Here is a 53,234-nt window from a genome sequence, read left to right as displayed (position 1 = left end):
AGCCGTCTGCTTCTGCAAACCATACGCACACATCGGCATCAGCTTCTGCATCGCCCGATCCATCGCCGAGCCTTCCCACAGGATCAGGATCTCGCGGTCGGTCAGATCCTTGAGGAAGCACCAGAGCATCAGCATCAAGCCAAGTGCCGGCCGCTCGTGCCAGTCAGCGGTGACCTGTCGTTTGATGCGCTCGAGGCGGCGTATCAGCGCCTGCCCCTTGGCCGGCGTCAGATCCGCCAGTGGTTCCAGGCAGGCTGTCCGCAGGTTGCCGCGCAGCTCGGCGATATCCGCCTCGGCTCTCGCACGCAGGTCCAGATCGGCCGGAACGAATACGCCCGGCGCGCCTGTCAGGGCGTAGAGGAGGTAGGCAGGAACCGCGAGCTCGATCCTCTGGCGGTCGGTCAGGATAGGCATCAGGACGTTTACAAAGCCGCCCAGGGCCGGGAAAGCCCGCATCGGCTCTCTCAGCGTTGCCGACCCGGCAGCTCGCTCAAGCGTAGGGACCTCGGAATAGATCGCCCAGCGCCTTGCGCCGGAACAGGGTGAGCCAGCGCCGCCTGCGATGCTCGGGCCGATCGTGGATCATGTGGCAGCGCTGACAGAAGGCCGCGAGATTGGCGGCGGCATTGTTGCTGGTATCGTGGTCGCGATGGGCAGCGGCCAGAGCCACCCGCGTCCCGCGCACAGACCCGAATACGTCGTCGACCCCGAGCGCGACACATACGCGCTTGCCGCCGCCATCACGCCAGATGCCGGCCTCGGCATCCCACCAGCGGCCATCGCCGAGATGGAACACTGTCTGGCCGTGCGGACGCCGGCACGCCTCGCAGCGGCCTCCGGCGCGCTGGAAGCGGATCACGGCGGAGAGCTGCGGCCAATCGATGGGGTAGAAGAAGCGATGCTCGCGCCGGATCGGCATCGGCTCACACCTGATCAGAGCGCGCGTTGGCGCGAGCGCGGGGGAAGTAGCTGTAGAAGGTGTCACGATTGACGCCGAGCCGCCTGGCGATCTCGGCCACGCTGATCGTGCCAGCCGCCAGCATGGCCCTGGCAGCCTCGAGGTCGGCTTCCTTGAGCTTCTTCGGCCGGCCACCCTTGCGGCCGCGAGCGAGCGCGGCCTTCAGGCCCTCCATGGTCCGCTCGCGGTTGAGGTCGAGGAAGTACTCGGCCATGGCGCCGTGCATCTGCAGGGCGAAGCGGCCGTGGGTGGTGGCGCTGTCGAACTGCTCGGTGAGCGAACGGAAGTGCACCTCCTTCACGCGTAGGCCGTCGATGGTGCGCATCATCTCGACGAGCGAGCGGCCGAGGCGATCGAGCTTCCAGACGACGAGCACATCTTCGGGGCGCAGGAAGGCGAGCGCCTCATCGAAGGCGGGGCGCTTGGTACCGGCCTTACCGGACTTCTTCTCTTCGAACAGGCGCTCGCAGCCGGCGCGTATGAGTGCGTCGCGCTGGAGGTCGAGGTTCTGGTCCTGGGTGGAGACGCGGGCATATCCGATGAGCATGTCGGGACAGTTCCAAAAGCGGGTTTCTCCGGCAATAGAAAAGCCGACACGTTTCTCCGACAAATACGGAGCCGTTTCAGGCCGCTCGAGTGTGACTTTGATCGCTATTTGGCACTGATTATCAGCGCTTTCTGACACTCTGGACGGCGTCAATCCGGCTCGATGAGTTCGATGCGGTTGCCGAACGGATCATCGACATAGCGGCGCTGGTATCCAGGCAGCGGCTCGTCCTCGACGACAGGGTAGCCCGCTTGCTCCAGCCTCCGCACCAGCGCCGCCAGATCGACGACTAACAGGGCAGGATGAGCCTTCCGAGCCGGGCGAAACTCCTGTTCGACACCGAGGTGGATCCGCAAAGCGCCATGCTCGAACCAACAGCCTCCCCTCTTCGCGAGACGAGCCGGCTTGGCCACCTCGGGGATACCGAGCACGCCCGCGTAGAAGGCGCGCGCCATCGGCTCCTGCCCGGGCGGCATCGCGAGTTGGACGTGGTGCAATCCTTCGACCCGCATGGGGCGTCCGTTCAGGCGGCGATGATCGTGGGCGTGGTGGGCTGGCGATCCAGGGTGCGGTAGACCGTAGGCCGTGAGATCGAGAACAGCTCGGCCAGGTCGCTGATCGCGTAGTCGCCGGTGTCGTACATCCGGCGCAGCTCCTTCTGTTGCCGGTCGGAGAGCTTGGGCTTCTTGCCGCGCAGCTTCCCCTTGGCACGGGCCACCGCCATGCCCTCGCGCGTGCGCATCCGGATCAGGTCGGCTTCGAACTCGGCAAACGTCGCCAGGATGTTGAAGAACAGCTTCCCCATCGGGTCGGTGGGGTCGTGCACGCTGGCACCGAGCTGAAGCTTCACACCCCGGGCGGCGAGCGCGTCGCCGATCGCGCGCGCGTCCGGCACGGACCGGGCGAGCCGATCGAGCTTGGGCACCACCAAGGTGTCGCCGCTCCGGACCGCTGCCAGCGCCTGATCGAGGCCGGGACGAGCCCGGTTCGTCCCGGTGAAGCCCTTGTCGGTGTAGATGCGATCAGGCGCCACCCCGAGCTGGACCAGCGCGTGGCGCTGGGCGGCGAGGTCCTGCTTGTCGGTCGAGCAGCGGGCGTAGCCGATCAGCACATGGGTCATGAGCTGGACTGTAACGTACGGGGTCCCTTCACCGCAATTTTTATCGTACCATTCCATTGAGACGAGGCCCGCGCAGGTGGATCAAGCCCCTGCGGGCGGCTCGGCCGTGTGTCCGCTCATCGATCCCCTTACGGACAGGTACGCGCGCCGTCCGAGCCAGATCGCGTTCCTTGGATCCGGCTTCAACCGCGCCGTGGCACAACCATATCGACGCCTCGACGCACTACCCGAGTGCGCCGGCACCGTTCACCTCACTGCAACCACGTCCAGGCAAAGTCACGGCCGAGCCGCGTTGCGTATCTGCTCGCGTAAGTGAGGTCGGCCGCTCTCCCACCCGTGGTTTCAGGTCCTGGTGAGGTCGAGCGGCCGACGGATCATGGTGACGTCGGATGAGCCGCCATAATGGCAGCGGCCACCGTGTTGCGGAACGTCTTCTCCTGGGGGCCAGCCCCTTCCCCCCGTTTCAGGTTGGGCGTTGCATCCACGATGGCAGCGATGTCCAGGCTGTGGCCACTTGCGAAGCGGTAGGAACCGGCTACCGGATCCCGCATGTAGACGTCGATCGCCGCAACGATCTCCAGGCTGTTGATGACGCCCGCCTTGCGCAGGTCCGCGAGGGTCGAAGGTCCAGCCGGCATGGTCGCCCTGATCGTCTCAAGGAGTAATGGGTCGCGTACCCCAACAGGCCTGTCACACCCCGTCGAGGCATCATCCGTCGAAATGTTGTGGGAAGTGCACGTGTTTGGAGCCGAGCGCCTGACCGCCGGCTTCATAGACGTCGACCCGGCTCTCCAGAGCATCGATCTCGCGGCCCCCCGGATATACGAACGGACCTACCCCAAACGCAGCTTGTCGTGAGCTTAGCGCTGGCGGCTCCACCTCGTCCCCTTATGCCAACTACCCATTCGTCGGAAGAACGATCGTTTTTCCATCAACCTCCGTTCGCAAGAAGCCAGTCTACGGAACCACCGCCTAATCGCCCGATGTCGCCGCCAACTGCGAGCAGATAGAGAAAATTTGGGCCGTACAACTGCGGGCAAAAGCAAGATTTGTATTTAACCGACGATTATTACGCATATTAGTCGATTACATCACTGGCAAGCGCGAGCACGGACGTTGGAATTACAATTCCAATGTCGCGAGCTGCGCTTTCATTTATAATAAGATCGAACGATGAAACTTGTTCGACAGGAATTTCCGAAATATTATTCCCCTTAATAACGCTATCAATAAAATAAGCAGATCTCCCATACATAGATGAATACTTAGGCCCATAGCTCATTAGGCCGCCAGCAAAAACGTTTGATCGACTAACATACAGACCAGGGATTCGTGCTGCCGTTGCGAGCAAGGCAATCTCGGCCTGTCGCGCATTTGCCACAGGAGACGCCGGGACCAAAAAACCCAAATCAGCCTTACCTCTCATCAAATCGAAGGAACAACTCAAAGATGCAGTATTCTCGATCGACAAAGGAAATAAGTCGAGATTTAATTTCTCCGCCGTTATTTTGGTTGAGTTTAGGAGGCACTGATACATAGGATCAGATTGGTCAGAAAGAAAAGCAACGGCTTTCATCGAGGGGGATGTTTCTTTGAGTATAGATATACCTTTACTAAGCACATCTTTCATTTGCATCGAAATACCGGATATATTCACTCCTGGATGAGAAAGGCTATTGACGTGTCCCATGCCGACTGGATCCGCATGATATGCAAAAACAATAGGAATGGTCGTTGTAAGATTTCGATAGATCGAAACCTGCGTCGAACCCGGACAAAGTATTATGTCTGGATGGCTATCAACGATCTGAGCAGCGCATTTTTCCATAGCCTTTGTTGAGGCTGGCCAGAAATAATCGATCTCGATATTTTGGCCGTTCGTGTACCCATATTTGGAAAGACCGCTTTCGATTGCTCGCCTCTGATTGACCCACGCTGTGGCCGGCCCTAGTCCCATGAAGCAAACGCGAAATCGCCTGCCTGAAGCGTGGGCAATCGACCAAGCGCAAGGTATCAAGGCCAGCGGCGCAAGTCCGAGGAAAGAGCGTCGTCGCATTATCTAAAGCATTCCCTTTATAATATGCAATACAGTCCACCGCATACAGGCCATCTTTAAGACGCACATTTGCCTAAAAGACCTATTTCTGTTCTTCCAATACATATTTATCAATCAGTTGCATATTTGTTATTCGCGCAGGTATCAGATTCGCAATAATACGTGCAGTAGTCAGCAGCCATGGCAAATCGGATTAATAGGGCGCTGGCGTTTTGTCAGGTCTTGTATTCTATCATGATTATTATTGTCGGCCTCAATTTGACCAATAGTAAATGCGATTGGTTGATGAACATGGATCACATCACCAGCGGCAGTACCTGTCGGCTCAGGAAGCGGGCTTGCAGCCTTTACAGCAGCAATTGCCGCGGCATTCATGATCGGATTGCCGGATGGCTTTTCAATTGTTACGTGCGAGACATTTCCAACTTTGTCAACATCAAAACTGACATCTACAATATATCTTCCCGAAGGTATATTATAGAAATGGCGTTTTCTTATAGTTCTATAAATATGCTCTGAAGAACGCGCAGCCCAAGTGGCATCTTGTGCTAGAACTGGATCTGAAATGAATAGCATAAATCCGGACAAAATGACTAAAAGTTTGATTTTCATAACGCGCCACCCAAAAAAATCAATTAGCGTTATTGCGTAACTTAATTTAATAGCCCATCATTGCTGAGAAACCGGCGGCAGCTGCGCGCGAAAACCAGCTGTTTGCAGCCTTTTCGTCGCGTTGAACTCCGTCCCCAGCGCTGTAAAGAAGCCCAAGATTGTGCATTGCCGAAGGAGATCCGGCTGCCGCGGCCCGCTCGTACCAATATTTGGCGCGGGCATAGTCTTGCTTCACGCCGTCACCAGCATCATACAGGCTGCCAAGATTGTTCATGGCTTCGGCGCAGCCAGCGGAAGCGGCTTTTTCGAACCAGCGCCTGGACAGAGTATGGTCCCGCTTAACGCCTTGTCCGGCCTCATAAAGAAAGGCGAGATTCAACATCGCCTCCTTGTCTCCTTTTGCAGCGGCTTTTTCGTAATCATTTTTAATGTTTCCGGCGTGGGAGCCTGAGCTAAATCCGAGCGCGGCCACGATAAAAATTATTCTAAGCGCCTGATGGGTCATCCCTAAAATTTCCTTGTAAAGAACTTACCTTATAGCCGTCGTATCTCCATTCCATCAATGCGTCAGGAACAAATCACACCTTTAATGATCAATAATAACATATGAAGATATCATCGTAAAATTTTAAAATCTGGTATTTCATGAATAAATTACTTCATGTCTTAGCTCGACTTTGGCCATTTGCAGCGCGTCGAGTGGGCTGAGGTGACGAAGCGGGCGTGTGATCCTCCGCTGATTCCGCGGACACAGGGAGATCATTTCGCGGTCCTCTCGGCTTGCTCAGGCGTGAGATAGCCGAGTGCCGAGTGGATGCGTTGCCGATTGTAGTAGCCCTCGATGTAAGCGAACAGGTCGCGACGGGCCTCGTCCCGGGTTGCCCATCGTCGCTGATGGACGAGCTCGACCTTGAGCGTGTGGAAGAAGCTCTCCATCGGGGCATTATCATAGCAGCAACCCGTGCGGCTCATCGACGGCCTTGCTCCCATGCCGGCGAGTTGCCTCCGGTAGGCCTCCGCCGCGTACTGGCTGCCGCGGACAGATCAGCCCGGCGGTTGGTCGCTGCCGCTGGGCGGCCATCATCAGCGCCGCCACGCTCAACTCAGTGCGCATGTGATCGCGCATCGACCAGCCGACGATCTTGCGCGTGGCCAGATCGAGGACGGCGGCCAGATACAGCCAGCCCTCGCCGGTCGGCAGGTAGGTGATATCGGCCGAGCGGGCGCTCTCAGGCCGTGACCGCCATCCGTAGAAGCCGCTGGGTGAAACTCCGAGCACGCGGCACATGAGACGCACCGGCCAGGTCCGCGCATGCTGCTCGATGAAGGCGAAGGTCACTTGGGCATCTCCGCGAAGATGCCGATGGCTTTTTTAGTACGTCGCGCTCCATGCGCGTACGGTCGAGCTCACGCCGCAGGCGGGCGATCTCGGCGGCCTGATCGGACGGCGAGGCGACCGGGCTTGGTGGCGCACTCCCCGTCGATCCGGCCGGCCGCGGCAGGGGTGGGGCCCCGTTCAGCGTGGCCCGCCACTGCCGCAACATCGAGGGCTGGACCCCGAGTTCGGCCGCAACCTGCATCTGCGGCCGGCCGCTGCTCTCCAGCAAGGCGACCGCCTCGCGTTTGAACTCGGGCGTGAACTCTCGTCTCGTCTTCGCCATTCCACACCTTCCCCGCTCAGCATGAGCGTATCAAAGGTGTCCGCGAAGACGAGGGAGGATCAGTATCGGGCCTGCTGGGATCCTCGGACGACCGGTTCGAGCCAAACATGCAGCCGCATCGGGAGCTACTGTCAGACCTGACAGTAAGCAGGCCCGGCTCGCTACGGTAACATTGATGTGAGCTTATAGTAACATTTTTGTGCATCAACATCTTTTGAAAAATTTATACGGTAAATAAACGACACAAATTGTTACAATTTAATGATTGTGGCGCTCGATTTCGGTCATTATTCGACGAAAGAATTATTCGTCAGCTCCAGCTGGCTTGGGCGTTAACACATGGAAATCATGGCGAATAGGCGCATCGCGGCCAGCCGATTCGACTGCACCCTCATCGCGATCGCCCGCGACGAGGGGCCATACATTGCGGAATGGCTGGCCTTTCACCGTGCGGTCGGATTCAGCCGGATCCTCGTCTTCGATCACGCCAGCGCGGACGAAACGCCCGCGATCATCGCCCGTGCGGCAGCCGCCGATCCGGCCATTTCCCTCCACACGGTCGCGGCTCCCGACGGCGTTGCGCCACAGATAGCGGCCTATACCGCCGGCATGGCCCTGGTGAGCACACCGTGGGTGGCATTCCTCGATATCGACGAGTTCCTTGTGCCCTGGCAGGACGGCTCGCTCCCCGACTACCTCGCTCGGGTGCCGGACGATGTCTCGGCCGTCCACGTCAATTGGCGCTCCTTCGGCTCGTCCGGCTTGATCGCACCCGCCTACGGCTTCGTGACGGAGGCCTTCAGGCGCTGCGCCCCATCAGACTGGGTCTACCAGACCCATTACAAGACGCTCGCTCGGTCCGAGCATGTTCGGGGCGTGCAGGTGCACGAGGTGGTTCTGGCCAGCGGCCGACGCACGCTCTCGGACTTCACCGATGTCGCGACCGACACCACCGGAATGGCGGACCGGACCGCCTACGGCGGCATCCAGCTCAACCACTATCAGTGCAAGACCTGGGGCGAGTTCTCGGCCCGAATGCGCCTGCCGAGCGCGGGCAGTCCGCGCGGTCCCCGCCTCGACGATCTGGCGCTGCGCTTCAGTCTGCTCGACCGCAATGAGATCGAGGACCTGTCGGCGTCTCAGTTCAGCCAGGCCATGCGCGCGCGATGGGCGGTCCTGACGACTGGGCGCGCGCCGCCGCGCGCCCAGGCCGCGGCTGCCCGTGTCTGGAACCGCCTTGCAGCCCGCGACTTTCTCGCTCCAGAATTCGCTGCTTAGGATCGGCTTCCATCCTGCTAGCGGTGCGCCCCAATCAACCCTCCTATCTCCTGCTTCAAGGGGCTCGTTCTGCTTCAGAAGGTGTGCTGATCATCTCGCCCGATCGATCCATGAGCCGCACTCCGGTTTGCAATGGAATGCCGGCGTTGACGGTAGCGAAGTCAGCGTTCAGGGGTTTCCGGCCAAAAGTAGCCGGTCTGAATTCCTGAAGAGTTTCGGTCGCCGCGAGGCGTACGAAAGTCTTGGATGAACGAACCCGCGGGATGGCGGGCGGGCCTATGGGGATTTGGGCTGGGCGTCGCCCCCAGTGGCGGAGCGACGGCGGCCAAACCTCGCCGGTGGCGTGCTTGGAAGTCCCCGGATTGGCAAGGCCTCAGCGCTTGGCGAAGCGAACCGGGGTTCGGCGATCGCGGGTGCACGGTTCATCCTGAGGTTCGGCACGGGGTGAGGCATGCCCCCCAACTCGATCGCGGCGGGCATCGTCTCAGTCCGGCGCTGCCCCCTGTCTATGGAACAGGGCGGGCCTGTCGAGGGGGCTGGTCACGGCCCGCACCGTCCGGGTTGCGACCTTGGCGTAGAGGGCGGTGGTGTCGAGCCGGCTGTGCCCGAGCAGGACCTGGATGAGGCGGATGTCGACGCCGTCCTCCAGGAGATGGGTGGCGAAGGAGTGGCGCAGGGTATGGGGACCGACGCGCTTGGGGATCCCGGCCGCGCGCGCCGCCTCGACGACGACGCGGTGAAGCTGGCGTGTGCTGATCGGCCGTGCCCAGTCCTGGCCGGGAACAGCCAGCCCTGGCGCTGCAGGACACCCTGCCGGTGGCCCTCGCTCCACCAGCGCCGCAGCAGGTCCAGGAGATCGGCCGACAGCATGGCATTGCGGTCGCGGCCGCCCTTGCCGCGTTCGATCCGCAGGATCATGCGGGTCGAGTCGATATCGCCGATCCTGAGCGCGGCGACCTCGGCCACGCGCAGGCCCGCGCCGTAGGCGAGCGACAGGGCGGCGAGATGCTTCAGGCAGACCGTGGCATCGAGCAGACGCCCGACCTCGTCGGCGCTCAGCACGTCGGGCAGGGTACGGGGATGGTTGAGGCGGACCAGCCTGCGGGCGAGATCGGGGCGGCTGAGCGTGTGGATGAAGAAGAAGCGCAGGGCGGAGACGATGGCGTTCATCGTCGGCACGCCGACGCCGAGTTCCTGCTGGGCGATCTGGAAGCGGCGCAGGTCGTCACCGGTCGCGGTATCGGGCGATCGCCGCAGGAAGGCGGCCAGCCGCCCGACGTCGCGGATGTCGTTGCGCTGCGTCGCCCGGGAGAACCGGCGCAGGGTCATGTCGTCGATCAGGCGCTGACGCAGCGAGCCGCCGGCAGCGGCGGGAACGGCAAGGACGGTCATGGGATGGCTCCGCTCGAAGGGAGCCGGGATCGTCCGCCCGAGCTGGGCGTCCCTCAATCGGCGCAGGGCGTTCGGGTCAATCCGCCGACCTCGACGCTGCCACCCCTCCCGCGCGAGCGGGTTCGTTCAACCACCCAATGCGGTCAACCGGTGTGGTTCGCTGCGGGTGCCCCCGAGCGAACCACATATCATAAGCCTCTTGATACGCAGCGGGGCACGACAAACGAGGGCAGTGTCACTCCAGACCGGCCGGGCATGGCATCCGACGTCGGCGGCATCCCTCAAGTCTGCTAGAGGAGCTTGCCGCAGCCCCTTGCCCACGCGCGGGCAAAGTGGTCGCCGACGCCGCCCGCGAACTGCATCTCGGTCTCGTAGTCCGGACCGCACCCAAGCTGCGCTACAAAGCACATCGGCGTGCGGCAATGGTCGCAATGCGGCGATCCGTCGAACCGCAGCCAATTGACCGCGCCGCTCGCGATTGGAGTTGTATGCATCAGGCCGCCGCGTAGGCGTGGCCGGCATCGGTCAGGCTGCCATCCGGCTGAAAAAACGCCGAGACGGAGAGCGGGCCGCCGCCACCCGCCTTGCCCCATGGATACCAAGCATAGCCGCGCACCCAGGATGTCCGCTCCATGTACGGGCAGACCGTCTCAATGAAGCGGATTGCGTCGCGTTCGGTATAGCGGTTCTTCCGGTCGCCACGCGCGCTCCAGTCGACGCAGCCGAATTCCGTCACCCAGATCGGGCGCTTGTACATGTCGTGGACGCGTGTCAGCAGGCCGAGGAAGTCGTGTGGGTCGGCGGAGCCGTAATGGTGGAACCCGACCGAGTCGAAATGCAGTCTCCGCTGTTCAGCGCCGGCGACGAAGCGCTGCATCCACTGTTGGTGCGGCTGCGCGCAGGACGGGGTGACGAGGTCGGCGGCGATGCCTTCCAGCTTCGGCCAGGCGTCCAGCGCCTGCTCGACGGTGAGGTTGGACTGGTCATGGTGGTCCGGCTCGTTGAAGCCGAGCAACACCGGCAGGCGCGTCCCGCGCATGGCCGCCAGCGCCGTATCGGTATTTCCGTTCAAGCCCCAGATCATCGGTTGGAAGCGGATCGACGGGTCGTCGGCGACCACGCCCTTGGTTGCCGGATGCACCCCCCAGTCATAGTACCAGCTCGTGCGCAGCCCGGATGCGGAGGGTGCGGCGCCTGCCAAGCCCTTCTTCGACGTCGGGCCCACCCCCTCGGCGTGAAGGGCATGGCTCACCGCGAGCGAGCCGGCGGCGGCCAGAAGGGATCGTCTGGAGACTATCACGTTGCTCCGAAGGTTATCGTCGCCCGCTCCTCGCCGAGCTGCCTGACAGGCCGCTGAACAGGCGCCGCTTGTGACGCTCGACCTTAGGAGGAAACCTGGATGACGGTCATCCGCCCTCTTCCTCGCTGGAGGTGATCGGGGGACTAATAACCCCCATAACGGAGCTGCTGCGCGTACCCGGCGTCTCGGTAGGACTGGGCTCTGCGAACGTTGGCTGCGTGCGCATAGGCATCGGCCGACGCATAATCCCCATTCAGCGCCGCGACGTTTGCGGCATGCTGATCGCGCTGGGCCTGAATGGCGCGGACGTTCGCGGCGTGTTGTGCCTGACGAGCATCATACTGTGCACAAGCGTCGGTACTGAGGAGAACAAGCGCGCTGAAGGCGGCAGAGATCAACTTGATCCCGACGGTATTGATCTTGAGATCCATTTTGGCACCTCGGGTAGCGATGCTTTTTCGTGCGTCACGCTGCTATCAAAGATCGCGAAGCATTAATCCAACATGAACCACCTGTGGTTGCGCTCTCCCGATGGTTGGAGAGCACCGCGATCGAGGAGATAGGGCGAGGAAACGCGGTCATCCGTGAGGCCGCCTGGTTGAGTGCGGTTAGGTGCTCGACGTGATCGGCGCGACCGCGGTCCGTGGGCTTTTGGGACATGGTGCTCCATGTCACCAGCCGTCCCGTTGCCACTTTGGCCTCTATCAAGCGCTGAAGAAGCGGGGGGCGCCCGCCATCGGCTGACAAGCGTGTCCCCAGATCACGCATAAGGTGAAGCCCGGCGTTCTCGCCGCGTTCAAATGCAGGGGCCGAGTTCTCGGTCGGAAGCCGCCGGTTTGCGCCGGAGCGTGCCGGTTCGCGTTCGCGACCTTATTTTCGCTGTAGCGCAAAAGGGACTTGCAAGCCTCATTTTACGCTACTACGATAATTCGATGACGACGACGTGGGATGAGGCGAAGCGCCTCGCGAACCTGGCCAAGCACGGTCTGGATTTCGCCGACTTCGACGCCTCGTTCGACGGTGATACTGCCCTGATCCTTCCGACGCGTCCGAGCCAGAACGGGCGCTGGCGCTACAAGCTGATCGGAGATTGGAACGGCGAACGGGTAGTTGCGGTGATCGTCTCGCCCCTCGGCACGGAAGCGCTGTCCTTGGTCAGCCTTCGTCATGCCGACCCTGAGGAAAGGGAGAGCTATGAACAACACCTCGCACAAGCCTGAGCAGCTTGGTCCTGGCTACTCGCAGGAGGACTGGGACGAGGTTTCCGACAACCCGAAGCTCACAGCCGAGGAGTTGGCCGCGTTGCGTCCTGCGCACGAGGTGCCGGAGGTCTATGACCTGTTGCCGAGGCGCGGACGCGGGCGCCCGAAGGTGCCTGATGCGAAGGTGAACATCACTCTCAGGATCGCGCCTGACCTGCTGGACGCCTACAAAGCCACTGGCGAAGGGTGGCAGGTCCGGATGCAAGAGGATCTTCGGGCGTCTATGGATCGGCGCCTGGAGGTGGCTGTGAAGCGGAGCAAGCACGTAGCTTCCCTCTCGCGTCCCAGTAAGCAAACCGCTTGATCCTCAGGCCCATCATGAGCCTCGCAGGTTATTTCGGCCTTCAGGCCGGAGGGGAATGCGAGCCCGACGTGAGGATGCGACCTTGCGCGAAGGGCTTTACCCGCTCGTCACCCCGCTCTAGGCGATCCTGATCGATAGCGGTGCCGGCCGCTCGACTCCGCCTGGACCTGAAACTACAGACGGAGGAGCGGCCGACATCACCACGCGAACCAATGCGGAACACGGCTCGGCGGTGACACTATGACGATATGATTGTGAACCAACAAGCGAGGAAATATCGCTTGCGACACTGTCAGCGTCCGGCGCGTTGCAGGACAAGGACTAGTGTTTAAAGATTTAGGACGGCCACGATGGCCGAAGTCAAGATCCAGGAATTTATTTTTAGTTCAAGTTTCCAGAAATCTGGCTGAATTTGGCCGACAAGCTTGTCCCAACCACCTTCAAGCCCCCTATGATAACTACGGCGATAAGAGCGGCAATCATGCCATACTCTATCGCAGTTGCTCCGGATTGATCGGAGACAAATGCTTTGATTTTATTCGCCACCATAAATCTGCCTCGTATTCAGTTGTCTTGTTATTCCAATGATTGATGATGCAAATTTGTATTTGACAATCATCTAAATCGGACATTAAAGATAAAAGTTTATAGGCCGTTATAATACGCCCGGAATTTGTATCTAATGTCTATTAAAAACCAACTTCCGCGGCAATGGTGAAGAAAAACTCCTACTCCAATAGAAGTTGATCGTGGATCAATTTCGAACTACTTTCGGGCGAAGCTCGTGGCCGTGAAGCACGTGCCGTGCCGCGGCTCCAAGAAGACGGTCCCCATCGCCATCTCCACTCTCCTGAGGGGCTTGTCGCAAACCCGGACGGCCCCTCGTTCACCGGTCGTTAGCCATACCCGCCGAGCTTGCCGCTCCACCCTGGAGCCGGCCCATGATCCTGTCCGCCATCGCCGCCAAGCTCAAGGCCGCCGGCTGCGAGGTGATCCGTTCGGAGAAGATGTCCGGCAAGTCTGCCGACGATCGCCCGGAGCTGGCCACGGTCATGCAGTTCCTGCGCGAGGGCGACGAGCTGGTGGTGGTCCGCCTCGATCGGCTCGGCCGCTCGACCCGCGACGTGCTCAACCTCGTGCACGAACTCGATCAGAAGGGCGCAGCTCTGCGCATCCTCGATCCCGAGCTGACGACAGGCGGTGACGTCGGACGCATCGTCGTGACCGTGCTCGGCATGGTCGCCGAGATGGAGCGCAAGTTCATCCTGGAGCGCCAGCGCGCCGGCATCGAAGCGGCCAAGGCCGCCGACGTCTACGCCGGCAAGGGGCGGCCGCGCTCCGTGCCCGAGGAGGAGATCCGCCGCCACGCGGCAGGGGAGGGGCCGACCGCCATCGCCCGCGCCCTCGGGATCTCACGCCGCAGCGTCTATCGTGCCCTCAAAGATGTGGCTGCAGCCTGATGCAACGGCGTGGGAGCTGAGAGAGGCGGACATTTTTAGCCAAACTCGCGGGTACTCAATGCGGACAAGAGCCGTTCTACCATTCGTCGGTCGCGCCGCCGCCGCTGAACCAGCCTCCGCCGCCCTCGAAATCATCGGACGAGGAGCGATCCGAAGAGCTGCTCTCTTCCCCCGAGCCGAAGCTCGGTAGGAACCACAGAGAGCAGAAACCGATGCGGTAAAGGACGATCAGGACGATCACGATGCCGACGACGAGGGCGATGACGATCGCGATCTGCACGGGATCGATATCGAACGTGCCGCCATGCGCGTGCGGCTTGCGCTGCCATTCCTCCGCATCGCGCGAGAGGATCGAAAGGAGACCGTCGACGCCGGCATCGAGGCCCCCATAATAGTCCCCGGTCTTGAAATGCGGGGTGATGAGACCAGCGACGTTGACCTTGGACAGGGCGTCGGTCAGCGCCCCCTCCAAGCCGGAGCCGACCTCGATCCGGATCTTCCGCTCGCGCGGAGCCACCAGCAGCAGGACGCCGTTGTTGGTCTTGGCCTGCCCGATCTTCCAGGCGCGCGCGAGCTGATTGGCATAGTCCTCGATGGCCACGCCCTGCAGGTTCGGCACCGTGGCGATGACCACCTGATCGGAGGTCGTACCCTCATAGGCCTTCAGTTTCACGACGAGCTTGCCGCGCTGCTCGGGCGTGAGAACCCCGGCCGCGTCGACGACGCGGCCGGAACGCGGCGGGAAAGTCAGGTCGGCCGCCAGCGCGCTGACCGCGTCCACGGTGAGGCAGGCGAAGAGCAGGGCGAAGCGCGCCCACATCGGTATGATCCTGGTCACGGATCGCCCCCTAGGCCGCCTCATGTACCGGCCCCTAGAACTTCACGTTCGGCGGGCGGTCGGCGTTCGGCGTGGCCGTGAAGGTCTCCATCGGCTTGGCGTCGGGGTACAGCACGGCCGCGATCCAGCGGCCCGGGATCGTGCGCACCTCGGTGTTGTAGGCCCGCACGGCCGTGATGTAGTCACGCCGCGCCACCGCGATGCGGTTCTCGGTGCCCTCCAGCTGGGATTGCAGGGCGAGGAAGTTCTGGTTCGACTTGAGGTCGGGGTACCTCTCCACCGTCACCAGCAAGCGACCGAGCGCGCCCGAGAGCTGGTTCTGGGCATTCTGGTACTCGTTGAACTTCTGCGGGTCGCTGACAGTAGAGGCGTCGACCTTCACGCTGGACGCCTTGGCACGCGCCTCGGTGACGCCGATCAGCACGCCCTTCTCCTGCTTGGCGTAGCCCTTCACGGTCTCGATGAGGTTGGGGATCAGGTCGGCCCGGCGCTGATACTGGTTCTGCACCTCGCTCCAGGCTGACTTGGCCTGTTCCTCAAGGGTTGGCACGCGGTTGACCGCTCCGCAGCCGGAGAGACCCGCGGCCACCAGGATCACCGAGAGCACGCCGAGGAGGCGCGCAGCAGGCGACGTCCGGCGCAGTCCACCAGCAGTCATCAATCTCATTCTCATGTTTTCCTCGGTAGTCCGGTCGCATTTCAGCCGATGTCTCGAAAATTTCCGAGCCAAGTTTGTTCGTGTTGTATTTTTAAATAATTAGACCGACGTCTGTTGACACAATTAGACGACCGTGCTCGAAATTAATGAGACAAATCACACACCGGCTGAACTGCCATCGCGAGACTTGTCATCTCCGAATTCCAAATCGGTAGCTCGAGGCGAAGCAGATAAATCGCAAAAGCACAATCAAATTTATAATGTAACGCTCAAATCAGGCAATTAAAGAGTTCTTATTAGCCCTGGTCCACAGATTAAATCCATGATAAATGTAATTTTTATTTATGTTCAATTTATTCGAAGAATTCTACATTACCATCATCAAGATCATAGCGTGCGCCAACGATTTTCAAACGCCCTTCCCGCTGCGGAGCCTGAAGCATGTGCTCGGTCGTTCTCAGGCGCTCAACCACACGATGGACATTCGCGCGAACGGAATGCTCGAGGAGATCATCATGGCCCTCGCGTTGCGCGCGCAGCACCGCGGGGATGATCGGTTCAATCATCTGACCGATACAGCCCGGAAAAACCGCGTCTTCCCGGACCACCTGGACAGCCGCGTGAACGGCACCGCACCGCTCGTGGCCCAGAACCAGAACGAGCGGTGCTCCGAGGACGGCGACGCCGTACTCGATGCTGCCCATAGCAGCGAGATCGACGACATTGCCGGCGTTGCGCACGATGAAGAGGTCGCCAAGGCCGCGGCCGAACAGGAGCTCCGGTGACACCCGGCTATCGGAGCAGCCGACGAGAACGCAGAAAGGCCTCTGGTCGTGAGCCAGTGAGCCGCGCAGTTTCGCGATGGTCATGCGCGCCTGCATCGGCTGCCCATTGACGAAGCGCCGGTTGCCCTCTTTGAGGAGATCGAGAGCTTCATCGGGGGTCATAGACTGATGGACCGAATGTGCAGAGTTCATCGCTCACCCTAGAGATAAACAGCGAGGTATGCGGCCTCCATCTACCAGGGCAAGATTTTATAACAAATGACGCTTGCGTGCGCGCTGCTACTTACGCCTGTTAAGGTTGCGCTACAGATAACAGCTCCTGGATGGAAATATATTTCCTATTATCCATTTTTGCTCTGATTGTGCCTTTTGACACTTGGCCAACATTGCAGGTCGATCGGAGAAGTTTCTTTGCTCATTACCTTCTGTCAGAGGCTGTACATCCAACGGCGCAGCACATCCAGAGGCTATCGGGCGCCCCCCTGGATCCAGTGCATGCACCCCAGCATCGCTGGGTGCGAAACCGAACCGTGACCCTCACCCTGAGCACCGACCCGCATGCCCCAGCCGTCCGACGCAGCGCAAGCCGAAACCGCTCCAGCGCGCGTGGGCAAATATCCGAGTATCGGCGGTCAACTTAAGGTGCACCGAATTTCGGCATAATCCTCAGCCGTTAGATCTATCGTTACTGAGTTCGCAACTATAATTAGCACATCTTAATTTGCAACTGTGCCTTTCGACACATTCATAAGACACCCAATGCCGTAAACAGATTTTCCGGCCGAAACCGGCTTTCTTCAAAGCGAAATCATTGGGTTTTCGAACATGAAACGAATGATCATCTTCTCCGTTTTGACCCTGCTTGGCACATCTTCCTTTGTAGCTCCTGCGGTCGCCTTTTGGGTGTAGGTTTCCAACTTCGAGAAAAGCCAACATGATAAGCGACGAGTGTAAGCCGGCCATGGCGGCTAGTTCTGTCAACGACGCCCCGGCGCTCCTGCTGGGGCCAGCCACTTCGGGAGAACAAGAACAATCAACTAACAGATCCCTTATGAACCGAGCCACTAAACCTTCCTTGCCGGGACTAGGTAGTGGCTCGTGGTCGTGGCTCGCGGCGAGACGACACAGCTTGGAGTCCGAAAAAAAACGAAGGACAAATAGATCGGGTCGTCAATCTGCTAACAATCCAGCTCTTGGCCGATTAGTGTCATCGTGACTTTGAGGATATTCCGGGGGAGATGTCCCGATACGAGGCGCTCTACCTCTTCTCGGCGAACGGCAATCACCTGAGCCGGGCTCTGACTGCGTCCATGAGCGCGTTCTGCATGACGGCCGGCAACTGGCACAAGGACGGTACACGCGAGCACATCGTGATTGAAAGTGCCAATCTCCTGATTGTTCTGCCGTCCAGAGCCTACGGTCACGCCGACATCTGGTTGAAGAGCCACCGCGGCAAGTGGCAGCATATTTTCCGCTGGCGTGATGTGGACGCTGGCTACCGCCAACCAACTTTCGTGGGATCAGCAGCAATCCTGCGCCGCCATTCCCGGTCATGGCCAACTACATCAGCGACATGTGCTCTTCTCTATCAAACCGAGGTCATTCGATGCGCCATCCTGTTCCACGTACGATCTTTCGCATTGTGGCGAAATCGAGTCTAATCACCGGCATGCTGCTCATAGCTACGGCGCATTCCGGTGCTGGCGAGTACAAATCTGTCTGTTACGATGAGGATAAATATCAGGTCTTCGCGAGAGATCGTTATGCCAATGTCGGCATGGACATTTTCTTCCGCGTCAAGCGAAACAACATCGATACGGACAATTGTGATTGGGATCGGCGAAAGGGCGATGTTTGGATATCGGAAAACAAAGGAAAATACTCTGAGGATGCAATGTATGTCATTGGGGTCCGGAACGATTTTGTTTTGATGGACTTGGGCACGGCGGCAGATCCGGAGCGAAATTTCGCAGTCTACGACATGAAAAGCAGGAAGCAGGTGCTAGATAAGAACGTCTCCGAGCAGGTCGTCATCGCCGACGGTTCAGTCACTCTATGGATCCAGGCCGGATCATCGAATGCCGACAATTGCCCTAATCGGAAAGAGCTGGAAGGCGAGGTTCGGCAAAGCGAGAATGCTTCGGGCGCCACGTTTCGTCTGACACGCAAGCATCTCTTCGATCTGAAAACTGGCACACTGCGTAGCACGCAGGAAACGAAGTGCTACATCGTATGAGGGCCTGAAGGCCGCCCTCGCCCGTGGACGCAAGGGCGGCCGGCCCAGGAAGCTGAAGGAGGCGGACCTGGAGGCGGCCCGGGCGATGCTGGCGGCCGGCACGATCAGCGTCGCCGAGATCGCCAGGCGGCTCGGGTTCAATCGCGACACCTTCTACAGCTATTTCCCCCGCGCCCGTGCCAACAGCGTGGCCGCAAAGGGCTGAGCACTTGGCCGGTCAGATCCCGCATTCAGCCGCTGCTTGCAGCGTCAGGGTGCAGCCCGGTGGCTCTCCTGCCCGACCCTGAGCCCGATAGCTGGAGCGCCATGCCGATCAGCCCCCGTCAGCTCACCGCCTCCCTACTCGCTGCCGACCACATCGCCGAGCGGCAGACGATCGCTGCCTTCGTCGCTGACGCCGCGACGCGGCCGGCGCCGAACCCGTTTCCGGAGACCAGCGTCGGCGCCGTCCTCCAGGTCTGGCGGCAGCGAGCCGCGGAGTTCCAGTCGTTCTCTGTCGAGGCGGCGGGCCTCACCAGCCTGCTCGCGACCCTGTCCGACCTCAGCCTCGACGAGCCGCTGATGCAGGAGATCCTGCGGGCGGGGCCGCATACGGCGAATGTGGTCCACCGCGGCGACGGATGCCGGATCGTTGGGGCTGTGCTCTACGGCAAGCCAGGCTTCGCCCTGCCGGTTCTGCCGATACCGCGAGCGAAGCGTCCCGGCACAGCACCGCGCTCACGTGCTCGCGTCACGCCTGGCCAGCTCGACTTGTTCACGCAAGCCGGCACCTGATGGTCAACCCGGATCCTGCTGAGTCGGTGATGATGGCGCAGGTCCGTGCTCGACGCTGAGGGGCTTCGCCTTGAGCACCTCCCGCATGGCCTTGCTCGGCTTGAACGCGACTCTGCCCTTCGCCGGCACCGTAACGACAGCCTGGGTTCGCGGATTGTGAGCGATCCGCGCAGGGTAAGCTCGAACTGCGAATGTGCCGAACTCCCGCAGCTCGATCCGGTCACCGCGTACGAGCGCGGCGGTCATGGTGTCGAGGATCGTGGTGACAATCGCCTCGACGTCCTGGACGTAGAGGTGGGGGTTCTTGGCCGCGATACGGGCCACGAGCTCGGATCGGATCATAGCCCACGCGATGCCGTCTCGTTTATCGAAGTGCAACCGCCTGTCTGGAAATGCAGCGATCGAGGGCCGTTCGCTAGGACAGGCGGAGCGCTAGCCTCGCGCCAAGGTTGAGCAAGATCTGGTCGATCAACTCTCGGAGGTCGGGGTCTGCGATCCGGTCGATCGCAGCGCGCAGATCGATCGCCAAGCTTGCCGCCAACTCCACGGGATCGCTGCCGCTACTCGCACCATTCGTCGTGGTCGACATGTCCTGCCTGCTTCAGTCGAGAGGAGAGCCGAACGGCTAAAGCCCGGGTGCGGGGCGGTTTGTTGGGGGCGAGGACGCGCGCAGGATGGGCGCTTCCAAACCCGAGCCGTGAGCCGAGAATGCCGCCTGCGCTACCGCCAGCGTCTGCGGGACGAGGCGCGCGTAGATCGGCAGCAGAAGCGCCCCGTCATAGGTCGTGGGTAGCGCGAGGGGCTCGACGTCCCAGCCCATGTCCATGACCCGATCGACCAGCACAGGATGGGTCTGAACGAGGAGACCCTCGAGATCCAAGACCTCGACGGCGCGTGCCACAGCGGCGAACGCCGCCCGCGTCAGCGCACTCGGCCCCTTGGCTTCCCGCTTCTTCGGTGAGACGGCATGGCGGGTCCATTCGTAGATCCGTGGGCCTGTCGGCGACGGCGCCCCCTGCATGATCTCCGGGTAGACCTCCGTCACCAAGTGTGGCCGCGTCGTGGGCAGGAGCCGTGCGTAGGAGATGATCTCCCCTTGCTCTTCGCCGACGATATGGATGCTGTGGGGACTGTCGAACTGATCACGCTCGCGGCCATCCGGCTTTCGACACGCCTCCCATCCCAGATGGTCGACGAAGAAGCTGTGCCTGAACTTGTAGATACGCTCGGCAAGATCGGGCAGATCCCGATCGATGTCGCCGGTTACCAGCCTGAACATCGCGATGGCTCCATGCAGGGCATGGAGGTTGATCGCGAAATCTGCGGGGGACCGGCATCCGTAGATCTACGGACGAGGCTCGCGCAGCGTTTCAGTCTATGATGCGACGGCGCAGCGCCTCGGCGACGGCCTGCGTGCGCGTGACGGTGTTCAGCTTGCGCCCGGCGCTGCCGAGATGATGCTCGACGGTGCGCGTCGAGATCGACAGGATCACCCCGATCTCCCAGGCCGACTTACCGGTCGAGGACCACTTCAGGCACTCGGCCTCTCGACCTGTCAGGGGAGACGGCGGCGTCTCGTCGTCCTCTGCGGGGCCTCGACGCCGGGCGATGGCCTTAGCCGTGGACATCGCATAGATCGCCACGAGATGGAGCGCCGCCCGTTCGTCCTGCGAGAGCTGGACCTGCTCGCCGCCGAAGCTGACGCCCGCCTCGGTCCCGTCGATCTGGTGGAACGGCACGCAGAAGCCCTCGTTGAGGCTGAAGGCGCGCGCCTCCTCCATCACGACCATGCCCTCCGACGTGACCTGCGCCTCGACCGCCTCCTGCCACAGGAACGGATCGGTCGTCCCTCGGATATGGCGGATGACCGGGTCGACGTGCATGTGCCGTCGTTCCTGATAGCGGCGCCCCCATTCCGGTGGCCAGCCGGAGATGAGCGAGCAGTCGTACAGGTTCTCGTGCGGTGCCCTGGGAAGGCCGGCGATCAGAAAGACGTCATATCCGAAGATCGAGCCGCTCCGGCGCAACTCGGTGTAGACGTCGACGTCTGTCACCGCCTTGCGTAGACGATGAACGATATCGAACGCGGTCTGTCGAACGCCAAGGTCGCCCGCCATTCTCGAACCGATCCCCGCGCAACGTGTCAGATACCGTGACGCAGCCAAGTCGGAGATGCGTCAAGGGACGCGTTGAGCTATATCAACCTCAGGTGTTTGTCGCGAGAGCGGGTGTCACAGGGTGGCCGACGAAACGCGCACGCTGCTCCTGTTGCAGCAGATTTCCGAGCTGGTGGGCGTCGATCCCGACACCTTCAAGCGGTGTGGATCCGAACCCCCTGGATCTGCAGCGAGCAGTTCGGTGACCGAAGACGGCGAGGTACCCACGCTGAAGCGGTTGGTTCGCGCGTACGGTGCCCTGACGACGGACGAAGCGCGCATGGCCGCCATTCGAACGATCGAAGCGCTGGCGGCCCCTCCTGAGCGACAGCTCGCGCCGGCCTGAGCGGTGGCCGTCGTCGTGATCGCGACCTGACCAGACAGCCGATCGGATTGGGTCTGCTTCAGTCCCGGTGCGACCCTTCTCCGCCCCTGAGCTGCCCTCAGCCAAGGTGTAGCCGGAGCCGCGTGGCCGGCGGTACCGGGCCCTGGTAACGCCGTCGGTGGTCAGAAAATCCCGGCCTCACCCTGCCTCGGAACTCATGACTTGGTAGTCGCGTGGGAGCGCGGCAGGCTCGTTCCCAGCCTGATTGCGAATATGGGGCGACCACCACCACATCCGGCCGTTCCGGAACTTGAAGTGTCCCCGCACAAAGTGCTCCGCCCGCGGGCGCCCATCAGCTTGTGCGGCACCATCGTCGACATCGATCTGCCGCAGGCGGGCGACGTCGAGTCGGATCGGCCGCAGGTTCGGTAGCGGCGGCCGACCTTTGGCGATCCGGCGCGCGTCGACCCGCTGCGTGTCCGGCGCCGCATCGATCGTGACGACCCCCGAGGGCGAGTTGATGATCAGGAACATGCTGATCAGGTCTGCGGCTGCCTGCTCATGCGGGTTCGGGCCCGGCCCATTGCCGCTGGTCGCGGCCTCGGCCACGTTTTCGCAGCGAAACCCGCTCGGATCTACGTGGATACGGCCGAGGGTACACACCACGGTCGAGCCCGTCGCGCGTTCGATACCTCGTGCATGCAAGAACTGACGGAAGGCAAAGCCGGACGTGCCCTCAGCCTGTTCGACGAGATAGCCAAGATGGCCTCCACCCGGAGCGCCCCATTCAATCCACGTGAGGGGAAAGGGTGGCCGTGCATGATCGAGGGTGCGCAGCAGATCAGCGAAGGGTGTCTTCTCCATGCGCAGGACCGCATCCATCACGCTCTGGTCGACGATGAACCGGCCAGCATTGGGAATGAGGCCATTGGCTTGCGCAATACCCGCGACGAAAGGGCCATCGCGTTGCTCACTACATCTATAGACCAATTTTGCCAGTGTCATTTGCTTGTGTGCCTGAGCGGGATCTGGACCCATTTATCTGCAAACGAGGAGGCGGGTGATATCATTTTCATTCAAGGTTGCTTGATTTAGAAAACACAATGACCAAGCTATTATTTTCCTGCCTAAAGCTTGCGCGCTGCTCAAGACATTATTTCAGGGAAAGGCGTATATGCCGACGACGTCACGCTAAGGGACATGTGCAGTGCCAAATTTTTACACTCTGCAGCAGACAGTTTTTAACTCTGCAAGGCCGGAATTTCCATATAAGATCTACAGGGAAATTGCGGCGAACTGCTTCATGCTGATGACTTTTCTTGAACTTCATCACGATGAGATCCATTACGGCGACGTAGCGCGGGAGTTCGCGTCGGCGAGTGATGTGCCTTCTCTGGAAGACGACAAGCTTATCGCCGAGGCGCGGTTGCGCAGGGTCATAGACAACGAACTGCGGACGTCAGCGACCCGTAATCAGTTCAGTGCCGGGCTGAGGTGCCTGTCTTATCTTTCGCAAGTCAGGCCTCTCCCCGGGGATAAGGTTGAGCCGCTCGCACGCCTGGAGCGGGACATCCTATCGTTGCTTTAAGGCTTACCCGACATCCATCGACGGCTGTCTTTCCCAATCGGCATGGCTTGGCTGGAAGCCATGCCATCGCTCAGTTCCAAGCGTGGAAGACCAGCCGTGCTCGCAGTGACGCCGCCGGCCTTTGTGATCGACCCCTCATGCGCATGCGTCTGGTCTTCTTAGCTTTTCTCGCGACTGTGCTTCTTGCCCACCCAGTCGCGGGCTTGATCCAGAACGGGCTCGACCCGGCGTATTGGCCCGCAGGGGTGACGCGCCCAGGTGTCTGGTTTGAGACCCTGTTCTCCCGCCACATGGGCGATGCGCTGGCGGTACCGTATTTGATGCTGATCGGCCGTGCCCCCGAGTTCGCGAACGACGGCTGGTCAACGGGGCCGCTCCTCGCCGTCGCCCCACTCCTGATCCTGTTCGGCGCCGCACTCCTGCGCCGCGCCAAGCCCGAACAGAAGCGGGACACCTCGGACCTTTTCGGCTCGGCTCGCTTTGCCAACGCAGCTGAGCGCGGGCGGCTGCGCGACGGCCTCGAACTCGGCCGGGATCCGGAGACGGGTCACCCGGTGCGCCTCGCCGTACAGGGTACGCTCGTCACCATCGCGCCGCCGCGCAAGGGTAAGACCTCGGGTCTCCTGATCCCGAACCTCGCCTTCCCCGAACCTCAGGGCTGGGGCGGTCCAGCAGTGGTGCTCGATCCTAAGGGTGAGGTCTATCGCTCCGTGGCCGCTCGGCGCCGGGCACTCGGCCGGCAGGTCGTCTGCCTGGATCCTATGGGGCTGGCCGGCGGCACTGACCGCTGGAACCCGCTCCAGGGCCGCGACCCGAACGACGTCCTCTACCTCCAAAGCACCGCGCTGGCGCTCCTGCCCGAGGCCACCGGGGACGGCGAGGCCTCCGCCTACTTCCGCAACCGGGCCGTCGACCTGATCACCGGCGCGTTTCTAGTCACCCTGCGCCGCCCGGAGGTGTGCTCGGTGACGGAGGTCCAGGACCTCCTCAGCGACGAGGGCCGCTTCCGCGGCCTCCTGCAGCAGTACGTCACACACTGGCCCGAGCCCGCGGCCTACGCAGCCCTGGAGATCCTGGAGGCCGATCCGAAGACCAAGGACCCGATCAAGTCCACCGCCCTGCAGGCGTTCCAGTGGCTCGCCGACCGGCGCCTGCGCGACCTCGTCGGCGCCTCGACCTTCCAGCTGGCGGAACTGTCCTCCGGTACCGTCGATCTGTTCGTGGCGGTGCCGACCGAGTACAAGGCCGTGCTCGCCCCGTTCCTGCGCTGGCTGTTGTCCGACCTGTTCGCCTCGGTGCGCCGTCGTCGCCCGACCGAGCGGTTGATGATCTTCGTCGACGAGGCCGCGGTGCTCGGCCGGTTCGACGCTCTGCTGACTGCGGCGGGCGAGTTGCCGGGCTACGGCGCCAGTCTGTGGACGATGTGGCAGGATCGCGCCCAGCTCGTCGGCCTCTACGGTGAGGCCGGAGCGGACGTACTGCTCAACACCGCCGAGGTCGTCACGATCTTCGACGTGCCGGCCGTCGATCCGGACGAGGCCGAGCGCTGGTCGCGGGCGATCGGCGACTACACCGCCTTCGTCGAGACGCAGACCGCTCCGACCGGCGACGCCAAGGGCACGCCGTCCACGACCCGTGCCTCGCAAGGTGCTCGGCTGATGACCAAGGAGGCGCTGATCGCGATGCCGGGCGACGAGCTCCTGGTGTTTCCCAACAGCGGCGGCCACGCCCGCCATCCGCTGCGCCTGAAGAAGACGGTCGCGCATACCGATCCGCGCTTCCGCAGGCTGATCACCTCCGTGGCGCCGGTCGGTCGAGCGCGCTGAGCCGAGGCCCTCGCCGCGCTCGTGTCCCCGATGCGTCGGCGTGCATCGGCAGGGGTCGAGAGGACACGCGACCGGCCCTGACAGGGCTGATCGGTTCAGCGGCTGTCGGCAGTTCGATTGCCACGTGATCGGCGCCGGAGCGTCCTCGATCGAGGATGCTCCGGCGCTCAGTGCGAAGTTGGTCCGGGACGGGTCTGCAGCCAATCCGCCGGCACATGCGTCACGGCGTACCCGACCCCGGGGCGCCAATCGCGCAGCTCGGCCTTGCCGTCCGTGACCCGCATCAGCGCGTAGGCACGTCCGGCCACGAGGCGGTCGCCGGCGGGCTGCCCATCCGGCATGACCCAGTCCGCGGGCACGTCGCCACTGCTCCGAGCCTCGACCCAGGAGATCGGTGTGCGGCGGTAGGCCAGGAGCAACGCGGACACCAAGCAGAGCGCGAGCAGCGCGTTGCGGACGACGAGGCGCCCCCGGAACGGCAGGCGCCCGCGCCAGATCTCGATGCGGCTGGCGTGGACCGGGATCGGCCGAGCGCTCGGCTCTGCCTCTCCGGACTGGTCGCGGAGGGAGAGCAGGAGCTCGCGCCGATGTTCCGGCATGAGTTGCGGGGCGCCGTCCTCCAGGGCGGCGAAGCGCTCGCGCTGCGGGCGCGCCTTCAGCCGGGTGAGTGCGGCGCGGCTGTCCTGCTCGAACGCGGCCGCGGCCTCGCGGGCGGCGCGCTCGGCCCGCGCGAGACGGGCACGTACGTCCTCAGGCGTTGCGGGCACGCTTGGCTCCCCCCGCCTGCGTCCCGCCGCGTGCCGGCGGGACCGATGTCTCCTCGACGAGCCAAAGGGCGGCCGGCTTGACCGCCTCCATCACGGCAAGGCGGAAGGCGGTGAGATCGCGCAGGATCCGTCCGGCCTTCGCCGGTGAGGTCTGCTCGACCAGGCTCGCCCGGTCGAGCCGGCCTACACCGCGCAATTGACCGGCCGCCAGGACCGCGCGCGTCTCGTCCTCCAGCTCGAAGGCGCGCAGGTGCGTCACCGTCGCGTCGCCCACGACCCGCTTCAGGATAGCCGGGTCGGTCGCACCGCGCACAGCATTGGCCACGACGAAGCGGGCGCCCGCCCAGTCCTTGGCCGCGTGCAGCAGCTTGCCCGCGTCGGCGAGGGAGCCGGCTTCAGCCGCCACCACCACCACCAGCCCGAGCTCGATCCCCGCGCTCCTCAGGACCGGTGCCTCGTCCTTGAGGATGCCGAGCAGGCTCGCCGAGGTGTTCGCACCGATGTCGACAAGGGTGGCGATCTTCACCGTGTGGAGCGCGTTGATCACATCGTCGAGCTCGGCACGCGCGGCCTTGCCGCCGCTGGCCTCGATCGCCTCGCGCGTGGCGCGCATGGGGAAGTGCTGCACACTGCCCGGCTCGTTGGCGGCCTTGGCGGTCTTGAACTCGGTCAGGCGGTGGATGGACTCGATCTCCAGGATCGGGGCGTCCGGCACCGCTTCAGCCAGGCCGCGGGTCACGGTCGACTTGCCGACGCCGCCGGTTTCCTGGGCGACGAGGAGGACGCGGGGCATGGGTGTCAGTCCTTCTTGAACAGGTGGCTGTGCCGCTCGGCTTGCATCTGGCGGATCTCCGCCTCGGTGAGCGGTGCGTCTGCAGGCGTGGGGGCCGGTGTATCGCGGTCCGGACGCAGCTCCGGAGCGAGCCGCATCGGTCCGGCTCCGGAGCCGGTCGGGGCCGCGGGCGATGGCGCGGGATCCGCCCGGTCGGGGCGCGCCGTCCGCTTCGCCGCCCGGGCGGCGCGGGTGGCGGCCTGCCGGCGCACACTGGAGATGATGCCGGTGAGATTGCGCCCGGTGATCGGCCCGCCGTCGGCGGTGGTGAAGCCCTGCGCTGTGAGCCCGGCCGCGACCGCGTCCCAGGTCAGGCCGCTGGCCTGAAGCGCGAGGAGGGCATCGAGGTGGTCGCGCACGGCCTCCATCAAGCCGGTGGCGGGACGCCCGCCCGGCGCACCGGCCTTGCGGTGGCTGTTGGGGGTTGCGGCAGCGTCGCGGGCGAGGCGGCGCAGGTCGAGGCGGGGGCGCTGGGCCATGGCGCTGCCTAACAGGGCGGGGCTTGCCACCGCGTGCAGGCGATCGGGCGAATGCCGCGGGCGACGGCAAGCCGACGTTAAGATCCGGCAGCAAGCGGCAAGCTACGGCCGAGGACGGTAGCGGTACGGTAACGCGTACGGCAACAAGAAGGGTATCACACCACACGCACTGAAGTGACGGGGCGTTAACCGCGTGGCCGAGCGAGCCTCGCCGGGCCGCTCGGATCGTGCCACGGCGTGGAGCGTGGTTCTTCACGAGCAGGTACGCCGATGGCCCAGGAGGTCAAGCTCACCGTGATCCTGGAGGCGGCGCTCGCCGACCGATTGAAGGTTGCCGCGACCGAGCGCGGCTGGTCCCCCGAAAGCCTCGCAGCCGATTGCGTCGCTCAGGCCCTGGAGGTGGCGATCCGCCATAGGGTCCTGATCGAGCGGATGGAGCAGATCGACGGCGCCATCCTCGACATGGCTCAGGCCGTCGGTGACCTCTGTGCGCCATCGGGCGGTATCGACCTGTCCAAGGTCTGCCGCCTCCGCACGGGCGACGCCGCCGATCCGGCGCGGTGACCGCCTCGCTGCATCGCCTCGGCGCCGGCGCACCGGCGGCGGCGTACTACACCAACGACAGCCGGCGCGAAGCGCGCCCGGATCGGCGCGACGAGTACTACCTCTCGGATGGCGGCGGGGTGTGGTGGAGCAGCGGCGAGACCGTCGTGCGCCACGGCGCCGCGATCGATGCGGCCTCGTTCCGGGATCTCTGTGCAGGGCTCGCTCCGGCCACCGGCAGGCCGCTGGTCCGCGGTGCGGGCCCGGGCCACTGGGCCGGCGTCGACTGCACCATGACGCCCGGGAAGTCCGTGTCCGTCCTCTGGATGGCCGGCACATCCGAGCAGCGCGCGGCGATCGAGGAGGCCCACCGCACCGCGGTCGAGCGCGCGCTGAGTTTTGTCAGCGCGGAGGGACTCATCACCGTCCGGACCGGCGCGGGCGGCACGGAGCAGCATCGCCCGCGCGATCTGATCGTCGGCCGGTTCGATCATTATACAACCCGGGAAGGTGATCCGAATATTCATACACACTGTGTATTTATCAACGTCGCTGGTGCACCCGCAAATGCCGGCGCTGGCCGCTACAAGTCGCTGACGCATCTGACTATCGAGCCCGAGCGATTGTACGCAGCTCAGCTCGCGGTTGGGGCAGCGTACAGGGCGGCGCTGGCCGAGGGGCTGCGCGAGCGGTTCGGGCTGCAGTATCGCGAGGCCGGGCGCGGCCAGTGGGAGATCGCTGGCCTGCCGGAGACACTGCTCGCGGCCTTCTCCAAGCGGTCCGAGCAGATCCTCGCCTATGCAGGGGCAGGAGCCAGCAGCGCCCAGCGCGAGATCGCCGCACTCGCCACTCGCCAGGGAAAGGAGGAACTGCCGACCGGCCCGGAGCTGGAGGCGCGCTGGCGGGAGGAGCTCGCCGCCTGCGCGATCGATCCGTGGCTGGCCGCGCAGCATCCCGAGCGCGACGCTGCTCGCGCGATAGCCGCCGAGCGCGATCCGGGGCGGGAAGTCCCGTTCGACCCACCCGAGATCCTCGGCGACGGTCCGGTGGCACGCGCCGCCTCGGCCCTGTTTCGGCACGAGAGCGTCGTGGCACGCAAGGACCTGCTCCAGCGTGCCCTGGAGGTCGCCGGCGTCGTCGGCCTCGGTGTCGACGCCGTCGAGGCGGAACTCGCCCAGCTCGAGCGGGATGGCACACTGCTGCGGCTGGCCGACGCCGAGTTGGTGCCGGATGCCAGCGCGTGCTGGACCAGCCCGAGCATCGCCGCCTGCGAGGCTGCGATGCTGCGCGCGGCTGATCGACCCCTGGAGCGGACGTGGATTACGCCCGAGGCGGTCGAGGACGCGCTGACACAAGCTCATTACCTCAGCCCCGAGCAGGGCGAGGCTGTGCGTCATGCCGCTGGCCGGGACGGGGTGTCGCTGCTGCAGGCCGGTGCGGGGACCGGCAAGACCACGACGGCCGCGGTGCTCGTGGCCGCAGCCCACGGCTCCGGATTGCGGGTGATCGGCCTCGCCCCGTCCTGGGTCGCCGCCGACGAGCTCGCGCGCTCCACCGGGATCCCGGCTCAGGCGATCGCGCGCTGGCGCCACGACCAGGTGCGGGCGACTGGTCCCGACGCAGCGCACCGTCCGGATCTCCCGCCAAAACTCGACGCCGACACTCTGGTGTTGGTCGACGAGGCCGGGATGGTCGCCACCCGCGATCTGGAGGCCGTGCTGAGTGCCGCTCGCGCCGCTGGGGCGAAGGTGGTGCTGGTCGGCGATCGACGCCAGCTGGCCTCGGTCGGGGGTGCGAGCGCATTGCGGGTGGTCGCCGAGGTGGTCGGGCGCTCGGCCGTGCTCGAAGACGTGCGGCGCCAGACGGTGGACTGGCAGCGCGCCGCCTCCGTGGCGATGGCACGCGGCGACGCCGAGGCGGGCTTGCGCGCCTACGTGGCCGAGGATCGGGTCGAACTGATCGCAGGCGTCGACGCGGCGCAGGCGCGCGTGATCGCGATCTGGGGTGAGCAGCGCGCCGCCCACGGCGACGATGTGCTGATCGTGACCCGGCGTAACGCCGACGCGGCCGCGTTGAACGCGCGGGTACGAGCCGCGCTGCGCGTGGAGGGATGCCTCGGACCCGACCTGATCACCCTGCCGGCGCGCGACCGCGCGGATAAGCTCGTGCCGCTGGCGATCGCGGTCGGCGACGCCCTGCGCTTCGGCGAGAGCCTCTCCCATCTCGGTTTGCGCAACGGCAACCGTGCCCGTGTCGAGGCGATCACTGCGGAGCCGGAGGGAGGCGCGCGTCTGCGCCTGGCGCTGGAAGACGGACGGGTGATCGAGGCGGCGTGGTCGGATCTGGCGCAGCAACCGCGGTTCGGCCGTGCGCGGCCACAACCCAAGATCGTGCACGCGTATGCCGGCACAGTCTACGCAGCGCAGGGGCGAACCTGCGCTGCGACGGTGATGTATCTGGGGGCCGGTACGGACGCGCGAGAGATCTATGTCGGTCTGACCCGGCATCGGCACGAGGCGCGGGTGGTGATCGAGCGCGACCGGCCCGACGCCCTGTGCCGACAGCGGCAGGCGGACCCGCGGATGCCGGCCACCGACGCGATGGTGCTGGAGCGGCTGTTCCGAGAGGCGCGTACCTACCGCGAGAAAGCCAATGTGGCCGATTATGCCGCCGACCGGGTCGCGTTCGTGCGCGACGGCCTGCTCGGACTACGCGAGCGCGTCGGCCCGGGCATCGATGTGCGCCGTGCGGCGCGTGCGGCGCGGTCCCTACGCGAGGCTGCGGCTTGGCTCGGCGTGGAGCGCCTGATCGTGCCGGCGTGGCGCGTGATCGACGCCTACGGACGGCGCCTGACCCGCGCATCGACTTCGGCGACTCACGCGCTCACGGCGCAGCTCGCCCGCCGTCTGGGGCACCCGGATCCAGAGCGCGGACGCGGCATCGAGCGGTGAGGCATGTGCTTGCCACGCGCCTGAGTGGCCCATACGCCGGCGGTTACACCCACCTGCGGTATCGACTTGACCTTTCCCGTTACTCACCAGCCGATCCTCTCGAACGGCACGACACACAGGCTCCATCATCTTCAGCCGTTCAAGGTCACGCTCGCGGATCATATTGCAACGGGACAGGATCTGATCGTGCGCGTGTCTTTCCATTCGCACGTCTACAGCCAGGCTCACGACGGGAGTCCTGCTGCCGAAGCCGTGTTCCTCGATGAGGGAGGCAAATCCAGGGTCTTTTGCCCGATAAGGTACGCAGCATGTCTCTCACTTCACACGCTGTGCACTCAGTTTCTCCTGAACAATGGCCTTACATTCGAGTCCAAGGACAGGAACCAGAGAAACCACCTCACCATCGCCGGTGACCCTACGACAGATGGGGTGAAATACCACGTCTACTACGAACTCATGCCCTCCAAGACCACGGGCGTGAACGTCGAGTTCGTCGTCAAGTCAGCCTACGACAAGGAGTACGTGGCAGCCCACCACAAGCGGCGCGAGCACGTGAAGAGGTTCCTCCGCCAGTGTCACTTCAAGCAGGAGAGGGTGCCCAAGGCATAAAAAAGGCCCCTATGCGGAGCCTTGATTATCGCCTGAAGGCGGTGCGAGTGCCCCTTACCGTGGTATTCCGGCCAACGTGGGCGGGCATGTGATAGCGACCCCCATGGGGGAAGCCTCGCTGTCTATCACTGCGCATAAATCTAATAGCTGGGATGGAAGAGTCAAGGTATCGGCTCGTGCAGCGCAATCGATCCGATCGATCGGCGCCGCATCCTGAGACCCGTCGCTGCGCTGTGGCACTCGGGGCGCATCCGCGAGGTAGGGTGAAGTTACGCTTTGTTCACCCCGTGTGGAACAGAGCGATCTCATGCCGATCCGGCGCGAGCACCGCTTCTTCTATCCGATCGACTGGCCGCAGCTCTCGATCGTGATCCGGTTCGACCGGGCCAAGGGCCGCTGCGAGAGCTGCGCGCGGCCTCATGGGCGGATCGTCTACCATCTGGGCGACGGCCGCTGGTGGGATGCCGACGGCGGCACTTGGCGTGACGGGGGCGGCAAGCGGATGCACCTCACCCTCGGCGTCGACGATGTGCTCGGGCGTGTGCGCAGGACGCGCGTCGTGCTCGCGGCCGCCCATCGCGATCACGACACCAGCAACAACACGAACGCCAACCTCGCGGCCTTCTGCCAGCGATGCCACATGATCCATGATCGCCCCGAGCATCGCCGGCGCCGCTGGGTCACACTGTTTCGGCGCAAAGCACTCGGAGATCTGTTCCGAGGTCCTTACGCCTGATTACCCCTGCCGGCGGTGCCGCTAACCCTCGGCGGCCTCTGTGACCTTCCGCGGCCGGCCCACGCGTTTCGGCTTCTCCGCCGTAGCTTCTGGAATGTCTGCGCGCTGCGAAGCTGCCTTCCCACGCAACTGCCCGAGGCCGATGCTCTTGGCCATCGCCGAGCGGGCCTGGGAGTAGCTCGCCGCCACCAACGGGTAGTCCCGCGGCAGGCCCCACTTCTCCCGATAGGTCTCTGGATCGAGCCCCAGCCCCGTGAGATGGCGCCTGAGCGTCTTGTACGGCTTGCCATCCTCGAAGCTGATCAGCGCATCGGGTCGGATCGACTTCCGGATCTGGGCGGCCGTCGGCTTCTCGACGCGCGGGGCCGCCAACGCACTCGTGTTGCCGAGCCCGGTCACCGCCGCGTGGACGTTGGCGATCAGGGTTGCCAACTCCGTGACAGGCACGGGGTTGTTCGCCACGTACGCTGCGACGAGATCAGCTGTGAGCCCGGTATAGTCGATGCTCTCGGCCCCGATCGTCCCCATCTTATCGTCCACGTCGCCGATATCCTTATAATCGGCGCGATATTACGCCGGTTCTGGAATATTATCAAAGATCTTTTATTTGGTAAAGGTATTACGATTATGGCAGTTCCGGCTGCCTCGGCGCATGATCACGAGGGATCGGCCAGGCGGTGCTTGCCACTTGGCATCCCTTCGGTGAGGCCCGGCTTCGTCCCGGCCAATCCGAGGGCCACCCTGATCCACTCGGCTTTGTGCCCACAAGGTGGTCAGGTGCTGTCCTCGACGTATGCTCCACCCAGCCATGCGACGGCGGACTCCAGCGTGTCGAACCGGTGCGCCACCTGCATGAACGGCGCAGGCCGAGGCGGGGCATCTTCCAACAGCTCCGCGTGCCATCCACGGACGTCGCCGCCTTTCGAGACGCTGCGCACCACGCTGCCGACGACGTCCCCATCGAGGAGCAGGTCGTAGCTGCCGGCGGCCAAGCGCTGGAGGGTGTAGGGCATCGCAGTTCCGGCAGAGATGGTGGGCCCGGCAGGACTCGAACCTGCAACCAGACCGTTATGAGCGGTCGGCTCTAACCGTTGAGCTACAGGCCCCTGGCATCACATAGCCGGCAGGTCTCCAGCGTCACAACCCGCGCCCTTCAAGCCGAGCGACGACGCGATCAGTGCTGCGGATCCGAGCTTCGGCTGGTGAAGATCGCCAGACCATGCTCCGCAACGAGCGCCCGAAATGTTCGGATAGCTTCCTGATCCGTGGCGAACTCTACGGACCACCGCGTGCAACCACCCCCGATGTGCACGACCTCCATCCGCCAGGGATCCTGCGAGCCGGCACGGCGGTAGATCTCCAGGTCGATCGTCTCGCCGTCGTGGCTCACGGGGCCGGACAGCGAGGAGTGCTCGAAGTCCTCGTCCTCGCTTGGCGACACACTCATCCCTCCTCGGCCGGCGCGTGCTCGACACCGTCGGGATCCCCACCGTCAGAGGTGTCGGCCACTGGCTCGGCAACCGAAGCGGCGCCCCGGTAGACGTCGCCGTGCCGTTCGACCTCGCCGCTCGTCGTCAACATGCTGAGGTACGTGGCCAGGGTGTTGGGCGCTACATCCTGCAGCCGATCGCTGATCTGAGCATGGGAGAGCCCCTGCGGCCCGGCCTCCTCCAGGAGCGCCTTCAACCGGCCCTTGGCCGAGTTCGCACGAGGGCCACGAGGCCCGCGCCCTGCACCCCGCCCGCCGCGAGCTTGATCGTCGCCAGCCGATGCACGGCGACGCGGCTGCTCGTCGGGAAGGTCCTCCAAGGGCGTCCCTTCGACGATGGAGGCCAGGGACCGCTCGGCCAAGCGTAGCTTCGTCAACTCCGCGCCGACCCGCTCGAAATCGGCTTCGAGGGCTGCACGCTGCCGCCTCACATCGGCCAGGGCGTTTGCGAGTGTGCTGTCCTGTGACATCCGAACCGCGTCTCTCCATGATGGCACTACGTGAAGTCGCGCGCCGCGCGTCGATCCGAACGAGCCATCGTCTCTGACCGTCGAACTTTGCGCCCGCGGGTAAGGCCCATACGCCACCGCCCCGTCGCGTACGAGCACCGAGCCGCAGCTCGACCCCGGGATCGAGATCTCATCCCCAGCCGCCCGCACAGCAGTTTCGACCTGCAACGTGACGTGCCGATCAATACCAGCCCCCCAAACTGGAGGCGGCACTGCCACCTGCGCTCGGATCGAGGTGCCTGGTCTCAGGAGCCTGCCGATCCGAGGGGCGGCTCAGCGGTACAGCCCCTCCGCTCGCAGGCCATCGAGCAACACGCCGGCCTGCTCGTAGGCGACGGCTTCGCTTCCATGCTCGCGGAAGCCGTGCTCGAACATCGGCAGCAGCATCCGCGTCGCCTGATCCATCGCCGAGCCCTCCCACAGGACCAGGACCTCACGGTCGGTCAGGTCCTTGAGGAAACACCACAGCATCAGCATCAGGCTGAGCGCGGGACGCTCATGCCAGTCGGCCGTCGCCAGCCGTTTGATCCGTTCGAGCCGGCGCATGAGCGCACGCCGCTTGGACGGGATCAGATCGGCAAACGGCTCCAGACACGCGATCCGCAGCTTCTCGCACAGAGCGGCGATATCCGCCTCAGCCCTCGCTATCAGGGCGGGATCGGCCGGGATGAAGGCGCCCGGCGCGCTCGCGATGGCGTAGACGAGGTAGGCGGGGATCGCGAGCTCGATCCGCTGACGGTCGGTCAGAGCGGGCATCAGGGCGGGACCCGGCTGGAAGGCTGCCCGTGATAGGTGCTCTGCCTCGGCCTCACAACCGTTGGATGAGGATGCCGACGAGGCCGCCGCAACGAGGTTGTTCGGGATCCGGGCTCGATCCGCAGCCGTCAGACTCCGGCGTCTGCGAACAGGTCGAGTTGGCCCGCAGGGATGCGAGTCCGACGGCCGGAGGTCCGGTGGAGGCTCCGCGGCACAGGCAGAACCGGCAGAGCGAAGCCGGGCTTGCCGTAGAGCACGGCACCGACGATCCGGGAGCCATCGCCATGGCGGAACACGTTCGCGGTGTGCGGCCCGGCCCGCAGGATCTCCTGCACCAGTGGCTCGCCCACGCTCATATCCGACAGGGCCGTGAGCAGACAGGCGAGGCCCGCCACCTGGATGCCGAACGACTGGAACTCGACGACCCGCTGCTGCCAGACCTGGCGCACGGCTCCGGCGCTGGTGTTCGGGAACGGGTTCGGCGCCGGCCGTGTCGCCGCATCGGCCACGAACGCCGCGATCACCCGCCGATCGACGATGTGGTCGGACTTGAGCACTGCGGCGGCAAGCTGGTGCTGAGTGATCGGCATGGCGCTCGGCAGAGGCATCGGTTCTGATCGGCTTTCGGCCGGTTCCCTTATCGTCGGCCAGCAGCCGTCAGCGCGACGGGTCGGCTTCCACCGGCCGTGGCTTGCCGACGGCTCTGTGAACGCTGCCCTTGCCGATGCCAAGGCGCGCGGCGATCGCCGCCATGCTGAGCCCCTCCGCCGCCAGGGCCTCGATCTCGGCCTGCCGCGCCCGCACCGTTGGCTTGCGGCCCTTGTAGCGGCCAGCCGCCTTCGCCTTGGCGATGCCCTCGCGCTGACGCTCCAGCATGATCTCGCGCTCGAACTGCGCGACGCCGCCCAGGACGTTGAGCATCAGGCGCCCAGTCGGCGTGGCGCTATCGACGCCAAGGTTCAGGATCCGCAGGGCGACACCCTTGGCTTCGAGCGCGGTGATGATGGTGCCGAGGTGGGTAACTGAACGGGCGAGACGATCGAGCTTGGTGACGACGAGGGTGTCGCCCTCGCGGCAGAAATCGATGGCGGCCTCAAGCTGGGTGCGGCGTCCCACGGAGGAGACCTGCTCGCGGAACAGCTTCCTGCACCCGAGCGCATTGAGATCACGGACCTGAGCGTCGAGGCCGGCCTCCTGTTCGAGGGTCGAGGTACGCGCGTAACCGACGAGCATGAGGCGAAGCGGACTCTTGTTCCAATAGGTTCAAGAACCTTGGCGTGATCCCGTTCCAAAAATCAAGATGCTTGCTATTGGACTACTGAGACAGAGCTTGACCGTTCCAGCGGTCCCCGTTCCATTAGAGCAAGCCCTATTGGACCAACTCAGTCACTGCATCTGCTTCATGAGCTACCGGGAACCGAGCCGAAGGTGTGCTCGACACCCATCATATGTCGAAACCGGAATGCCTGCTCAGGGTCGGTAGCCGAATGGCGGCTTGGGGTGGCTTTCCGCCCGTCTTGTGTGGATGGCTCCCGCATTGCAAGTGGCGAATTGAGCTTCTGACGCGTTGGTCGGGTGCAGTCTTGTGTCCGGCCTGTCGATGCAGTCGTTCATGTTGACCGCTGGCCCTGATGGTATCCGCGAGCTGGGTCCCACTCTGCTTCGCGGGCTATGACGCCCTGGACAGGCGGCGGGGTGTCCCGGCTCCCGGTCTGACCGGTTCGCCATCAACTCTCATCGTCCTCGCAACCTGGAAACGTCTCCTCTACGTGCTGTCAGGCGGCCGTGGCCGCCGGTGCGCGGTAGGTGCCGCCGCGGGTCATGATCGCCCAGGCGACCCGCGCCGTGCGATTGGCCGCGGCAACAGTCACCACGCGCACCGGCTTACGCTGCAGCAGTGCCGGCAACCGCGGGTCGACCGAGGTCGGTGTCGTCTTCGCACGCCGGATCAGAGAGGTCATGCCGACCACGAGCAGCCGGCGCAGGTAGCGGTCGCCCATGCGCGAGATCCGGCCCAGGCGCTCCTTGCCGCCACTGCAGTTCTGCAGCGGTGTCAGGCCCAACGAGGCCGCGAACTGCCGACCGGAGCGGAAGCGTTCGGGCTCGCTCACCGAGGCGGCCAACGCGGTTGCCGACACGATGCCGACACCCGGGATCGTCGCCAGGCGCTGCGACAGGTCGCTTTCCCGGTGCCAGGCCAGCAATTCCTTCTCCAGTCGGGTGAGTTGGATCTGCAAGGCACCGATCTGATCAGCCAACCCGGTCACCACGCGCTGGGCTAACGGCGGCACCTCGGCCGCGTCTCCGTGCAGGCTGCCGCCGCAGCACGCGCAGCGATCGGGACGATGCGCGACGACGGCGTCGGGATCGTCGCTCATCGCCCGGCTGTGGCCCTCGTGCCCAGGCTTGGCCCCGCCAGGCTTGGATTGCTCGCGCCGCTCCTTGCGGTCGGTCGCCGGTGGCTTCGAGGAGGTGCGCGAGGTCTTGTCCGGACGCTGCAGCCGCAGCACCAGCTCGATCAGCTCCTCGCGGCTCAACCGCTCAAGATCGCTGCGCCCCATCCCACGAGGGAATCAGCGAAACCCAACCCACGCAAGGGCCTGGGTAATTACGGCGCGGCAAGTGCGCATCCGATCCCGCAGTCATTGCCGGTGTTCTACGCAAGCATGCGGCCGATGCCCAACGGATCGTGTTCGAAACGGGCCCTTTGTCGATCTGGTTCTTCCATGCCCTCACGGCGGAAGGCCTTCCGGCGATCTGTATCGATGCTCGTCACGCCAAGGCCGCCCTCGACATGGCCACCAACAAGACCGACGCCAACGATGCCGATGGGTTGGCTCATCTGGCCGAGATCGGCTTCTTCCGCGAGGTGCGCGTGAAGGGCTACGACAGCATGCTCGTGCGAACGCTCGTCGCGGGGCGCAGCAAGCTCGTGCGGGTAGCGACCGAGCTGTCCAATCAGATCCGCGGCCTGATGAAGACGTTCGGCTTGATCGTGCCGGGAGCAAAGGGCGGATCATTCGAAGTGGAGGTTCGCCGCCTCTTGTCGGACGAAGACGGTCTGGCTCGCGTCATCCTTCCGCTACTGGAGGCATGGGGCGCGGTTCGCCGGCGGGCGGCGGAACTCGGTCGCCAGCTCCTGGCTGGCGCCCGGCAAAACCAGGACTGCCGGCGGCTGATGGCGATCCCCGGGATCGGAGCGATCACCGCGACCGCCTTCGTGACCGCGATCGAGGACCCAGCCAACTTCAGATCGTCGCGCTCCGTCGCCGCCTGGTTCGGCCTGACCACGCGGCGCTATCAGTCGGGCGAGGTCGACTATGACGGGCACATCTCCCGGAGAGGAGACGCGCACATCCGCGGGCTCCTCTACGAGGCCGCAGTCGTCGTCCTGACGCGCAGCCGGGCGGACAGCGACCTGCGCGCGTGGGGGCTCAAGCTGCGCGAGCCACTGGGCTTCAAGCGTGCCGCCGTGGCCGTCGCGCGCAAGCTGGCTGTCGTCATGCATGCGATGTTGAGGTCCGGCCAACCCTACTGCGCGAAGGTAGCCATGGCCTGAACCGCCAACACCCGAGCTTGCCGCGCGTCAAAGCGCGTCGAGGCGTCCCTGCCGGGACGTGGGCGAACCATTTCACCGAGGCTGTTGCACCTTGAGATCCTCGCCGATCCATCGAGTGCGCTTCACACATCGGAAGGTTCCTCCTGCGAAGCCCCATCATGCGGCGGCTCATGCCGACCGCGAAGACGACCGTGCTCCCGGCAAACGACAGCCCGACGGACAAAAATGACTTGCTTTAGCCGAGGCGATTAGACGACAGCCTCGCATGCCCGTCACGGCCCTCACCACAATCGCCTTCCACCTCAATCGCGCCATCGAGTCCGGCCAGCATGACGCTGTCACCGTCGACGATGTCCGCCAGGCCGTGCGCACCGGGACGATTTTCTCCGATCTGCGCATGCAACTCGGCATCGACGGCGATCTCTCGCTCATGGACGCCGCCACCGAGGCCGAGCTGCTGACCGAGTGGCAGGACATGGAGATTACCGTCGATCTGGTGCGCGCCTTCGGCATCGAGCGCCGTGGCCTGTCTCTGCTGATGGCCTTCCTGATCGAGGGCATCCGGCGGCGCGCTCAGTCAGGATCCTGGATCGAAGCCTGGCCCGCACGGCTCGCCTGAGCGGGACATAATGCCTTTGCGGCTCGAGCGGGAGCCGCTACCCTCGCCCCATGCTCGACGCGCCGATCGTAGCCCCTGCCCCAGACACGGAACCCACCGCCTCGGTCGGTCCGACCGCGGTCGTCGCGGGCCGCTACGAGGTGTCCCAGGCCTCCGAGCTGTGCGCACTGCTGCGTGAGCGACCGCCCATATTCCCGACCACACTTGGGGATCCGGTCCGGCCGCTGGCGCTCGCGCAGCTCGCCCGGCCGGGAGTTCCACCCGCGCAGCTGAAGCAAGCCCTGAAGGTCTACTGCCTCGGCTTGGGCTACCTGCGTGCCCTCAGCCGATCCGGCGCGTGGCGGTACGATCTGGCCGGTCATCCGATGGAGCCGGGGAGCGAGGATCACCGCACAGGTGCGCGGCGTCAGTTCAAGGGCGTGCAGGCGTACCGAGACCGGACCCGGGCGGTACGCCGGGCCGCGAAAGAGCCGCAGGAAACGCCCGCGACCGCCTCCGTCGACGCTGCGCCGGCGACCGTGAGCCACCAGCCGGCCTGACCTCAATCCCGCTCGACCCACGGTCTGCCCACCTCATGGCAGCGCCATCGCGGTGTAGGCGCGGATCCAGTTGGGCGCGAGGATGTCGCCGCTGTCCGTGATGATCCACGGGATGGCATCCTGGACATTGATGGCTGCAGCGGTAGCGGCCAGAGCGGCGCGCAGGGTGGGCAAGCTACGCATCTCGGCGGCGTGAGCCGGAGCATGGCCGGGCCAGAGGGTGAGTTCGGCGGGTTGGTCGAGATCGACGTCGATCATGGCCCGTGATCTGGCGGCGGGTCTGGCCCCTATGCCAAGGACGTGCCGCGCGGGTTCAGTCGAGCGTGTGAGCGGGCCGTGAGCCGGCGCATGCGGTGACCAGTTCCACCGGGGCGCCGACCCTCACGCGACCGTCCGGCCGAGGCGTCACGGGCGAAGCGAGGGGAACTGGCCCTCGATCACCTGTCGTCGCGTGCTTGCCCGCCACGGTGCCGTGCGGTGTCGCGAACGCCTTGAGCACCTGGCGGGAAGAGGCCGCGGTGTAGCAGGTCAAGCTCAGCTTGTCGCCGATCAGCCCCCCGTGAGAGGCGGGTTTGCAGCTGCTCGGCCTCGGCGCGCCAAGCGTCGCGCTCATCCTGGACGGCCTCGATGCGAGCGTGGAGGTGGCCGGCCTCGCTGGCGGTTTCCATCAGCAGATCCTGGGCGTCGCCGAGCTGCTGGCGCAGCTTGGCATTCTCCGTGGCCAGGGCGAGGAGCAGGGCCGGCAGGTCATCGCTCCTGGCATGGCGCATCGGGCCGCTCCGGAATCGGGAGCGGCGCCTCTAACCGAGCCGCACACCCGTGTCGACGTACGTCTGCGTGGCGGCGGATTTGCGCGGCCACAGGTGATCGGCCGGCTGTATGCCGGTGAGCCGAGGGTGCCGTGATGGTGGAGGGGCGTTCGTCAGACCGTCCGGTCTCAGACCGTCAGCGCATGGCTTTCACCTTCCCACCACCCTGTCGGATTCTCGCAGGTGTCGCACGATCGAGGTCGCCCGCTGCCCTCCGGCAGCATTTTGAGGGTTGGGTTATCCTCGAATCTAACGGTTTTAGAACCTGAGTATGCGTGCGCTGCGCGGATTTGTACCCTCCCCCCTCGTCCGCATCTAACCGCTGAGGCACATGAGCGGGATGGATCTTGCGGGCGAGGCGCAGCCAAGCCGTCCACTCGGGCGCGACGATGCGGACAATGTTGGTGTCGTTGCGAAAGCCGGTGATGCGCCGCTCCTCGACGGTGACCAGCCCGAGCTTGCCCGCCTCGCGGATGGCGTTGCGCACGGTGGTCTCGGCCACGCCGACGATCGCCGCGAGGTGGCCGACGGCGAGGCGGCAATCGCCCCGACGAGCGGTCTCCGACGCGACCAGCGCCAGCACCGCCTGCTCGGCCAGGGTGAACCGCGCCGCCAGCCCCGGCGGCAGCCGCCCGGCGGCTGCCCAGCGGCGGCGACGCTCCATCGACGCGTCCGTGCGCGGGCGTGAGCCCACAGACCGCCTGGCGCCTCCTGGAAGGGCCTGAGGGGTATCGCCAGCCTCGACCGGCTGCGGCTCTGTCGGGCTCGGCGGCTGCCCGAAACGGGCCGGCTTCCCGGTGAGCGTGCGCGCCTCGATCAGCGCGGACAGGCGCTCGGCCTCGGCCTCGGTGATGTGTCCGTCCCCGAACGCGCGCCACAGCTGCGCCGTGACTTGGGGTAGGGCGATTCGGCTCGCCGCCTCGATGGCGCGGCGGATCTCGTCTGCAAACATCCCTCTTCGGCCCTCTTCGGGCCACGACAGGTCGTTCCGAGCCGCCGGTTAAGGCGTCCGGTCCACAGGCAAAGCCTCACCGTTGCGAAAGTTGGCGCTTTCGCTTGACGCCCGGGGGCATCTCATGGCTTGTGAGGGGTAGCGATACCGGCCTCACAGGCCATCACGTTTTCGACGGCTCTCCAGTTTGGCGACTGGGGGGCCGTTGGCTTTTCAGGGGTCGACTTGCGGCGGCGTGATCTCCTGATGGTGCCGGCGACTCGCGCGAGGCGCTGCGTAGCCGGACATCGCATGTCGGCTGGCGGGCACGGCTAAGTCAACGTTGAGGCTGCGCCCGGATCGCTGAACGCTGTGGCGATGCAACGCAGAGTAGCCGGCGCTGCTACGATGTTGAACCGTGGGCTCGGCACTGGCCGTATTCAGCCCTGCTGGTTTCGGGGGCGGCCTGAGTCGTGATGGGCCTATTCGATCCTTCAGCGTGAGACGCCCCTCCCCTACAGCGCGAGCCGCCTTACGCTGCGGCCGTGGATGATGGCCAGGATCAGGATGCCACCAGTCACCACCTCGTACAGGATGACGTGGGAGGCATGCTCATGCCGGTGCACGCCCGGGCGGATCGCATCGGCCTTGCGGCCCATTCCAGGATTGTCGGCGAGGAGCTGAAAGGCCCGCCCCAGACCGGCAGCGTAGGCTTCGGCTTGGTGGATACCGAACTGCCGGTAGCCGTGAACGGCGATGTCGAACAGATCCGCCTCGGCTTTCCGCGTGAGGGTGTAGTCACTCATCCAACGGCTGAGCGGCCTGTGCGTGCTTCTTGGCCCGGGCGAGGATCTCAGGGACCTTGCGCCGGCTCGGTCCGCTGGCGCGAGCGTCATCGACGATCCGGCGCAGATCCTCGAGCGTCAGTTCGGGATGGGCACGCCGCTCCCGATCGCGGCGGACGAGATCGCGGACATAGTCGCTCGTGCTGGCGTAATCGCCCTGCCTGATCTGCGCCTCGATCCACTCCTTCATCGGGTCGGGCAGAGAGATAGTCATGGTCGCCATGGGAGCCTCGTCCTCGACCTGAGCATACCCAGGATAAGCGTTTTTCACAAATGTCCTTACGCGAACTCGCAGGGCAATCGGTGTATCGCCCACTAGGCCTCAAGCCCTGATGCCCATATAAACCGATGCCTTTTTGATCTTTCGCTCGATTGCCCAAATGGGTATTTGCATTTTGGGGCACTGGCGTTAAAGGCCTGTTGATCGTTTGGGCTACAGAGCGCTTGGGCGCATGAGAACAAGGGCAACAGGGGGCTTGAGCAATGGCCGTCATTAGTGTCTGCAGTACCAAAGGTGGGGTCGGGAAAACGACGCTCGTGATTTGCCTTGCCGATGCGTACGCCCGGCAGGGCGGCAGTGTTGCCATCATCGACGCCGATCCAAACGGACATGTCTCCTCCTGGCGAGAGCGCGCTGGTGAGGATTGCAGCGTGGATGTAATCACGGGCGTGACCGAGAAGACGGTTCTCGACCGAATTGCCGATGCCGCCTCACGCTATAGCCTCGTGTTTGTAGATCTTGAGGGCGCTGCATCCCAGGCAGTCACATATGCGATCGCCGAAAGCGACCTAGTACTGATACCTTCTAAAATCTCAGGCATGGACCTGCAGGAGGTATTTCGCACATATGAGGTCGTCAGGCGCGCAGAGAAGATGCTACGTCGACCAATCCCTGCCCGAGTAGCTCTGACACAGATGTCACCCCTTCAGAGCCGCGTAGCGCAGCACGCACGGCAAGAAATTCAATCCGCCGATATCCCTGTCCTAAGAACAGAAATCATCCAGCGCGCGGCTTATCAGGCGATCCATTTCACTGGCGCGACACCATCGCACCCGGACGGTGACCCAAAAGCCTTGCAGGAGGTTGCTGGAGCCCTCGGCGAACTCCTCGAAATACTAGCAGTTCAGCAGGAAGAGGCCTGAACGCAATGGCGAAACCTTCTTTTCAGCCTGCGCCGCGGCCGCGGCCGCGTATCTCACCTGAGGACGCACAACAACTCGCCGACGCTACCGGAGATCTGGGTTTCACCCGACCCTCCTCCGCACCGGAGCTAAGGACCGAGCCCTCTACGTCAGTAGCTACAGAGCCGCAAAAGGACACGGGCCCTTATACTCCAGAACCCAAAACCCCTCTTGCCCCCTCGAAAGCGGCAACCCTCAAATTCGAGGTGCCTGATACGGTCTGGACCGCATTACGTCAGGAAGCGCTGAACCGCCGCGTAACAGTGAAGTATCTCGTTCTCGAGGCTCTAGCCGCAAAGGGCTACAACGTCGATCTAGCTGCCGTGCCGGAAGACGGGAGACGCCTACGATAATCGAGCGAGCAGCCACACCGCTCGCGCAAGAGATTTCTCGGAGGGAACAGCAGTCCATAAAACTACCTTGCGCCAATAAGCTCATAGCCACCCTGAGCCTTCTGGTGCCTCAGATTTTCACTGACGAACAAAGCACGGAAGCGAAGCGGCAAAAGCCGTCCCGCGATCCTACGATGGATTTGCACGCGCTCGCCTGGCCGACCAACCTCCTGGCTTCCGATACCGTCCGCGTATCGGAAGCCACAGTCGCCATGGCGGAACCAGCAAGGCCCGCGGCTCATTGGAACGGCATCACGCGTCGCAGCGCATCGAGCCGTTCGGCTGGCGACTGGATGTCGGAGCACTCTAACTGTCTGGATGTGAGACCTCCTTGGCGTCTTCAACGATGCGGAGGGCGTGTTTGATCAGACTGGGACTGGGTGGCTTGTAGGTTGGGTTAGCCAGTGCGGGATCAGCTTCGAGGCGCTGACGCAGCACCATCTCGGGCGAGAGCCCATTGAGCACGCGCTGCCGGCGGCCGTTGTAGGCCGCGTTGAAGCCGCGCAGCACGATCTCCAGGTCGGCGTGGCGTTAGAGCGTGATGCCGAGCACCTCCCGCTGGACGCGGCCGTTGAAGCGCTCGACCATGCCGTTTGTTTTGGGTGTGTAGGGGTGCGTCTTGCGATGCTGCACACCGTGCCGCTCGCAGGCGGCCTCGAAGGCATCGGCCGTGAAGCAGGAGCCGCGGTCAGTGAGCACGTGCGTGACCTTGAACGGAAAGGCCCCGAGGGCGTCCGTGAGGAAGGCTACGGCCGAGGCGGTGGTCTCGTCGTCCTTGACGGCGAGATGCACGTAGCGGGAAGCGCGGTCGATGGCGACGTACAGGTAGCGTTTGCGCGAGGCGCGATCACGGTCTTGCAGCTTGGGCAGGTGCTTCACGTCGACATGGATGAAGCCGACCTCGTAGTCCTTGAAGCTGCCGTGCGGTTTGAGGGCGTTCTCGGACGGCGGCAGCCGGTTGAGGCCTTCCGCCTTGAGGATGCGGTAGACCGCATCCCGGTTCAGGTGTGGCAAGAAGTGGCTGACGACGAAGGTCAGCGCGTCGAGGGGAAAGCCGGTGGCGCGGCGGAGCGCGCACACGATGGCGCGCTCCTCATCGCTGGCGCGCCAGGGCAGCTTGTGGGGACGCGCCGAGCGGTCCTGACACGCATCGGGACCGCGTTTGCGCCACTTGCGGATGGTCTCGGTGGACACGCCGTAGCGTTTGGCCAGCACCCCGGAGCTCTCGTGTGAGCGGGCGATCTCGGCGCGCACGGCCGGGGTTGTGCGGGCCTGGGGGTGGAGGGCGAGCATCAGCGCTCCCTCCTGGCAGACTGGCGGCGCACACCGTCGAACCGCCACGCATAGGCTGGGACTGTCAGGAATTTCGTGTGCGGGCGGCCATAGTGGACCCGAAGGAGGTTCCCGATGGCACGACGCAAAGCACCCCGCATCCCTGACGCGATCCTGGATCAGCTCCTGGCCGGGGCCGATCCGAAGACGGCCTTCGAGGCCGATGGCCTGCTGGACGAGTTGAAGAAGGCCCTGGCCGAGCGGGCGCTCAACGCAGAGATGGACCATCATCTGGCGGGCGAGGACGCCGGCAACACGCGCAACGGCTACGGTCGCAAGACGGTCACGACCGAGACGGGCCGGATCGAACTGGCGATCCCGCGCGATCGGCAGGCGACGTTCGACCCACAGTTGATCGCCCGGTATCAGCGCCGCTTCCCGGGCTTCGACGACAAGATCGTGTCGATGTACGCGCGTGGCATGAGCACCCGGGAGATCGCCGCGCACCTGCGCGAGCTCTACGGGATCGAGGTCTCACCCGACCTGATCAGCGCGGTGACCGACGCGGTCCTGGAGGAGGTCGCCGCCTGGCAAGCCCGGCCGCTGGAGCCGGTCTACCCGATCGTGTTCTTCGACGCCCTGCGGATCAAGGTGCGTGACGAGGGCGTGGTCCGCAACAAGGCCGTCCACATCGCGCTGGGCGTGCGCGCCGACGGCTCCAAGGAGATCCTCGGCCTCTGGCTGGAGCAGAACGAGGGCGCCAAGTTCTGGTTGCGGGTCATGAACGAGCTCAGGAACCGCGGCGTCGAGGACGTGCTGCTTGCCGTGGTCGATGGCCTGAAGGGCTTCCCCGATGCGATCCGGGCGGTGTTCCCCGAGGCGCTGGTCCAAACCTGCATCGTCCACCTCCTGCGCCACAGCCTCGACTTCGTGTCCTACAAGGACCGCAAGCTCGTGGCCGCGGCACTGAAGGACATCTACCGCGCGCTCGATGCCGCGGCTGGCGAGGCGGCCTTGGCGGCCTTCGAGACAAGCGAATGGGGTCGGCGCTACCCAGCCATCGCCCAGAGCTGGCGACGGGCCTGGGGCGAGGTGGTCCCGTTCTACGCCTTCCCCGGCGAGGTGCGCCGGATCCTGTACACGACCAACGCCATCGAGGCCCTGAACGCCACGCTGCGCCGGGCTGTGCGCGCCCGCGGGCACTTCCCGACCGACGAGGCCGCGCTGAAGCTGCTCTACCTGGTCTTGAACCGCTCCGAGAAGGCGTGGAAGATGGGGCCACGTGAGTGGGTCATGGCCAAGGCGCAGTTCGCCGTCATCTTCGGCGAGCGCTTCACACGGGCCATGGCGGCCTAATGTTCAACCCGCCGCCCGCACACGGAATTCCTGACAGTCCCCATAGGCTTTGATCGCCCAACGCGCCGCATCCCAACGACGTTCCGCAACCAAACACCTGCTCCGGCTCGTTGAGTTCGTTCGACCGATGATCGAACTCAGCGAGAAAGGCTTCGATCTGGCGACACATGTGCTGCAAGCGCACGCCGCCAGCCTGAATATGAGGGCCTCGTGAGCCGATGTCCTGGCTGCGCGCGTGCGCCACCGCCAGATCCGCGTGCAGGCGACCCGCCTGCTCCGGGCTGTGTGATCGGAACGGGAGGACGTGGACCTCGGACAAGACGACCTCAGGCGGCGCGTACGGTTGCGAGGAAGCGGGCGACCTCGGCGCTGAGATGCTCGGATTGCCGCGACAGCTCGGAGGCTGACGACAGGACCTGATTGGCCGCCACCCCCGTCTGCTCCGAGGCCTGCGCCACCCCGGCGATGTTGCCGGTCACCTCGTTCGTCCCTGTCGAGGCCTGGGCCACGTTGCGCACGATCTCCTGCGTGGCTGCACCCTGCTGCTCGACAGCGGCCGCGATCGAGGTCGACACGCCGTCGATCTCCCGGATACGCCCGGTGATCCCGCCGATCGCCGTCACCGCCTGCGCGGTCACCCCCTGAACCTCGCCGATCTGGCGCGTGATCTCCTCGGTCGCCTTGGCGGTCTGCTCGGCCAGCGCCTTCACCTCGCTCGCGACTACCGCGAAGCCGCGCCCCGCCGCGCCGGCGCGCGCCGCCTCGATCGTGGCGTTCAAGGCTAGCAGGTTGGTCTGGCCGGCGATGCCCGAGATCATCCCGACCATGTCGCCGATCCGCGCGGCGCTCTGGCTGAGCGCCTGGACGAGATGTGCGGTCTGGTCAGCTTCGACAACCGCGGCCTGCGCGAGATTGGCCGATCCCTGCACCTGCCGGCCGATCTCCTGCACCGACGAGCCGAGCTCCTCCGCCGCGGCTGCGACCGTGTTGACGTTGGTCGAGGCCTCCTCGGCGGCGGCCGCTACGGTCGTCGACTGGCTGGCAGTCTCCTGGGCGGTTGCCGTCATCTGCTGGGCGGTCGCCTGGAGTTCGGTGGCCGAGGACGAGACCAAGCCGACGATGCCGCTGATCGCCGCTTCGAACGAGTCGGCCATCTGAAGCATCCCGAGCTTGCGAAGCTCTTCGGCCGCCAGACGAGCCTGCACGGTCTCGGCCTCAAGAGCGCGAGCCTGGATCATGCCCTCCTTGAAGACCTGTACGGCACTGGCCATCGTCCCGATCTCATCACTGCGATCCTGCAAAGCAACGTCCGCCGTGACATCGCCTGAAGCCAGCCGGCCCATGATACCCGTCAGGCGTCCGATCGGACCAGTAACACCGACTATGACAACAGCAATTGCAACAATCATACCGAGGATGACGCCGAAGGCAGTGATAAAGATCAGGGTGTAGCGTGTCGAGTTGGTTTGTACCGTAAGATCGTCGGACGCATCGGACGCATATTTTTCAATGCTATCGGCGAGTTTGGCTCCAAACGTCGTGAGGCGCGTATAGATCGGATCAATCTGATGGTGCACTAGATCCAAGGCTTGAGCGTTCTCGTTTCTTCGTGCCTTATAGCGAACCTCTCCGATTTTCTTGAGATAATCGTCGATCATCGCTGATTCCTCAGCAAGTTGCGCCGAGAATGTCGGGGCCCGCTCTCTAAGAATTTCGTAAGTATCCTTGAGTGACTTGACTGTCGTGTCGAAGCCATTGTTCGCACTATCCATCTGTTGATCGTCTGTTTCTGCGATCAATCGATAGACATTATAATTCATCTCAACGACCAAGCGATTGACATGTCGCAACAAGGCTACGGCACGCGCCTCTCGCAAGATAAAACTGCTATAGGCATTGTCTATAGTTGTCATCCGCAATTGCGCATACCAGATGCTTGCGCCGATGATTATGCCGATGAGAGTGATAACCGAACAGATTTTTTGCAGTATTTTTAAATTAGAGAATATCATCGTCTGTATCCGGAACTCAATATGTCGCGAATTTCCCGCCCGAAGCTGTGAGATAAAAAAGTTCATTTTCTGTAAATATATTTTGCAAATAGCACCAGATGGCAGAAAACAAGACACATCAGATAGAAAATGACGATTATAGCGCAGAATATTTCAATCAAGCGTTGCGGCCGGACCGAGCCCATCGGCTAAGTCGATGACAAACTTCTCGTAGTATACTGATCATTGTTCAACGCCGGCAGGTTGAGCAACTATCTTGCCGGTCAAGTGGGTTGCCATGGCATTCCACCTTCAGCACAGCGCAGCTGCAGCCGGAGGAGGCGCGGCGGCTTCCGGGCTTGGCTCGTGCCCGCGGGGACGGAAGTACGACGTAGGTCGGTCGAGACGGTGGATTCAAGGGGTCGTCGCAACAGCTTAGCGGAGAGCAGTTGCGATGGTGGGTCAGCAGCGTTCGAAGTGCGCGCTTCGGGGTCCATTGAGGTCGCCCGGCCGACCGGGTGTCGGATTGCGCGATGTCCGACGATCTTCGTCTTCCCGACATCGTGTACCAGCGCGGCCTTGGTCAGCCTGGAGCTATCCAAGTCATGGAGCCCCAACTCGGTCGCGAACGCGGCGGAGAGGCCGGCGACGATCAGGCAATGCTGTTGCGTTGCCTCGTCGAAGCGCTGTACGGCGCCGACCCATTCGCGTATGCCGCATTGGACTTGCTCCGCAAAAGATACTGCTGGCGAATTCCTACGCGGCCGTTGGCCGAGCCATGAGGCGAGCGAAAGCGGAGCGTCGGGTTCGGGCAGCGGGGGTGTCGTCGATCCAGGCGGCGAGGCGGCTGAGGTTGATCGCCGTCGCCGTCAGCAGGTGCTGCAGATGCGTCTTGGCCAGGCCGAGATAACGACTGCGACGTGACCTGACCGGTATTTTGGACCGAGCCGAGTGGGAGGCTACTGCATGGTAGCGGCGATGGGTAGCCGGAAGGCCAGATCTGGGAAGCTGACAGGAGCGGTTGCCGGTGCGGTCGGACCAAGCCGGGGTGGGCGCATGTCCCGGCAGCGCAAGCGGGACGCGGTGTTGCGGCGTCTCGCGTGGTGAGGACCTGGAGAGCGTCTCGCGCGGCCTGGGCGTGACGGCGGACAACCTCATGTCGACTCTGTGGTGCTTCCTCAAAGACCTTACCGACAGCGGTTTCTTGATCTTCTGGGAGGGCTCGGTAATGGATCGGGCCATGCGGAAGCTCATACCGATGTGCGAGCATGGCTTTGCGAAGCCGGAGGACGCTGCAGCGGCGCAGGGGCGGGCCCGCATGCTCCTCACGACGTTAAGGGCTGACGGGCTCTATCGCTGATCGATGGTGCGCCGTGGCAGGCGGCTTCAGCCGACGTCGCCTGTTGCATAAGGCCGTCTTATGGGGCGAGGCGCGGCAGCGCTGCGACTGGCATCAGCCGGTTGTTGGACGAACGGCACAGAGCGTTTCCGGAGACGCGCCTGACCGCTCTTCATGATCACGCCGCTCAACTTCCAGAGACGCTACGCTCGGGCTACGCTCCCGGCCATGTCCGCGGCAACCGATACTCGTCCCGATCCTCGGCCGACGCTCGCGCGGCCCGACGACGACCCCTACCTCTGGCTGGAAGAGATCGACGGGTCCAATGCGCTGGCCTGGGTCGAGGCGCGTAACGCTGAGACGCTCGCCCGCTACGGCGATGCCGGCTTCCTCCGCGACCGCGACATCGCCCGCGGCCTTCTCGACCGGCCGGGCCGGATCCCGTTCGTCCAGCGCTTCGGCACCTGGCTCTACAATTTCTGGAAGGATGCCGAACATCCTCGTGGGCTGTGGCGGCGAGTCGACGAGGCCGGCTATCGTGCCGCGGTTCCAGACTGGCAAATCCTGCTCGATCTCGACAGCCTCGCTGCGATCGAGGGCGAGGACTGGGTCTGGGCCGGGGCCGCGATCCTCAAGACCGATCTCGATCGTGCTCTCTTGCGTCTTAGCCGTGGCGGCAAAGACGCTGCGGTCGTGCGTGAATTCGATTTGCACACCCGTGCCTTCGTCGCGGATGGCTTCGCCCTGCCCGAGGGCAAGGGGGGGGCGACATGGCTCGACCGCGAGACCGTACTCCTGTCGAGCGCCCTCGGATCGGGCATGGCCACGCGGTCCGGATACGCGCGCACCGTCCGGCTCTGGCTGCGCGGAACGGATCCGCTCGACGCGCCCGTCCTGTTCGAGACCGCCGAAAGCAGCATGACGGTCTGGGGTGCGTCCGACCGGCAAACCGGAGCGGAGCGGATCACCGTCGTCGAGCAGCTCGGCTTCTTCGACACGGTCGTCCATATCGGCGACCGCGGCGGCATGCGGGTGCGCCTCGACCTGCCCGCGCATGCCGGGGTGCAGCTGCACCGGAACCACCTGTCCGTGCGGCTGCGGCGGCCCTGGACGGTGGACGGCATCACGCATGACACCGACACGGTGCTGACGATCGCGCTCCCCGACCTGCTGGCGGGAAGTCGCGCCTTTACGATCCTCTGGCAGCCGGATGAGCGGCTTGCCCTCCAGGGTGTGTTCTGGTCGGCCGGGCGGCTGATCGTCGACGTACTGGAGGATCTGCGTCCCACCTACCGCGTCTTCGAGCCAGGGACGGGCGGCTGGACCGAGCGGCCCCTCACCGGGCTGCCCGCCCTGGGATCCGTTCATCTCTGGCCCCTCGACGGCGATACGGAGCGGGCAGATGGAGCCCTGCTCGCGCTGGCCCACGATCCGGTGACGCCGCCGGCGCTGCTCGCCTTCCCGCCGGCGCTCGACGCCCCGACCGTGCTGCGTCAGACACCCCCAGCCTTCGATGCGCGCGACATCCGGGTGACGCGCCATGAGGCCCGGTCGGCGGACGGGACGCGCGTGCCCTACGTCCAGGTCGGGCCGGAGGCCGAGACCGGTACGGCCCCCGTCTACATGACGGCCTATGGCGGATTCGCGCTCTCACGCCTGCCGGATTACCAGCCCGTCCTGGGCAAGCTCTGGCTGGAGCGAGGCGGCACCTGCGTGACCGCCAACATCCGCGGCGGCGGCGAGTTCGGGACCCACTGGCATCACGCCGGCCGGCGCGAGGGCAAGGCCCGGTCGCATGACGACTTCGCAGCGGTGGCTGCCGATCTCGTCGCGCGCGGCGTGACACGGCCGGGGCGGATCGCGGCCGAGGGCGGCTCGAATGGAGGCCTGCTGATCGCCAACATGCTCACCCGCTACCCGGAGCGGTTCGGGGCGCTGGTATGCACGATCCCGCTGATCGACATGCGCCGCTACACGAAGCTCCTGGCCGGTGCGAGCTGGATCGGGGAATACGGCGATCCGGACGATCCGCAGGACTGGAGCTTTCTATCCGGCATATCCGCCTATCACGCCGTTGAGGCCGGGCGGAACTATCCGCCGATCCTGCTGGCCACGAGCCGCGGCGACGATCGGGTTCATCCCGGCCACGCGCGGAAAATGGCGCAGAAGCTTCGCGTCCTTGGCTACGACGTCACCTTCTACGAGCCCGCAACGGGCGGGCATGGAGCCGGTAAGGATAGCGAACAGACGGCGGCGTTCAGGGCGCTGGGGCTTACATTCCTGCGCCGCTCGATCGGTTGGGAGGACCCGATCGCGTGAGTACAAACTCGGCCTTCCCTCCACTGTGTACAGCGACTGGTGGAAAGCGGTTGCTGGGCGGACCACCAGGCAGGCGTCAACCTTGGCTTCTGGCTTGAAAGTAGATGGTCTGATTTCGACCCAACCCAGCTGTTGAGATAGCTGTCGGCGCTTCTCCAAAGCGGTCATTGCTCGCCCACGCGATCAACGCCAAACAAGCGCTCGCCTTGAAACGATCAGGACGAGGTGGCGATGACGGTCACTATCACCGATGAGCCGGAGGTGCTGTCACTTGCACGGCAGCTCGGATTTCACCCCAACGACCGGCTTCTCATCGTAAACTGTGATGATGTGGGATCGAGCCATAGCGCAAACGTAGCAGCGTTGCGGGCCATGACCTATGGCGTCGCTACCAGCGCCTCTGTGATGGTCCCCTGTCCTTGGGCCGCCGAGGCGGCATACATGTTCGAGGGATTGCCGGTTGGCGTCCATCTGACCCTGACCAGCGAGCATACAGGGTATCGGTGGCGGAGCCTTACCGGGGCCGCCTCCCTACACGAGGCCAGCGGCTTCCTGCCTTTCACGACTGCGCTCGCAGTGTCGCAGCAGGATGCCGACGATGTGCGCGCCGAGTGTCTTGCACAGATTGAGACTGCGTTGGCATGGGGCATCGATGTCACGCACATCGACACGCATATGGATGTCCTTCATGCAAGCGAGTCACTGTTCACGATTTACCTCGATCTAGCCCAGTATTTCAGGCTCCCAATCCGGCTGCCACTTCGAGCGGCCTTCTCGGCGCGTGACTTGGCTGCAGCACGAGGCATCCTGTCTGTGGACCAGCTGATCTATACTTGGCCGCGCCCAACACGTGACGTGATGTTTGAGATGGTTCCTACCATGGCTTGCGGAGTGACGGAGCTATTTGCCCATCCTGTTTTGGATGGAGAGGAGTTGCGCGGCTATGACCGTCAACATGCAGATATTCGCGTGCATGACGCCGCAACGCTCCTTGACCCAAGCGTTGCAGCCCTGCTTGATGAGCATGGTGTGCTGCGAATTAGCTATAGAGAGCTACGGTCCATACAGCGATTTAGGAGTACATAGCAAATTTCTCTTAAATATCGATCTTAGGACAGTGCATCATAACACGAGAGCGGCAGCTTTTCCGCATTTCAGCTCTGAAAGCAGACCGGAAGCTTCCTGAAGAGTTTCGGTCGCCGCGAGGCGTACGAAAGTCTTGGATGAACGAACCCGCGGGATGGCGGGCGGGCCTATGGGGATTTGGGCTGGGC

59 protein-coding genes, 1 tRNA gene and 6 pseudogenes (1 of these 66 running past the window's edge) are annotated in these 53,234 nt (G+C 64.1%); 25 read left to right on the top strand and 41 right to left on the bottom strand.

Annotated elements, in window-relative coordinates; translation table 11 throughout:
* The 10 genes and pseudogenes from ACQKQD_RS30110 to ACQKQD_RS30065 form a co-directional block, all read right to left on the bottom strand.
* A protein-coding gene (locus ACQKQD_RS30110) for a hypothetical protein (RefSeq protein WP_427510426.1) crosses the window boundary here: on the bottom strand, positions 1 to 456 show its 5' portion. 69 nt of this gene lie to the left of the window's left edge; the window shows 456 of its 525 coding nt (coding positions 1-456); its start codon is at positions 454 to 456; its stop codon lies beyond the left edge, outside the window.
* Positions 457 to 490: 34 nt separating this feature from the next.
* On the bottom strand, positions 491 to 919 hold the full coding sequence (locus tag ACQKQD_RS30105; protein ID WP_427510425.1) for a hypothetical protein: 429 nt from the start codon (positions 917 to 919) through the stop codon (positions 491 to 493).
* A 4-nt stretch (positions 920 to 923) separates the two neighbouring features.
* Entirely contained in the window at positions 924 to 1,505 is a 582-nt protein-coding gene (locus tag ACQKQD_RS30100; RefSeq protein WP_427510424.1) for a recombinase family protein, read from the bottom strand.
* A 149-nt stretch (positions 1,506 to 1,654) separates the two neighbouring features.
* A complete protein-coding gene (locus tag ACQKQD_RS30095) occupies positions 1,655 to 2,017 on the bottom strand; it encodes a VOC family protein (RefSeq protein ID WP_427510423.1) in 363 nt (120 codons plus the stop codon).
* Between the two features lie 11 nt (positions 2,018 to 2,028).
* Positions 2,029 to 2,625 (bottom strand): recombinase family protein, encoded by a 597-nt coding sequence (locus ACQKQD_RS30090; RefSeq protein WP_427510422.1) that lies wholly within the window; start codon positions 2,623 to 2,625, stop codon positions 2,029 to 2,031.
* A 374-nt stretch (positions 2,626 to 2,999) separates the two neighbouring features.
* Positions 3,000 to 3,263: a hypothetical protein gene (locus ACQKQD_RS30085; RefSeq protein ID WP_427510421.1), complete on the bottom strand. Its 264-nt coding sequence runs from the start codon at positions 3,261 to 3,263 to the stop codon at positions 3,000 to 3,002.
* 440 nt (positions 3,264 to 3,703) lie between these two features.
* A complete protein-coding gene (locus ACQKQD_RS30080; RefSeq protein WP_427510420.1) occupies positions 3,704 to 4,681 on the bottom strand; it encodes an ABC transporter substrate-binding protein in 978 nt (325 codons plus the stop codon).
* 171 nt (positions 4,682 to 4,852) lie between these two features.
* A complete protein-coding gene (locus tag ACQKQD_RS30075; protein ID WP_427510419.1) occupies positions 4,853 to 5,293 on the bottom strand; it encodes an energy transducer TonB family protein in 441 nt (146 codons plus the stop codon).
* 46 nt (positions 5,294 to 5,339) lie between these two features.
* Positions 5,340 to 5,798, bottom strand: a complete 459-nt coding sequence (locus tag ACQKQD_RS30070; RefSeq protein WP_427510418.1) for a tetratricopeptide repeat protein — start codon at positions 5,796 to 5,798, stop codon at positions 5,340 to 5,342.
* Between the two features lie 254 nt (positions 5,799 to 6,052).
* Positions 6,053 to 6,954: pseudogene (locus ACQKQD_RS30065) on the bottom strand (IS3 family transposase).
* A gap of 339 nt (positions 6,955 to 7,293) precedes the next feature.
* On the opposite strand from ACQKQD_RS30065, the gene ACQKQD_RS30060 reads away from it, so the two are divergent.
* Positions 7,294 to 8,232, top strand: a complete 939-nt coding sequence (locus tag ACQKQD_RS30060; RefSeq protein WP_427510417.1) for a glycosyltransferase family 2 protein — start codon at positions 7,294 to 7,296, stop codon at positions 8,230 to 8,232.
* Between the two features lie 484 nt (positions 8,233 to 8,716).
* Here the strand turns inward: ACQKQD_RS30060 and ACQKQD_RS30055 are convergent.
* The 3 genes and pseudogenes from ACQKQD_RS30055 to ACQKQD_RS30045 all read right to left on the bottom strand — a co-directional run bounded on the left by ACQKQD_RS30055 (position 8,717) and on the right by ACQKQD_RS30045 (position 11,355).
* A pseudogene (locus tag ACQKQD_RS30055) lies at positions 8,717 to 9,624 on the bottom strand (tyrosine-type recombinase/integrase).
* A gap of 493 nt (positions 9,625 to 10,117) precedes the next feature.
* A complete protein-coding gene (locus ACQKQD_RS30050) occupies positions 10,118 to 10,924 on the bottom strand; it encodes a glycosyl hydrolase (protein WP_427510416.1) in 807 nt (268 codons plus the stop codon).
* A gap of 143 nt (positions 10,925 to 11,067) precedes the next feature.
* The gene (locus tag ACQKQD_RS30045) at positions 11,068 to 11,355 is read right to left on the bottom strand and encodes a hypothetical protein (protein ID WP_427510415.1); all 288 of its coding nucleotides are present in this window, start codon (positions 11,353 to 11,355) and stop codon (positions 11,068 to 11,070) included.
* Positions 11,356 to 11,856: 501 nt separating this feature from the next.
* On the opposite strand from ACQKQD_RS30045, the gene ACQKQD_RS30040 reads away from it, so the two are divergent.
* Together ACQKQD_RS30040 and ACQKQD_RS30035 are read left to right on the top strand one after the other, a co-directional pair.
* The gene (locus ACQKQD_RS30040) at positions 11,857 to 12,144 is read left to right on the top strand and encodes a BrnT family toxin (protein WP_427510414.1); all 288 of its coding nucleotides are present in this window, start codon (positions 11,857 to 11,859) and stop codon (positions 12,142 to 12,144) included.
* Positions 12,119 to 12,490: a BrnA antitoxin family protein gene (locus tag ACQKQD_RS30035; protein ID WP_427510413.1), complete on the top strand. Its 372-nt coding sequence runs from the start codon at positions 12,119 to 12,121 to the stop codon at positions 12,488 to 12,490. Before ACQKQD_RS30040 ends, ACQKQD_RS30035 begins: the two co-directional genes overlap by 26 nt.
* Positions 12,491 to 12,871: 381 nt before the next feature.
* On the opposite strand, the gene ACQKQD_RS30030 is transcribed toward ACQKQD_RS30035, so the two are convergent.
* Entirely contained in the window at positions 12,872 to 13,039 is a 168-nt protein-coding gene (locus ACQKQD_RS30030) for a Flp family type IVb pilin (protein WP_427510412.1), read from the bottom strand.
* A gap of 392 nt (positions 13,040 to 13,431) precedes the next feature.
* On the opposite strand from ACQKQD_RS30030, the gene ACQKQD_RS30025 reads away from it, so the two are divergent.
* Positions 13,432 to 13,950, top strand: a complete 519-nt coding sequence (locus tag ACQKQD_RS30025; RefSeq protein WP_427510411.1) for a recombinase family protein — start codon at positions 13,432 to 13,434, stop codon at positions 13,948 to 13,950.
* A gap of 76 nt (positions 13,951 to 14,026) precedes the next feature.
* Here the strand turns inward: ACQKQD_RS30025 and ACQKQD_RS30020 are convergent, their stop codons facing one another.
* From ACQKQD_RS30020 to ACQKQD_RS30010, 3 genes are all read right to left on the bottom strand, one after another.
* Positions 14,027 to 14,770 carry a TPM domain-containing protein gene (locus ACQKQD_RS30020; protein ID WP_427510410.1) on the bottom strand — a complete coding sequence of 248 codons (744 nt, stop codon included), beginning with the start codon at positions 14,768 to 14,770 and terminating at the stop codon, positions 14,027 to 14,029.
* 52 nt (positions 14,771 to 14,822) lie between these two features.
* The gene (locus ACQKQD_RS30015) at positions 14,823 to 15,455 is read right to left on the bottom strand and encodes a LemA family protein (protein ID WP_427510437.1); all 633 of its coding nucleotides are present in this window, start codon (positions 15,453 to 15,455) and stop codon (positions 14,823 to 14,825) included.
* Positions 15,456 to 15,799: 344 nt separating this feature from the next.
* Positions 15,800 to 16,393 carry a carbonic anhydrase gene (locus tag ACQKQD_RS30010; RefSeq protein ID WP_427510409.1) on the bottom strand — a complete coding sequence of 198 codons (594 nt, stop codon included), beginning with the start codon at positions 16,391 to 16,393 and terminating at the stop codon, positions 15,800 to 15,802.
* 1,076 nt (positions 16,394 to 17,469) lie between these two features.
* On the opposite strand from ACQKQD_RS30010, the gene ACQKQD_RS30005 reads away from it, so the two are divergent.
* From ACQKQD_RS30005 to ACQKQD_RS29990, 4 genes are read left to right on the top strand one after another with little or no spacing between them, the layout of a single operon-like run.
* Entirely contained in the window at positions 17,470 to 17,892 is a 423-nt protein-coding gene (locus ACQKQD_RS30005) for a hypothetical protein (RefSeq protein WP_427510408.1), read from the top strand.
* Positions 17,838 to 18,467, top strand: a complete 630-nt coding sequence (locus ACQKQD_RS30000) for a hypothetical protein (RefSeq protein ID WP_427510407.1) — start codon at positions 17,838 to 17,840, stop codon at positions 18,465 to 18,467. Before ACQKQD_RS30005 ends, ACQKQD_RS30000 begins: the two co-directional genes overlap by 55 nt.
* Positions 18,421 to 18,672: a helix-turn-helix domain-containing protein gene (locus ACQKQD_RS29995; RefSeq protein WP_427510436.1), complete on the top strand. Its 252-nt coding sequence runs from the start codon at positions 18,421 to 18,423 to the stop codon at positions 18,670 to 18,672. Before ACQKQD_RS30000 ends, ACQKQD_RS29995 begins: the two co-directional genes overlap by 47 nt.
* Before the next feature lie 59 nt (positions 18,673 to 18,731).
* The gene (locus ACQKQD_RS29990) at positions 18,732 to 19,241 is read left to right on the top strand and encodes a hypothetical protein (protein ID WP_427510406.1); all 510 of its coding nucleotides are present in this window, start codon (positions 18,732 to 18,734) and stop codon (positions 19,239 to 19,241) included.
* A 3-nt stretch (positions 19,242 to 19,244) separates the two neighbouring features.
* Here the strand turns inward: ACQKQD_RS29990 and ACQKQD_RS29985 are convergent, their stop codons facing one another.
* The 4 genes from ACQKQD_RS29985 to ACQKQD_RS29970 all read right to left on the bottom strand — a co-directional run bounded on the left by ACQKQD_RS29985 (position 19,245) and on the right by ACQKQD_RS29970 (position 21,295).
* Positions 19,245 to 19,583 (bottom strand): HU family DNA-binding protein, encoded by a 339-nt coding sequence (locus ACQKQD_RS29985; protein WP_427510435.1) that lies wholly within the window; start codon positions 19,581 to 19,583, stop codon positions 19,245 to 19,247.
* Between the two features lie 73 nt (positions 19,584 to 19,656).
* Positions 19,657 to 19,830, bottom strand: coding sequence for a hypothetical protein (locus tag ACQKQD_RS29980; protein ID WP_427510405.1), 174 nt, complete (start codon positions 19,828 to 19,830; stop codon positions 19,657 to 19,659).
* 36 nt (positions 19,831 to 19,866) lie between these two features.
* On the bottom strand, positions 19,867 to 20,520 hold the full coding sequence (locus tag ACQKQD_RS29975) for an acyl-homoserine-lactone synthase (protein ID WP_427510404.1): 654 nt from the start codon (positions 20,518 to 20,520) through the stop codon (positions 19,867 to 19,869).
* Positions 20,521 to 20,611: 91 nt separating this feature from the next.
* Positions 20,612 to 21,295, bottom strand: coding sequence for a LuxR family transcriptional regulator (locus ACQKQD_RS29970; protein WP_427510403.1), 684 nt, complete (start codon positions 21,293 to 21,295; stop codon positions 20,612 to 20,614).
* Positions 21,296 to 21,479: 184 nt separating this feature from the next.
* Here ACQKQD_RS29970 and ACQKQD_RS29965 point away from each other — a divergent pair, with 184 nt between their 5' ends.
* Positions 21,480 to 21,743, top strand: coding sequence for a hypothetical protein (locus ACQKQD_RS29965; RefSeq protein ID WP_427510402.1), 264 nt, complete (start codon positions 21,480 to 21,482; stop codon positions 21,741 to 21,743).
* Between the two features lie 177 nt (positions 21,744 to 21,920).
* Here the strand turns inward: ACQKQD_RS29965 and ACQKQD_RS29960 are convergent, their stop codons facing one another.
* Positions 21,921 to 22,760, bottom strand: a complete 840-nt coding sequence (locus ACQKQD_RS29960) for a hypothetical protein (protein WP_427510401.1) — start codon at positions 22,758 to 22,760, stop codon at positions 21,921 to 21,923.
* A gap of 265 nt (positions 22,761 to 23,025) precedes the next feature.
* Here ACQKQD_RS29960 and ACQKQD_RS29955 point away from each other — a divergent pair, with 265 nt between their 5' ends.
* Both ACQKQD_RS29955 and ACQKQD_RS29950 read left to right on the top strand, forming a co-directional pair.
* On the top strand, positions 23,026 to 23,310 hold the full coding sequence (locus ACQKQD_RS29955; RefSeq protein ID WP_427510400.1) for a hypothetical protein: 285 nt from the start codon (positions 23,026 to 23,028) through the stop codon (positions 23,308 to 23,310).
* 320 nt (positions 23,311 to 23,630) lie between these two features.
* Positions 23,631 to 25,136 carry a type IV secretory system conjugative DNA transfer family protein gene (locus ACQKQD_RS29950; RefSeq protein ID WP_427510399.1) on the top strand — a complete coding sequence of 502 codons (1,506 nt, stop codon included), beginning with the start codon at positions 23,631 to 23,633 and terminating at the stop codon, positions 25,134 to 25,136.
* Between the two features lie 167 nt (positions 25,137 to 25,303).
* Here the strand turns inward: ACQKQD_RS29950 and ACQKQD_RS29945 are convergent, their stop codons facing one another.
* Genes ACQKQD_RS29945 through ACQKQD_RS29935 form a run of 3 tightly spaced genes read right to left on the bottom strand, consistent with a single transcriptional unit; the run spans position 25,304 to position 27,214 of the window.
* The gene (locus tag ACQKQD_RS29945) at positions 25,304 to 25,903 is read right to left on the bottom strand and encodes a hypothetical protein (RefSeq protein ID WP_427510398.1); all 600 of its coding nucleotides are present in this window, start codon (positions 25,901 to 25,903) and stop codon (positions 25,304 to 25,306) included.
* Positions 25,887 to 26,696, bottom strand: a complete 810-nt coding sequence (locus ACQKQD_RS29940) for a chromosome partitioning protein (protein ID WP_427510397.1) — start codon at positions 26,694 to 26,696, stop codon at positions 25,887 to 25,889. The genes ACQKQD_RS29945 and ACQKQD_RS29940 overlap by 17 nt, the downstream gene beginning before the upstream one ends.
* Positions 26,697 to 26,701: 5 nt before the next feature.
* Entirely contained in the window at positions 26,702 to 27,214 is a 513-nt protein-coding gene (locus ACQKQD_RS29935) for a hypothetical protein (RefSeq protein WP_427510396.1), read from the bottom strand.
* Positions 27,215 to 27,484: 270 nt separating this feature from the next.
* Here ACQKQD_RS29935 and ACQKQD_RS29930 point away from each other — a divergent pair, with 270 nt between their 5' ends.
* The 4 genes from ACQKQD_RS29930 to ACQKQD_RS29915 all read left to right on the top strand — a co-directional run bounded on the left by ACQKQD_RS29930 (position 27,485) and on the right by ACQKQD_RS29915 (position 32,053).
* Positions 27,485 to 27,778, top strand: coding sequence for a hypothetical protein (locus ACQKQD_RS29930; protein WP_427510395.1), 294 nt, complete (start codon positions 27,485 to 27,487; stop codon positions 27,776 to 27,778).
* Positions 27,775 to 30,708, top strand: a complete 2,934-nt coding sequence (gene mobF / locus ACQKQD_RS29925; protein ID WP_427510394.1) for a MobF family relaxase — start codon at positions 27,775 to 27,777, stop codon at positions 30,706 to 30,708. Before ACQKQD_RS29930 ends, mobF begins: the two co-directional genes overlap by 4 nt.
* A 66-nt stretch (positions 30,709 to 30,774) precedes the next feature.
* On the top strand, positions 30,775 to 31,317 hold the full coding sequence (locus ACQKQD_RS29920) for a hypothetical protein (RefSeq protein ID WP_427510393.1): 543 nt from the start codon (positions 30,775 to 30,777) through the stop codon (positions 31,315 to 31,317).
* Positions 31,318 to 31,624: 307 nt separating this feature from the next.
* A complete protein-coding gene (locus ACQKQD_RS29915) occupies positions 31,625 to 32,053 on the top strand; it encodes a hypothetical protein (RefSeq protein WP_427510392.1) in 429 nt (142 codons plus the stop codon).
* A gap of 21 nt (positions 32,054 to 32,074) precedes the next feature.
* Here the strand turns inward: ACQKQD_RS29915 and ACQKQD_RS29910 are convergent, their stop codons facing one another.
* The 9 genes and pseudogenes from ACQKQD_RS29910 to ACQKQD_RS29870 form a co-directional block, all read right to left on the bottom strand.
* Entirely contained in the window at positions 32,075 to 32,593 is a 519-nt protein-coding gene (locus tag ACQKQD_RS29910; protein WP_427510391.1) for a MucR family transcriptional regulator, read from the bottom strand.
* 233 nt (positions 32,594 to 32,826) lie between these two features.
* A complete protein-coding gene (locus ACQKQD_RS29905; RefSeq protein ID WP_427510390.1) occupies positions 32,827 to 33,066 on the bottom strand; it encodes a hypothetical protein in 240 nt (79 codons plus the stop codon).
* Positions 33,067 to 33,083: 17 nt separating this feature from the next.
* Positions 33,084 to 33,159, bottom strand: a tRNA-Ile gene (locus ACQKQD_RS29900).
* 68 nt (positions 33,160 to 33,227) lie between these two features.
* A complete protein-coding gene (locus ACQKQD_RS29895; protein ID WP_427510389.1) occupies positions 33,228 to 33,500 on the bottom strand; it encodes a hypothetical protein in 273 nt (90 codons plus the stop codon).
* Positions 33,497 to 34,012: a hypothetical protein gene (locus ACQKQD_RS29890; protein ID WP_427510388.1), complete on the bottom strand. Its 516-nt coding sequence runs from the start codon at positions 34,010 to 34,012 to the stop codon at positions 33,497 to 33,499. The genes ACQKQD_RS29895 and ACQKQD_RS29890 overlap by 4 nt, the downstream gene beginning before the upstream one ends.
* A gap of 312 nt (positions 34,013 to 34,324) precedes the next feature.
* Positions 34,325 to 34,807 carry a hypothetical protein gene (locus ACQKQD_RS29885; protein ID WP_427510387.1) on the bottom strand — a complete coding sequence of 161 codons (483 nt, stop codon included), beginning with the start codon at positions 34,805 to 34,807 and terminating at the stop codon, positions 34,325 to 34,327.
* Between the two features lie 128 nt (positions 34,808 to 34,935).
* The gene (locus ACQKQD_RS29880) at positions 34,936 to 35,397 is read right to left on the bottom strand and encodes a hypothetical protein (protein WP_427510386.1); all 462 of its coding nucleotides are present in this window, start codon (positions 35,395 to 35,397) and stop codon (positions 34,936 to 34,938) included.
* 67 nt (positions 35,398 to 35,464) lie between these two features.
* The gene (locus tag ACQKQD_RS29875) at positions 35,465 to 36,040 is read right to left on the bottom strand and encodes a recombinase family protein (RefSeq protein ID WP_427510385.1); all 576 of its coding nucleotides are present in this window, start codon (positions 36,038 to 36,040) and stop codon (positions 35,465 to 35,467) included.
* A gap of 542 nt (positions 36,041 to 36,582) precedes the next feature.
* A pseudogene (locus ACQKQD_RS29870) lies at positions 36,583 to 37,113 on the bottom strand (IS110 family transposase); the annotation flags it as partial.
* Positions 37,114 to 37,421: 308 nt separating this feature from the next.
* Between ACQKQD_RS29870 and ACQKQD_RS29865 the strand changes: the two are divergent.
* From ACQKQD_RS29865 to ACQKQD_RS29855, 3 genes and pseudogenes are all read left to right on the top strand, one after another.
* A pseudogene (locus ACQKQD_RS29865) lies at positions 37,422 to 38,366 on the top strand (IS110 family transposase); the annotation flags it as partial.
* A gap of 265 nt (positions 38,367 to 38,631) precedes the next feature.
* Complete coding sequence (locus ACQKQD_RS29860) at positions 38,632 to 38,985, top strand: hypothetical protein (RefSeq protein ID WP_427510384.1); 354 nt, start codon at positions 38,632 to 38,634, stop codon at positions 38,983 to 38,985.
* 50 nt (positions 38,986 to 39,035) lie between these two features.
* Positions 39,036 to 39,524, top strand: a complete 489-nt coding sequence (locus tag ACQKQD_RS29855) for a ProQ/FINO family protein (protein WP_427510383.1) — start codon at positions 39,036 to 39,038, stop codon at positions 39,522 to 39,524.
* A 33-nt stretch (positions 39,525 to 39,557) separates the two neighbouring features.
* On the opposite strand, the gene ACQKQD_RS29850 is transcribed toward ACQKQD_RS29855, so the two are convergent.
* Complete coding sequence (locus ACQKQD_RS29850) at positions 39,558 to 39,782, bottom strand: hypothetical protein (RefSeq protein ID WP_427510382.1); 225 nt, start codon at positions 39,780 to 39,782, stop codon at positions 39,558 to 39,560.
* 314 nt (positions 39,783 to 40,096) lie between these two features.
* Here ACQKQD_RS29850 and ACQKQD_RS29845 point away from each other — a divergent pair, with 314 nt between their 5' ends.
* On the top strand, positions 40,097 to 40,429 hold the full coding sequence (locus ACQKQD_RS29845; protein ID WP_427510381.1) for a hypothetical protein: 333 nt from the start codon (positions 40,097 to 40,099) through the stop codon (positions 40,427 to 40,429).
* A gap of 40 nt (positions 40,430 to 40,469) precedes the next feature.
* Here the strand turns inward: ACQKQD_RS29845 and ACQKQD_RS29840 are convergent, their stop codons facing one another.
* The 3 genes from ACQKQD_RS29840 to ACQKQD_RS29830 all read right to left on the bottom strand — a co-directional run bounded on the left by ACQKQD_RS29840 (position 40,470) and on the right by ACQKQD_RS29830 (position 42,332).
* Positions 40,470 to 41,285: a helix-turn-helix domain-containing protein gene (locus ACQKQD_RS29840; protein WP_427510380.1), complete on the bottom strand. Its 816-nt coding sequence runs from the start codon at positions 41,283 to 41,285 to the stop codon at positions 40,470 to 40,472.
* 494 nt (positions 41,286 to 41,779) lie between these two features.
* The gene (locus ACQKQD_RS29835) at positions 41,780 to 42,070 is read right to left on the bottom strand and encodes a type II toxin-antitoxin system RelE/ParE family toxin (protein WP_427510379.1); all 291 of its coding nucleotides are present in this window, start codon (positions 42,068 to 42,070) and stop codon (positions 41,780 to 41,782) included.
* The gene (locus ACQKQD_RS29830) at positions 42,063 to 42,332 is read right to left on the bottom strand and encodes a type II toxin-antitoxin system ParD family antitoxin (RefSeq protein ID WP_029360219.1); all 270 of its coding nucleotides are present in this window, start codon (positions 42,330 to 42,332) and stop codon (positions 42,063 to 42,065) included. The genes ACQKQD_RS29835 and ACQKQD_RS29830 overlap by 8 nt, the downstream gene beginning before the upstream one ends.
* A 260-nt stretch (positions 42,333 to 42,592) precedes the next feature.
* On the opposite strand from ACQKQD_RS29830, the gene ACQKQD_RS29825 reads away from it, so the two are divergent.
* Positions 42,593 to 43,252 carry an AAA family ATPase gene (locus ACQKQD_RS29825; protein ID WP_427510378.1) on the top strand — a complete coding sequence of 220 codons (660 nt, stop codon included), beginning with the start codon at positions 42,593 to 42,595 and terminating at the stop codon, positions 43,250 to 43,252.
* A gap of 737 nt (positions 43,253 to 43,989) precedes the next feature.
* Here the strand turns inward: ACQKQD_RS29825 and ACQKQD_RS29820 are convergent.
* Positions 43,990 to 44,976: pseudogene (locus ACQKQD_RS29820) on the bottom strand (IS481 family transposase).
* Between the two features lie 114 nt (positions 44,977 to 45,090).
* On the opposite strand from ACQKQD_RS29820, the gene ACQKQD_RS29815 reads away from it, so the two are divergent.
* Positions 45,091 to 46,311: an IS256 family transposase gene (locus tag ACQKQD_RS29815; RefSeq protein WP_427510377.1), complete on the top strand. Its 1,221-nt coding sequence runs from the start codon at positions 45,091 to 45,093 to the stop codon at positions 46,309 to 46,311.
* Between the two features lie 326 nt (positions 46,312 to 46,637).
* Here the strand turns inward: ACQKQD_RS29815 and ACQKQD_RS29810 are convergent, their stop codons facing one another.
* Complete coding sequence (locus ACQKQD_RS29810; protein WP_427510376.1) at positions 46,638 to 48,323, bottom strand: methyl-accepting chemotaxis protein; 1,686 nt, start codon at positions 48,321 to 48,323, stop codon at positions 46,638 to 46,640.
* 735 nt (positions 48,324 to 49,058) lie between these two features.
* A complete protein-coding gene (locus ACQKQD_RS29805; protein ID WP_427510434.1) occupies positions 49,059 to 49,370 on the bottom strand; it encodes a transposase in 312 nt (103 codons plus the stop codon).
* On the opposite strand from ACQKQD_RS29805, the pseudogene ACQKQD_RS29800 reads away from it, so the two are divergent.
* The 4 genes and pseudogenes from ACQKQD_RS29800 to ACQKQD_RS29785 form a co-directional block, all read left to right on the top strand.
* Positions 49,281 to 49,482 (top strand): annotated as a pseudogene (locus ACQKQD_RS29800) (hypothetical protein); the annotation flags it as partial. The gene ACQKQD_RS29805 and the pseudogene ACQKQD_RS29800 overlap by 90 nt on opposite strands.
* Positions 49,459 to 49,662 carry a hypothetical protein gene (locus tag ACQKQD_RS29795; RefSeq protein ID WP_427510438.1) on the top strand — a complete coding sequence of 68 codons (204 nt, stop codon included), beginning with the start codon at positions 49,459 to 49,461 and terminating at the stop codon, positions 49,660 to 49,662. The pseudogene ACQKQD_RS29800 and the gene ACQKQD_RS29795, both read left to right, overlap by 24 nt.
* Positions 49,663 to 49,869: 207 nt before the next feature.
* Complete coding sequence (locus tag ACQKQD_RS29790) at positions 49,870 to 51,960, top strand: prolyl oligopeptidase family serine peptidase (RefSeq protein ID WP_427510433.1); 2,091 nt, start codon at positions 49,870 to 49,872, stop codon at positions 51,958 to 51,960.
* A gap of 231 nt (positions 51,961 to 52,191) precedes the next feature.
* Entirely contained in the window at positions 52,192 to 53,046 is an 855-nt protein-coding gene (locus tag ACQKQD_RS29785) for a ChbG/HpnK family deacetylase (protein ID WP_427510375.1), read from the top strand.
* The last annotated feature ends 188 nt before the right edge of the window (positions 53,047 to 53,234 follow it).

It is taken from the genome of Methylobacterium sp. NPDC080182, assembly GCF_050281105.1.
Lineage (GTDB): Bacteria > Pseudomonadota > Alphaproteobacteria > Rhizobiales > Beijerinckiaceae > Methylobacterium.
Note: the sequence above shows the minus strand (reverse complement) of the source record. Positions and strands in the feature narration are given on the sequence as shown.

What these genes read in the sequence shown, in the direction of transcription:
- ACQKQD_RS30105 (WP_427510425.1), bottom strand. Translation starts at nt 919, where the DNA reads ATGCCGATCCGGCGCGAGCATCGCTTCTTCTACCCCATCGATTGGCCG.
- ACQKQD_RS30100 (WP_427510424.1), bottom strand. Translation starts at nt 1,505, where the DNA reads ATGCTCATCGGATATGCCCGCGTCTCCACCCAGGACCAGAACCTCGAC.
- ACQKQD_RS30095 (WP_427510423.1), bottom strand. Translation starts at nt 2,017, where the DNA reads ATGCGGGTCGAAGGATTGCACCACGTCCAACTCGCGATGCCGCCCGGG.
- ACQKQD_RS30090 (WP_427510422.1), bottom strand. Translation starts at nt 2,625, where the DNA reads ATGACCCATGTGCTGATCGGCTACGCCCGCTGCTCGACCGACAAGCAG.
- ACQKQD_RS30085 (WP_427510421.1), bottom strand. Translation starts at nt 3,263, where the DNA reads ATGCCGGCTGGACCTTCGACCCTCGCGGACCTGCGCAAGGCGGGCGTC.
- ACQKQD_RS30080 (WP_427510420.1), bottom strand. Translation starts at nt 4,681, where the DNA reads ATGCGACGACGCTCTTTCCTCGGACTTGCGCCGCTGGCCTTGATACCT.
- ACQKQD_RS30075 (WP_427510419.1), bottom strand. Translation starts at nt 5,293, where the DNA reads ATGAAAATCAAACTTTTAGTCATTTTGTCCGGATTTATGCTATTCATT.
- ACQKQD_RS30070 (WP_427510418.1), bottom strand. Translation starts at nt 5,798, where the DNA reads ATGACCCATCAGGCGCTTAGAATAATTTTTATCGTGGCCGCGCTCGGA.
- ACQKQD_RS30060 (WP_427510417.1), top strand. Translation starts at nt 7,294, where the DNA reads ATGGAAATCATGGCGAATAGGCGCATCGCGGCCAGCCGATTCGACTGC.
- ACQKQD_RS30045 (WP_427510415.1), bottom strand. Translation starts at nt 11,355, where the DNA reads ATGGATCTCAAGATCAATACCGTCGGGATCAAGTTGATCTCTGCCGCC.
- ACQKQD_RS30040 (WP_427510414.1), top strand. Translation starts at nt 11,857, where the DNA reads ATGACGACGACGTGGGATGAGGCGAAGCGCCTCGCGAACCTGGCCAAG.
- ACQKQD_RS30035 (WP_427510413.1), top strand. Translation starts at nt 12,119, where the DNA reads ATGAACAACACCTCGCACAAGCCTGAGCAGCTTGGTCCTGGCTACTCG.
- ACQKQD_RS30030 (WP_427510412.1), bottom strand. Translation starts at nt 13,039, where the DNA reads ATGGTGGCGAATAAAATCAAAGCATTTGTCTCCGATCAATCCGGAGCA.
- ACQKQD_RS30025 (WP_427510411.1), top strand. Translation starts at nt 13,432, where the DNA reads ATGATCCTGTCCGCCATCGCCGCCAAGCTCAAGGCCGCCGGCTGCGAG.
- ACQKQD_RS30020 (WP_427510410.1), bottom strand. Translation starts at nt 14,770, where the DNA reads ATGTGGGCGCGCTTCGCCCTGCTCTTCGCCTGCCTCACCGTGGACGCG.
- ACQKQD_RS30015 (WP_427510437.1), bottom strand. Translation starts at nt 15,455, where the DNA reads ATGAGATTGATGACTGCTGGTGGACTGCGCCGGACGTCGCCTGCTGCG.
- ACQKQD_RS30010 (WP_427510409.1), bottom strand. Translation starts at nt 16,393, where the DNA reads ATGACCCCCGATGAAGCTCTCGATCTCCTCAAAGAGGGCAACCGGCGC.
- ACQKQD_RS30005 (WP_427510408.1), top strand. Translation starts at nt 17,470, where the DNA reads ATGTCCCGATACGAGGCGCTCTACCTCTTCTCGGCGAACGGCAATCAC.
- ACQKQD_RS30000 (WP_427510407.1), top strand. Translation starts at nt 17,838, where the DNA reads ATGCGCCATCCTGTTCCACGTACGATCTTTCGCATTGTGGCGAAATCG.
- ACQKQD_RS29985 (WP_427510435.1), bottom strand. Translation starts at nt 19,583, where the DNA reads ATGATCCGATCCGAGCTCGTGGCCCGTATCGCGGCCAAGAACCCCCAC.
- ACQKQD_RS29980 (WP_427510405.1), bottom strand. Translation starts at nt 19,830, where the DNA reads ATGTCGACCACGACGAATGGTGCGAGTAGCGGCAGCGATCCCGTGGAG.
- ACQKQD_RS29975 (WP_427510404.1), bottom strand. Translation starts at nt 20,520, where the DNA reads ATGTTCAGGCTGGTAACCGGCGACATCGATCGGGATCTGCCCGATCTT.
- ACQKQD_RS29960 (WP_427510401.1), bottom strand. Translation starts at nt 22,760, where the DNA reads ATGGGTCCAGATCCCGCTCAGGCACACAAGCAAATGACACTGGCAAAA.
- ACQKQD_RS29955 (WP_427510400.1), top strand. Translation starts at nt 23,026, where the DNA reads ATGCTGATGACTTTTCTTGAACTTCATCACGATGAGATCCATTACGGC.
- ACQKQD_RS29950 (WP_427510399.1), top strand. Translation starts at nt 23,631, where the DNA reads ATGCTGATCGGCCGTGCCCCCGAGTTCGCGAACGACGGCTGGTCAACG.
- ACQKQD_RS29940 (WP_427510397.1), bottom strand. Translation starts at nt 26,696, where the DNA reads ATGCCCCGCGTCCTCCTCGTCGCCCAGGAAACCGGCGGCGTCGGCAAG.
- ACQKQD_RS29935 (WP_427510396.1), bottom strand. Translation starts at nt 27,214, where the DNA reads ATGGCCCAGCGCCCCCGCCTCGACCTGCGCCGCCTCGCCCGCGACGCT.
- ACQKQD_RS29930 (WP_427510395.1), top strand. Translation starts at nt 27,485, where the DNA reads ATGGCCCAGGAGGTCAAGCTCACCGTGATCCTGGAGGCGGCGCTCGCC.
- ACQKQD_RS29915 (WP_427510392.1), top strand. Translation starts at nt 31,625, where the DNA reads ATGCCGATCCGGCGCGAGCACCGCTTCTTCTATCCGATCGACTGGCCG.
- ACQKQD_RS29905 (WP_427510390.1), bottom strand. Translation starts at nt 33,066, where the DNA reads ATGCCCTACACCCTCCAGCGCTTGGCCGCCGGCAGCTACGACCTGCTC.
- ACQKQD_RS29895 (WP_427510389.1), bottom strand. Translation starts at nt 33,500, where the DNA reads ATGAGTGTGTCGCCAAGCGAGGACGAGGACTTCGAGCACTCCTCGCTG.
- ACQKQD_RS29890 (WP_427510388.1), bottom strand. Translation starts at nt 34,012, where the DNA reads ATGTCACAGGACAGCACACTCGCAAACGCCCTGGCCGATGTGAGGCGG.
- ACQKQD_RS29885 (WP_427510387.1), bottom strand. Translation starts at nt 34,807, where the DNA reads ATGCCCGCTCTGACCGACCGTCAGCGGATCGAGCTCGCGATCCCCGCC.
- ACQKQD_RS29880 (WP_427510386.1), bottom strand. Translation starts at nt 35,397, where the DNA reads ATGCCGATCACTCAGCACCAGCTTGCCGCCGCAGTGCTCAAGTCCGAC.
- ACQKQD_RS29875 (WP_427510385.1), bottom strand. Translation starts at nt 36,040, where the DNA reads ATGCTCGTCGGTTACGCGCGTACCTCGACCCTCGAACAGGAGGCCGGC.
- ACQKQD_RS29860 (WP_427510384.1), top strand. Translation starts at nt 38,632, where the DNA reads ATGCCCGTCACGGCCCTCACCACAATCGCCTTCCACCTCAATCGCGCC.
- ACQKQD_RS29855 (WP_427510383.1), top strand. Translation starts at nt 39,036, where the DNA reads ATGCTCGACGCGCCGATCGTAGCCCCTGCCCCAGACACGGAACCCACC.
- ACQKQD_RS29850 (WP_427510382.1), bottom strand. Translation starts at nt 39,782, where the DNA reads ATGATCGACGTCGATCTCGACCAACCCGCCGAACTCACCCTCTGGCCC.
- ACQKQD_RS29840 (WP_427510380.1), bottom strand. Translation starts at nt 41,285, where the DNA reads ATGTTTGCAGACGAGATCCGCCGCGCCATCGAGGCGGCGAGCCGAATC.
- ACQKQD_RS29835 (WP_427510379.1), bottom strand. Translation starts at nt 42,070, where the DNA reads ATGAGTGACTACACCCTCACGCGGAAAGCCGAGGCGGATCTGTTCGAC.
- ACQKQD_RS29830 (WP_029360219.1), bottom strand. Translation starts at nt 42,332, where the DNA reads ATGGCGACCATGACTATCTCTCTGCCCGACCCGATGAAGGAGTGGATC.
- ACQKQD_RS29825 (WP_427510378.1), top strand. Translation starts at nt 42,593, where the DNA reads ATGGCCGTCATTAGTGTCTGCAGTACCAAAGGTGGGGTCGGGAAAACG.
- ACQKQD_RS29815 (WP_427510377.1), top strand. Translation starts at nt 45,091, where the DNA reads ATGGCACGACGCAAAGCACCCCGCATCCCTGACGCGATCCTGGATCAG.
- ACQKQD_RS29810 (WP_427510376.1), bottom strand. Translation starts at nt 48,323, where the DNA reads ATGATATTCTCTAATTTAAAAATACTGCAAAAAATCTGTTCGGTTATC.
- ACQKQD_RS29795 (WP_427510438.1), top strand. Translation starts at nt 49,459, where the DNA reads ATGTCGACTCTGTGGTGCTTCCTCAAAGACCTTACCGACAGCGGTTTC.
- ACQKQD_RS29790 (WP_427510433.1), top strand. Translation starts at nt 49,870, where the DNA reads ATGTCCGCGGCAACCGATACTCGTCCCGATCCTCGGCCGACGCTCGCG.
- ACQKQD_RS29785 (WP_427510375.1), top strand. Translation starts at nt 52,192, where the DNA reads ATGACGGTCACTATCACCGATGAGCCGGAGGTGCTGTCACTTGCACGG.